Below are 57,671 nucleotides of genomic sequence, written 5' to 3' on the forward strand. Positions count from 1 at the left end.
GCAGATCGTGGCGTTGTTCGACAGCGGCGTGACGCTGCCCACCGGCGGGCGGCCCTCGGCCGCGGCGGTCTCGGCGTGGGCGACCAGCCGGTCGAGCCAGTCGCCGAACACCTGGGCGTCGGAGTTGAGCAGGACCACGGCGCGGCCCTGGCGCAGGGACAGGCCGCGGTTGACCGAGCGGACGAAGCCGAGGTTGTTTTGGTTTTCGACGAGGTGGAACAGGCCGCGGCCGGCGAGGTCTCTCAGGTCCGCGGAGAGGTCCGGGTCGGGGGAGCGGTCGTTGACGGCGAGCAGGGTGAACGGGGTGTTCTGCGGGGCGGAGAGGCAGGCGTGGATGGCGCGCAGGGTCTCGCCGCGGCCCTTGTAGACCGGCATGATCACGACGACCCGGGCCTGGGCGAGGGTGAGCGCGCGGGGCAGGCCGTCCCAGTCCCGCGGCTCGGGCGCCTCCAGGGCCGGCCAGCTGCCGAGATCCTCCGGGCAGCCCATCAGCCCGGCGGCGCGGCCGGTGCGGACGTAGTGCAGAAACGGCGACTCGCCGGGCGCAAGAAGATGCCCGTAGGTCTCCTCGTAGAACGCGATCGAGAAGGTCTTGCTGGGGTCCCGGCCCTCGTGCTGGCCATAGGCGACGAAATGGGCGAGCGGGCCGCCCGTGGCGCCGGCCACGTCGGGATTGCGCTTCGCGTAGAATGCGGCGTCGAAATACGGCTCGATCAGCCGCGCCTGCTCCGCCAGGGCGTCCGCCTCGGAGGGCGGTGGGCCGTAGCGCGGATCGAACCTCCCGGCCGCGATGTCGGTGCCGTGCAGCAGCGCGGTGGCGAGGTGGTGGACCAGGGGCGCGATGCCGGTCTCCCGCGCCCAGGGATGTGCGTCGAGATAGGCCTGCCCGTTGAAGTCGGAGCGCGGGTTGCGGCCCTGACGCCAGCCGGCGTCGCAATAGTCGCGGACGGCGTCGACATCCTCCGCCAGGCCGTAGCGCTCCCGGTAGAAGGCGTGGTCGAAATGCAGCGCCGCCAGCCCGGCCTGCAGGTCCAGGGATGCTTCCCGATTCACGGTTACCCGCCCGATCGCGCCGAGCCAGAGCGTGTTCTCCACGGGCGGACGCGTCGGGCACAGGCCGCAGACGCGCAGCAGCGCGTCGAGGGTCGAGCGCCCCGGGCCCGGATCGCGCAGCTCCCGCCAGCCGCTGGTCGCGAAGTGCAGGTAAGGCGCGGTCTCCCGCACGTCCGCGTAGGTCGCCCGGTACCAGGCCTCGTCCACCGCCGGGACGTTCAGCCGGTCCGCGCCCGAGAACGGTTTCTTGCCGGAGAGCAGCGTCTCGGCGACATACCGGAAGAACGGGTCGCCGATCACCGCCCGGCTGCCGGCGCGCGCCTGCACGAAGCCGGCCGGGTCGAAATCCGGGCGCGGGCTGCGCAGCGATCGCCAGCCGCCGGCCACGTAGGCGCGGAGTAGCTCCGCGTCGGAGGCCTCGTCCGGCTCGTCCGATCCCTGCCGGTAGTAGGCGGCGTCGAAATAGGGCGCGAGCGTCTCGGCCTGGAGCGCCAAGAACTCCTCCGGCTCGGGCCGGGCGGAGCCGCCGTGCAGGACGTAATGCACCAGCGGATTCTGGGTCGCGTAGGAGATGTTCCGGGTCAGGCAATAGGCCAGGGTGTCGAAATGCGGCGACGGCTCGCGGCCCTCGCGCCAGCCGGAGGCCATGTAATGGGCGACCGGGTCGACGCCGGCCGCCTGCAGGTCGGGGTTGTGGGCGAGGTAGAAGGCCCCGTCCACGAGGCGGCGGGCCAGGCGCTCGGCCTGTATCGTGTCGGGCTTGGGCAGGGCGCCGCCGTGGGCGCCCTGCGCCGTCACCCAGTGCAGGAACGGGTTGATGCCGGCCCGGGCGAGATAGGGTCGCGGGGCGAGGTAGTCGGCTGTGGAGAAATCCGGTCGCGGATCCCGGCCTTCGCGCCAGCCGATCGTGAGGTAGTCGCGCACCGGATCGCGGGTGATGCCGTACCAGCTCGCGTAGAAGCCGGCATCGACATAGGGCTCCAGCGCCGCGACCAGGCGCGTTTCCAGATCGTTGCCGGCCTCCGCGCCGGCCCAGCGGGCCTGCAGGGCGGCGGGCCGCCCCAGCGGGTCGCTGAGCCGGCGCCAGCCGAGGCGCAGGGCGCGGGCGGACTCGATGGCGCCGCGCGCGACCGGCCGGCCGATGCGGCGCTTGAACCGCCCGATTGTCGGGGGCAAACCGAGGCGCATCTCAGGGCTCTGCGGAGGAACGTGCGCCGCGTGCCGTCACGGGGCGCGGCATCCGTCGGCCGCCTTCGGGGTCGACGCGGTCGAGGCGCGGGTCTCGGATCGGCTCATGGTCGGCAGCGTCGGGGGCGTGCGAGGCGCGGAGGCGGGCGTCGCATTCTTCGCCCGTCGAACTAACGGAACCGGCCGAGTCCGTAAACCATGGGCCGGTCCGTCCTCGGCCTGTGCGACCCGGCAGGGCAGCTTGTCGGGGACCGGGACCCGCTATATCGAAACGCCGACCTCGCGCACCGTGCCGGATATCGGAACCGGCACGGTGCGCGAGGTCTTTAAGCTCCGCATCGTCTTTTTCCGAAAGCCGGCAGCCACCTTTCGGGACGATGCTGTATCGAGACCGGATCGACGCCATGCGCCGCCGCGCCGGCTTTCCCTTCCGGCATCCCCGCTCGACCGATCCCTTCGATGCCGACCCGCGGACCCCTCGACGCCGAACAGGCCGCCGCCCTGAAGATCGCGATTGCCGCGGTGGAGCGGGTGTGAGCCGCCGGAGCCCGGCCCGTGCCTGATCCGGAGCTCAGCCGCCTCGCGCTCGGCATCACCCTGTTCCGGCCGAGCCGGGACCAGGTGGGCCGGGTGCTGGCCCACGCCCCGTCCGGATACGCCGGGGTGATCGCCTTCGACGATGGCGGCCTGCCCGACGCGGAGGCGGCGCGCCTGGTCCGGGCCGGCGTGACCCTGCTGTCGGCGGGGCGCAATGTCGGCATCGCCGAGGCGCTCAACCGGATCGCCGCGGCGGCCCGGGCGGCGGGCGCCAACACCCTGCTGCTGCTCGACCAGGATGCCGAGCCGCCCGCTGGGCTCGCCGCGGCGCTGCTCGCCGCCCTCACCCGGCTCCGGGCGGCCGCGATCCCGGCGGCGGTCGTGGGGCCGGCCCCCGCCCCGGCCGCCGGCCATAAGGCGCCGGCCTACCCGCCCCGCCCCGGCGCGGCGGCCTGCGGCGCCCTCCTCCCAGCCTGCGGCGCCCTCGCCCCGGTGCAGTTCCTGGCGACTTCCGGCTCGCTGATCGACCTCGACGCCCTCGCCCGGATCGGGCCGTTCCGCGCGGATTTCTTCATCGACGGCGTCGAGCTGGAATGGTGCTTTCGCGCCTGGAGCCTCGGTTACGGCTGCTACCTCGCCCGCGACGTCGCGATCCCGCACCGGGTCGGGGGCGGGGTGATCCGCGGCTTCGGGATCGCGATGCCGCGCCAGCCCCTGTTCCGCATGGCGACCTACCTGCGCAACGCGGTCTATGCCTGGCGCCTGCCGCACGTGCCCCTGCGCTGGAAGCTCGCCCAGGCCGCCTACCTGCCGCTCCAGGCCGGGCTGTACTGGGCGGATTCGGGCTGGCGGCCGGCCGTGCTGCTGCGGCTGCTCGGGGCCGCCCGCGACGGCGCCCTCGGGCGGCTTGGCCCGCCCCGGGACAGGCCATGACCGACCGCCCTGCCCTCCAGCCCGCTCTGGACGTGGTGATCGTCAACTGGAATGGCGGTGCCCTGCTCCGGGCCTGCCTGGCGAGCCTCGCTTCCGTCGAGGATGCCGCCGCCGTGCAGGTCATCGTGGTCGACAACGACTCGCAGGACGGCTCGGCGGACGACCTGCCCGCCCTGCCCCGCCCGCTCCGGCTGATCCGCAACCCCGAGAATCGCGGCTTCGGCCGGGCCTGCGACCAGGGCGCCGCCGCTGGGGACGCCCCGGCGATCCTGTTCCTCAACCCGGACACGCAGGTCGCCCCGGACGCCCTGCTTGTGGCCCGGGACGCCCTGACGGCCGAGCCACGCACCGGGATCGTCGGCGCCCGGCTGGTCGACCCGGATGGCCGGACCGCGCGCTCCTGCGCCCGGGCGCCCACCGCTCTCGGCCTCCTCGGCCGCGCCCTTGCGCTGGACCGGCTCGGCCTGGTCCGGCCGCATTTTCTGCTCGAATGGGATCACGCCGACGACCGCGCCGTCGGCCAGGTGATGGGCGCGTTCCTGATGATCCGCCGGGACCTGTTCGCGGCCCTCGACGGGTTCGACCCGCGCTTCTTCGTCTACTGGGAGGATGCCGACCTCTGCACCCGCGCCCGCGCCGCCGGCTTCGTGGTGCGGCACGTGGCCGGGGCGGTCGCCCGCCATCTCGGCCAGGGCACGACCCGGCAGGTGCGGGCGCAGCGCCTGTTCTACTTCCTGCGCAGCCAGATCCTGTATGCGCACAAGCATCACGGCCGGGCCGCCGCCCTCGCCGTCACCGTGGCGAGTTTTTGCGCGCAGGTGCCGCTGCGGTTCGCCCTGGCGCTGGCCCGCCGCGCGCCGCAGGAGGCCGCGGAGGTGCTGCGCGCAGCCGGGCTCCTGGCGGCGGCGCTGCCGAGCCTGATGCGCGGGCCGGATCGCCGATCCGGTCCCGACCATCGTCGGCCGGCGCCGCGGGCGTGAGCGCGCTCAGGGCCGATCGAGGAAATCCAGCAGCGTCCGGTTGAAGGACTCCGGCTGGGTCACGCTGTGGGCGTGGCCGCCCTCGGGCGCGAGGTCGAGGCGGGCATTCGGCAGGGCGGCCGCCAGGCGCTCGGACCGCGTATAGGGCACCAGCACGTCGTCGCGGGCCGCCATCACCAGGGTCTCGTGCGCGATGGTCCCGAGCCGGTCGGCGATCGCGAAGCGTTCGAGGGCGCCGATCCGGGCCAGCACGGTCTCCGCCCCGGGAAAATGCGCCAGGGCGTGCGCCTCGTCGGCCGCGACCCGCTCGGCCTGGGCCGAGAGCCAGGGGGCGGGATACAGGAAGATCGCCTGCGCCCGCACGAAGGCTTCCGGTCCACCCCCCGCCAGGATCGCCCGGCGGGCCGAAAAGCAGCGGCGCGTCGCTGGGTCCATCGCGTCCCAGCCGTTGATCACCACGATGCGCCCGACCCGCCCGGGGGCGGCGAGCGCCATCTGCAGGGCGATCAGGCCGCCCAGCGCGTGGCCGACCACGTCGGCCCGGTCGATCCCGGCGGCGTCCAGCACGGCGAGCGCGTCCCGGGCCATGGCCGGGATGTCGTGATCCGGCGCGAGCCGGTCGGGCGAGCGCCCGGTGCCGCGATGGTCGTAGGTGACGACCCGGAATGTTTCCGTCAGGACCGCCATCTGGGGCGCGAAGTAGCCGGCCGAGCCGCCGAGCCCCGGTGAGAGGAGCACCGGCCGCCTCGCCGGCGGGCCCGCTACCGCGTGGTGGAGCGGGGCTGTCCCGGGCGTCATCGGCCGATATGGGCCACGGAGGCGATCTCCACGCGGGCCTCGGGCTTCACCAGGCCGCACTGGATGCAGTAGCGCGCCGGCTTCTCGCCGGGAAAATATTCGGCGTAGACCGCGTTGATCGCCGGGTAATCGGCCCAGTCCGTCAGGAAGACGTGGTTGAAGGTCACGTCGTCCATCGTGCCGCCCGCGGCCTCGACCACGCCCTTGATCGTCTCCAGCACATGCCGGGCCTGGGCGCCGGCGTCGCCGACATGGACGACGTTGGCGTCGGCATCGAGCGGCAGCGTGCCCGAGACGTAGAGCACGCCATCGGCCAGGGTGCCGGGCACGTAGGGGGCGAGGGGCTTGCCCGTACCCGGCGGGATGACGACCTGCTTCGGCATTTTTTGGGACTTTCGCGGTGCGGGTGCGGGGACGGCGGATGGTCTATTCGGCGGCTGCGCGGGCCTCTGCGGCCAGCGCCGCCTCGAACGACGAAACGTCCGAGACCCAGCCGAAGAAGGTCTCGATATTGGCGAGCGCCCCCTCGTGCAGGCTCCGCGGCCCGGCCTGGTGGGTGGCGTCCGCCAGGACGATCCCGAAATACTCCCGGTGGTAGCCGTCCCGCAGGGTCGACTCGACGCAGACATTGGTGGCGATGCCGGTGAAGACCAGCGTGTTCACCCCCCTTGCCCGCAGCATGCTGTCGAGCGGCGTGTTGTAGAAGCCGCTGTAGCGCGGCTTGCCCAGCACGATGTCGCCGGGCTCCGGCTTCAGGGCGTCGACCAGGGCGTAGTCCCAGGAGCCCTTGGCGAGCAGGCGCTCGTTCATCTCCGGCCGCCGCCGCATGGTCTTGAGGGCGTTGGACTTGTGCCAGTTCGGCGAGCCCGGGCCGCCGGCCTCGACGTAATCCGGGTCCCAGCCGTTCTGGAACCACAGGACCCGGATGCCCGCCGCCCGTGCGGCGGCCACCGCCCGGACGATCCGGGCGATCACCGGGCCGGTTTCCGACACGTCGAAGCCCGCCAGGTCGAGATAGCCGCCGGGGCTCGCATAGGCGTTCTGCATGTCGACGACGATCAGCGCCGTCGCGGCCGGGTCGAAGGCGATCGGCTCCGGGCGGGCCGGCAGGATCACGCCGCCGTGGCGCCCCTGGGCGTCGTGGAATCCGGCTGGCCTATCCATCACGCGACCTCGGCGAGCGGCGTCGGCACCACGTGCCGGCGGGATCGCATCAGCGGCTGGATCCGGGTCCCGAAGGCGTCGAGCCCCTTCAGGAAGTCGTCGAACACCAGCAGCACGCCCTCCACCCCGTCGATCGTCGTGATCGCGTCGAGCATCGCGGCCACCTGGGCGTAGCTGCCGACCAGGGTCCCCATGTTGAGGTTCACCGCCGAAGCCGGGTCGGCGAGCTGGCGGACGTTGGTGTCGCCGCCGGACTTGGTGTCGGCCGCGCCCTGGAGGCCGAGCCAGGCGATCGCCTCGGCATCGGCGCCGGCCTTGTAATGCGCCCAGGTCGCCATCGCGGCTTCGTCGGTCTCGTCGGCGATGATCATGAACAGCGCGTAGGCGGTCACGTGCCGCCCGGTCCTGGCGCTGGCCTCGGCCAGCCGCTCCACCACGGGCGCGAACGCGGTCGGCGTGTTGAGGCCTTTCCCCAGGCAGAAATTGTAGTCCGCATACTGCGCCGTGAAAGCCATGCCGGCGCCGCTCTGGCCGGCGCAGATGAGCTTCATCGGCGCCTGCGGCCGGGGGCTGAGGCGGCAATCGTTCATCTGGAAGAACGTGCCCTTGAGGTCGCTGCGACCAGTCTCCCACAGATCGCGCAGAACCTGAGCATATTCCGCTAGATAGTCGTATCGCTTGGAGAAATACTCCTCGCCGGGCCACAGGCCCATCTGGTCGTATTCCGGCTTCTGCCAGCCGGTGACGAGGTTCAGTCCGAACCGGCCGTCCGAGATCGAATCGATGGTCGCGGCCATGCGGGCGGTGATCGCCGGCGGCATGCACAGGGTCGCCGCGGTGGCGAACAGCTTGATCCGGGTGGTGACCGCGGCGAGGCCGGCCATCAGGGTGAACGATTCGAGGTTGTGGTCCCAGAACTCGGTCTTGCCGCCGAAGCCGCGCAGCTTGATCATCGACAGGGCGAAGTCGAAGCCATAACCCTCGGCCTTGAGGGTGATCTGCTTGTTGAGGTCGAAACTCGGCCGGTATTGCGGGGCGTTCTCCGACAACAGCCAGCCGTTATTGCCGATCGGGATGAACACCCCGACGCTCATGGGGGCGACGTCCTCGGCCGGGACCGTCCCGGGACGGGTCTCCGCGTTCGCCTGGCTCTGCACCATCGCCTGCTGCTCCGCGCGACCGAGCTCCGCAGGGCCCGCGTCGATGCGCGGAGGCTCGCAAAACCCGGGCGGAGAATCAAACCCGCGCCCCGGTCCGGGGCTGGAAATGCCTCTCATTTCAGCGGCTTGCACAGCCGACGCGCGGCACATGCACATCTTGCACGCGCAGTGCTTGCCGACCGCTCGCGTCCGTCTAGATGGTCAGTCGGCTCAGGTGTCTCGTGGGAGGCGCCCGATCGGAGTGACCGTCGATGCGCGCGTGGCTCACCCTCCTGCTGATCCTCGGTCTCGCGGAGCCGGCCCTGGCCGATGACGGTGCCCGGGCGGCGGCCCAGGCGGTGATCACCCGGCAGGTCGAGGCGCTCGGGCGCGACGACGCGCCGACCGCCTACGCCCAGGCGGCCCCGGCGATCCAAGAGCTGTTCCCGAATGCCGACCTGTTCATCGGCATGGTCCGCAACCAGTACCGCCCGGTCTACCGCCACCGCAGCTTCGTGTTCGGCGAGGGCCGGGAGACCGGGGAGGCGGGCGTGATGCAGTCGGTGGCGATCCAGGACGAGTACGGCGTCGACTGGACCGCCGAGTACAGCCTCGCCCGGGACGCGGACGGGGCCTGGCGCATCACCGGCTGCCGCCTGATCAAGGCGCCGGGCACGAGCGCCTGAGGGGCGCCCGCTTTCCGGCCCAGCCCTACGCGGCGGCGAGGATTTTGGTCTTCCGGATCGCGCCGTCGAGCGCGATGTGGAGCTCGTGCTCTGCGCCGTCCTTCGCCCCCCGCAGCTCGAAATGCTTGGGCTTCCGCGCAGGCGTGCCGGCGACCGTGTAGCCCGCGGCTTCCGCGGCCCGGATCGCCAGGGCAGGATCGGCCGGCGGATGATCGGGGCCGTCCTTCTTGGACCCATCCTTCCTGGGCTCGTGTTTCTCGGGCCAGTCGATCGTGTGGGTCGAGCCGTCCGCCAGGGTGAGGCGGGTGACCTTGATCTCGGAGGGCTTCTGCGTGCCCTGCAGCGAGACCCGGTCGCCCACCGCCAGGGCGATCCCCGCGGCGCCCTTCGGGCCGAGATCCGCCAGGATCCGCCCCCCTGCCCCGTCGAGGGCGAAGCGGTGCCCGAACACGGCCCAGACGGTGCCGGCGGCGGCGCGCAAATCGGATTTCGTATCGGTCATGTCGATGATCCTGTCGTGGGTGCCGGCGGACGGCGGGGTCGTTTCCGAGCCCCGCCGCCGTGGCAAAGAACTATCGGGCGTCGGTGGGCCGCAGCGTCCCGAGCTTGTCGAGGAGCTGCAGGGTGATGTCGGCGCAGGCCTTCATCGAGTCCTCGTCGGCGCATTTCACGTCGATCCGGGCATCACCGCGCTCCAGCCTGAAATGCGCGCCCTTCGGCGGCGGAGGCGGCGGCGGCGGACCGTCGGGGCCCGGGCCGCGCTGGGGACCGCCGGGCGGCGGCGGGGGCGCTCCGTCCGGACCGGGACCGCGCCGGGGGCCGCCCGGGGGGGGCGGCGGGGCGCCGGCCTCGGGGCCCGGCCGTGGGCCTCCGGGGGGCGGGGTCTGGGCGATGGCGGCGGTGCCGAGCAGCAGCGCGGCGGCGCCGGCCAGGGCGAGGGGTCGCACGGCGCGGGTTCGAATCATGTCGGCTCTCTTTCCGAAGGCACCCCGCGGGCGGGGTCGGGCCGCCCCCGCGGCGCCGGCCGGTCGGGCCGGGGTTCCTCGGGGGGTGATCCGGTTCTAGGGGAGGCGCCGGAACCGGTCCTGAACCGGCCCGTTCAGGCCCGGTTAAACCTCGAGAACCCGCTCCGACGCTCCGGCGCGCCCCAAGATTTTCGACAGGTCCGCCCGCATCGTGTAGAGGGGGCGCCTTCCTCCCGGAGGCCCCTGTGCTCCACGTCTCGACCCGCGGCGAGGCCGCGCCGCTCTCGTTCTCGGATGCGCTGCTCGCAGGCCTCGCCCGCGACGGCGGGCTCTACGTGCCCCAGACCTGGCCGCAGCTCGGCCGGTCGGAGATCGCCGGGCTGGCCGGCAAGCCCTACGCGGAGGCCGCCAAGCGCGTGCTGCGCCCGCTGATGGATGGCGAGATCGAAGGCCCCGATCTCGACCGGATGATCGACGAGTCCTACGCCACCTTCCGGCACCCGGCGGTCTGCCCGCTGGCCCAGCTCGACGACAACCTGTTCCTGCTGGAACTCTTCCACGGGCCGACGCTGGCCTTCAAGGACGTGGCGATGCAGCTGCTCGGGCGGCTGATGGACCATGTCCTCGTCAAGCGCGACACCCGCGCCACCATCGTGGGCGCGACCTCGGGCGATACCGGCTCGGCCGCCGTGGAGGCCTTCGGCGGCCTCGATCGGGTCGACATCTTCATCCTCTACCCGCACGGGCGGGTCTCCGAGGTCCAGCGGCGGCAGATGACCTCGGTGCCCGCCGCCAACGTCCATGCGCTCGCTGTGGACGGTACCTTCGACGATTGCCAGAACCTGGTCAAAGCCCTGTTCCAGCACGCCGAATTCTCCGATGCGGTGCGCCTGTCCGGGGTCAACTCGATCAACTGGGCCCGGGTCGCCGCGCAGGCGGTGTACTATTTCACCAGCGCGGTGGCGCTGGGCGCCCCCCACCGGCCGGTCTCCTTCGCGGTGCCCACCGGCAATTTCGGCGACGTGCTCGCCGGCTGGGTCGCCAAGCGGATGGGGCTGCCGATCGAGCGGCTGATGATCGGCACCAACGCCAACGACATCCTGGTGCGCACCCTGGAGCACGGCGCCTACGAGTTGCGCGGCGTCGTGCCCACCACTTCGCCCTCCATGGACATCCAGATTTCTTCGAATTTCGAGCGGCTGCTGTTCGAGGCGCTCGGCCGCGACGCCTCGGCGCTGTCGCGGCTGATGGCCGGGCTGAAGCAGTCCGGCGGTTTTTCCTTGAGCCCGGAGGTCCTGGACACAATCCGCTCCGAGTTCGACGCCGTCGCGGTGCCGGAGAGCGACGTGATGGAAGAGATCGCCCTGACCCAGGCGGCCACCGGGGTGGTGCTCGATCCCCACAGCGCCATCGGCGTGCGCGCTGCCCGCCGGCTCCTGGAGCGGGATCCCGCAACCCCTGTCGTCGCCCTCGCCACGGCGCACCCCGCGAAGTTCCCGGACGCGGTCGCCAAGGCCACCGGTGGCCTGCGCCCGCCCCTGCCGCCGCACCTCGCCGACCTCATGGACCGGCCCGAGCGCATGACCCCGGTGGCCAACGACCAGGCCGCGGTGGAGCGGCTGATCCGCGAGCGCGCCCGCATCACGAAGGGTGGCTGAGCCCGCGATGAACCAGCATTTCACCACGCACGCCGCCTCCCCGTCCCTGCGCACCACGCGCCTCGCGAACGGCGTCACGGTGGTCACCGAGCCGATGCCCGGGGTCGCGACCGCGAGCCTCGGCGTCTGGGTCGGGGCCGGCTCGCGCAACGAGCGCGCCGACGAGGCCGGGCTGTCCCACCTCATCGAGCACATGGCGTTCAAGGGCACCCGCACGCGCTCGGCCCAAAAGATCGCCGAGGCAATCGAGAATGTCGGCGGCGAGATCAACGCCGCCACCTCCACGGAGGGGACGAGCTACACCGCCCGGGTGCTCGGCGAGGATGCCGGCCTCGCCCTCGACGTGATCGGCGACATCCTCACCGATTCGGTGTTCGACGCCGGCGAGCTCGCCCGGGAGAAGGGCGTGATCCTGCAGGAATACGCCGCCGTCGAGGACACCCCCGACGACGTGGTCTACGACGCCTTCACGGAAGCGGCCTTCCCGGACCAGCCGGTCGGCCGGCCGATCCTCGGGCGGCCCGAGACGATCCGGAGCTTCGACGAGGCCGGGATCCGCGCCTACCTCGCCCGGGAATACACCCCGGACCGCATCGTCGTGGCCGGGGCCGGCGCGGTGACCCACGAGGCGATCGTCGAAGCCGCCGCGCGCCATTTCGGCGCCCTGCCGGCCACGGTGGCGCCGGAGGCGGTGCCGGGGCTCTACGGCGGCGGCGAGCGGCGGATGCCGCGCAAGCTCGAACAGGCCAACGTCGTGATCGGCCTGCCCGGCCTGTCGTTCCGGGACGACCGCTACTACGCGCTGCACATGTTCGCCCAGGTGCTCGGCGGCGGCCTGACCTCCCGGCTGTGGCAGGAGGTGCGCGAGACCCGCGGCCTCGCCTACGAGATCCAGGCCTTCCACTGGCCCTTCTCCGATTGCGGCCTGTTCGGCATCGGCGCCGGGACCGCGGGGGCGGACCTGCCCGAGCTCGTCGACGTGACGCTGGCGGCCACGGCGCGGGCCGCCCGGGACCTCGCCGAGCCCGAGATCGCCCGGGCCAAGGCGCAGCTGAAGGTGTCCCTGCTCTCGGCGCTGGAGACCCCGGGCGGCCGCATCGAGCGCAACGCCCGCCAGATCCTGGCCTGGGGCCGGGTGATCCCGGCGGGTGAGGTGATCGACAAGGTCGACGCCGTCACGGTCGCGGATGTGCGGGCGGCCGCGGCCGCGATGCTCAAGGGCGCGCCGACGCTGGCGGCGATCGGCCCGATCCGCAAGCTGCCCGCCCTCGACAAGATCGCCGCCGCGCTCAGGGCGGCCTGAAATCCACCGCCTCCGCGGACAAGCGACCCCGGCCGGGCCCCTCCCCGCCGCACCCAACTTGATTTGGCCGCAAAGGGGCGCGATCCGCGGAGTCCGGATCCGGCCCGGGGCGGTTGCCCCGGGGTCGGGGCCTTCCTATCGATCGCGGCCGCCCGGGCGGCCGATGCCGAAGCTCGCACGGCCGGAACTCAAGACACCCTTGCGCATCCTCGCCCTCCTCCTGACCCTGGTCGGTGGCCTCGTCGGTGCCTTGTCGCTGGCCGTCTCGGCGAGCGCCCCGGCCCTGGCCGTCGAGGCGGTGCGCGTCACCCTCGACGCGCCGGTGATCGACCTGACCACCGCGATCGAGCGCTACCGCTCGGACGGCGACCTGATCCAGATCTCGACGGCGCCCGGCAAGGACGGCATCGTCCGCCGCATCGTCGTGAAGGCGCGCGACGCCGGCGCCCGGCCCGACTGGATCGTGTTCGCGCTCACCAACGACACCGACGAGCAGATCGACCGCATCCTGGTGGCGCCGCATTTCCGGCTGGTGGATTCCGGGGTGATCTGGCCGGATCTCGGCGGCTCGCGGATCGCCGCCATCACGGCGAGCCAGGGCATCCGCCCGGAGCGCGATGAGAACCCGGAGGCCGACCAGTTCACCATCACGCTGGATCCCGGCACGACGATCACCTACGTCGCCGAGCTGCGCGGCCCCAACGTCCCGCAGCTGCACCTGTGGGATCAGGACGCCTATCGCCGCAAGACCGCCGGTCTGACCCTGTACAAGGGCATCATCATCGGCATCAGCGGCTTGCTCGCCCTGTTCCTGACCATCGTGTTCGTGGTCAAGGGCGCGATCATCTTCCCGGCCGCCGCGGCTTTGGCCTGGTCGGTGCTCGCCTATGCCTGCATCGATTTCGGCTTCCTCCAGCGGGTGTTCCCCGTCACCGAGCTCGCCGAGCGGGTCTACCGGGCCTCCGCCGAGGCGGTGCTCGGGGCGACGCTCCTGGTGTTCCTGTTCGCCTACCTGAACCTCGCCCGCTGGCACGTGCGCTACAGCCACGTGGCGTTCTTCTGGCTGGCCTTCCTGGCGGGCCTCGTCGGGCTCGCGGTGTTCGACCCGCCGGTGGCGGCGGGGGTGGCGCGCATCTCCATCGCGGCCGTGGCCGGGATCGGCCTCCTGCTGATCGTCTACCTCGCCGCCCATAACGGCTACGACCGCGCCATCCTGCTGGTGCCGACCTGGCTGCTGCTGGTGGTCTGGGTGACGGCCGCGGGCTTCGCGGTCACCGGCCAGATCGGCAGCGACCTGGTGCAGCCGGCGCTCATCGGCGGCCTCGTGCTGATCGTGATGCTGATCGGCTTCACGGTGCTCCAGCACGCCTTCGCGGGCGGCGGCCTCAGCCACGCCCTGGTCTCGGACACCGAGCGGCGGGCGCTGGCGCTCACCGGCGCGGGCGACGTGGTGTTCGACTGGGACGTGCCCGCCGACCGGGTCTTCGCCGGCCCCGAGATCGAGGCCCAGCTCGGCCTGCCCCGCGGCACCCTGGAGGGCCCGGCCACGAACTGGCTCGGCACGCTCCACCCGTTCGACGTGGAGCGCTACTCGGCCGCCCTCGACACGGTGATCGAGGAGCGGCGCGGGCGCATCGTCCACGATTTCCGCCTGCGCTCGGCCGCCGGCACCTATTTCTGGTACCGGCTGAAGGCGCGGCCCGTGATCGGCGCCGACGGCGAGGTGATCCGCGTGGTCGGCACCATCGCGGACGTCACCGAGATCAAGACCGCCGAGGAGCGCCTGCTCCACGACGCCGTCCACGACAGCCTGACCGGCCTGCCCAACCGCGAGCTGTTCGGCGACCGCCTCGACGCGGCGCTTGCCTTCGCCGGCCAGGACCAGCGGCTCAAGCCGACCGTGATCGTGCTGGATGTCGACCGGTTCAAGGGCATCAACGACGCCATCGGGTTGTCGGCGGGCGATTCGATCCTGCTGACCCTGTCCCGCCGGCTCGGCCGCCTGCTGCGCCCGCAGGACAGCCTGGCCCGGATCTCCAGCGACGAGTTCGCCGTGATCCTGCTGTCCGAGCGCGACCCCGACCGGATCCTGGCCTTCGCCGAGATGATCCGGCGCGCCATCGCCACGCCGATCACCTATGCCGACCGGGAGATCTTCCTCACCGTCTCGATCGGGCTGGCCCTCTACGAGGCGGGCGCCAACCTGAAGCGGGACGAGGTGTTCAAGAGCGCCGAGATCGCGATGATCCAGGCCAAGCGCAACGGCGGCGACCGCATCGAGGTGTTCCGCGCCCATATGCGCACCGACCGCTCCGACCGGCTGATGCTGGAGAGCGACCTGCGCAAGGCGATCGAGCGCAACGAGCTGAAGGTGCTGTTCCTGCCGGTGGTCCGCCTCGAGGACCGCACGGTGGCGGGGTTCGAGACCGTCCTGCGCTGGGACCATCCGAAGCTCGGCCGCATCCCGGCCGCGACCTTCATGCCGCTCGCCGAGGAGAGCGGCTTCGTGGTCAATCTCGGCATCTTCGCCCTGGAGCGCACCGCCCTGGAGCTCGCCGCCTGGCAGCGCTCCCTGGAGGTCGAGCCGCCGATCTTCGCGGCCTGCAACCTGTCCTCCCGCCAGCTTCTGCGCCACGACCTGCTGCACGACGTGAAGACCGTGCTGGCCCGCTCCGGGGCGCTCCCCGGCTCGCTCAAGCTGGAATTCAGCGAGAGCCTGGTGATGGAGAACCCGGAATACGCCGCCCAGATGCTGGCCCGCATCCACGACCTCGGGGCCGGCCTGTGCCTGTCGGATTTCGGCACCGGCTACTCGGCCCTGTCCTACCTCCAGCGCTTCCCGTTCGACACGATCAAGCTCGACGCGACCTTCGTGCGCCAGATCGGCACCGGCCAGACCGCGATCCTGCGCTCGATCGTCCGGATGGCGAGCGAATTGAACCTCGCCATCGTGGCCGAGGGCTGCGAATCGGAGGCCGATGCCCAGGCGCTGGCCGGCCTCGGCTGCGAATACGCGCTGGGCCCCGCCTTCGGCGAGCCGATGACCCTGCTCCAGGCCCGCCAGATCGTCGGGGCGGCGCCGGAAGCCGCCTAAGCTTCAGCCTAAGATTCGGCCTGATCACTGAGCAGGACGCGCACCCCCCAGAGATAATCGGCCGGCTGAGGGACGCCCGCCTTGCGGAGATCGTCCGTGTATTGCTTGGGCGACAAGGGCGGCCGCTTGTAGTGAGCGAGGTCGCGTGCGGCGGCATCGGTCAGCACGCCCGGCTCGACGCCTTCGGCTTCGCTGAAAAACGCATCCGGATGGCGGGTGTGGATGCCATAGGGCGCCAGGGCGTCGGGCGGAAAATCCTTCTCGTTGAAGGTCACGATCACGTCGGCCCGGCCGACGATGGCGGCGGCCAGGATGTGGCGGTCGTCGGGATCGGGCAGGGTCAGCGCCGGAATCAGGCCGGCATATCCCGAGATGAGGGCATCCGGGACTGCGATGTCCATCATCGTCCGGATCGGCTCGATCTGCTCGCGCCGGAGGTCGGCACGCCTGCCGAGCACCGACCGGATCCATTCGTCATGGACTTCTGGGCTCCAGCGCGCCCGGAAAACCCCGCTCTGCGCGACCTCCATCACGAGGCTGCGCAGGCGAGCTCCGAAGAACACGTTCGCGTCGAAGAAGGCCGTGAACGTGGACGGCATGATCAGTCGAGGCCGAGATCCTGCGTCAGGTCGGCCATGCGGTCGAGGGCATCCTGGCGCTGCGCCTCGTCCTTGCTCTTGAACGCGATCAGGTCGGCGGCACGCACACGCCTGTGCGCCCCGACGCGGCGGAACGGCAGCTCGCCGCGCTCCAGCAAGCCGACGAGATGAGGCCTGGAGACGTTGAGCAGGTCCGCGCCCTGCTGGGTCGTCAGCTCGGCGTCCAGGGGGATGAACGACACGGCCCTCTGGTCGCCCATACAGGCCAGCACGTCGACGATCAGCCGGAGCGCGCGCGCGGGCACCGGCACGACGACATCGACCGATTCCATCACGCGCAGGCGGACATCCTGGTTGCCCTCGGCGATCGGTCTCAGGCGCGCCACGGCCTCGCGCGCGATGAGAGCCTCCTCGTCGCTTGCCACGAAAGGCGCGGTCTCCAGGGGCGATCGCCTATCCCGTCTCTCGGTCGTGACCGTCATAGGGCCCTCCGCATCGGTCGGCCGCGTGGCCGCTCGGTAGAAATTGCGGGCAAGCGCATTATTCGAAATAAACGACACACGTAAACACGATGCAGCGCGCGGCCGGCCGTGAGACCATGCACCGATCGCATGTGGGGATTTCGGGCATAGCTTCGGGGCGCACCGGCCATTTTCGCCTGAACGTCCCAGAATGTCGCCGATCGGTTTAAGCGCCCCTTAACCATGTCCGCGCAAGCTCCTGTTGACAGGCGGGCCCTCCGGCGCCCGCGATGGGGATGGGCGGATGGCCGAGGCGGCGAGGCGTTACCAGCAGGCGGGCAGCTCGGATCTCGTGCGGCGCCTGATCGCCCGGCCGGTCCGGCTGGAGCAGCAGGCCCGGACCCGGCTGCCCCTGCCCGGCCAGGAGCCGCGCGTCTCCGGCGCCCCCCAGGACGACCTGTCCGAGGATTTTGACGACGCCGACGAGATCGCCCGGCTCGAAACCGAGCTGCAGGTGATGAAGGCGGTGCTCCGGGCCCAGCGGCAGGAGGTCGAGGCCCTGCGGGCGCAGCGCCAGCTCCTGACCGAATCCGCGGCGAGCGACGACGTCCGGGCGACCCGCGAGCGCTGGGCGTCCCTGGTCGACACCCTCCTGATCCGCGCCCGGTGATCCCTCTCCAGACCAAGCGGGGTACGGCCATGGGCGCGCGCTGCTCGCTCGTCGTCAACGGCCGGTCGGTGCGCGTCTCGACCGGCGATACGCCGCTGGAGGCGGCCCTCGCCGAAGGCATGATCGCGCCCGTCCAGGCTCAGCTCGCCAACCAGAGTGCCGGCCAGGGCAATGCGGCGCCGTCGAGCCGCCGGCCCCCGGCCCGCCGGGCCCGGGCCGAGGCCCTGCGGCCGAGCCTGCCCGGCGCCCCGATCCTGGGCCAGGAGGAGGCCCCGCCCCCGCCGGTGGCCATCCGCAAGGGCACCGTCACGGAGATCCGCCGGCTCTGCCCCGGCATCGTCGAGGTGGTGGCGACCCTGACCCGGCGGCCGAACCTCGAACCCGGCCACCAGGCGCTGGTCACCTTCGCGGGCCTGCCCGCCCTGACCCTGGCCCCGACCCTGCGGGTCGACGGCTCGGCCGAGATCAACGAGGCGGTGTTCCATATCCCCCGCGACCCCGAGGGCGACCCGGTCGACGCGATCCGCCTCGACCAGCCCGTGCGCCTGAAGGGCCCCGTCGGCCGCGGCCAGTACCGGCCCGGCGGCGGGCGCCTCGTGCTGGTGGCGGCCGGCGCCGGCTTCGGCCCGATCTGGTCGATCGCCCGGGCGGCCCGCTACAGCGAGCCCGCCCGCGAGATGGCGCTCGCGGTGGGCGCCCGCGACGCCCTCGACCTCTACATGCGCGAGAGCCTGGACTGGCTGCGCTGCACCGGCGTCGGCCGGATCGTGCTCTGCGCCGACCGCGGCCGCCAGCGGCCGCCGGACGTGCGCTCCGGCCCGCTCACCGCCCACCTGCCGAGCCTGCGCGCCACCGACGTCGTGCACGTCGCCGGCGACATCGCCACCGTCGGCGCCGTGCAGGTGCTCGCCGCCGCGGTGGGGGCGCGCTGCTACCCGATCGTCCTCGCCTGACCGCGACCGCCGTCAATCCGGATTCACAAGGTCCGGGACCTTGTGCGGGTGCAGGGCGGAGCCCTGCTGTCGGGCTTTGCCCGAACCATCAGGGCTCCGCCCCGAGACCCCGCCAAAGGGCCGGGGGCCCTTTGGGAACCCGTGTCTTCCCGTGAGGCGGTCAGCGTCGATGTTCCGCGTGCTCTGCCTCGGCTACAGCGTCACGGAGCTGCCGGGCTATGTCGAGCGGGCCAACGCCCTGGCCGAGGCCGAGGGGCGGCCGGTCACATTCCTGCGCAGCGGCTGGGGCGGACACTCCCTGCCCTCGATCGCCTGCCTGATCGACGAGATCCTCGACGCGATTCCCTGCGACCACGTCCTGCTGGAGCTGTTCACCGGCAATGTCCGCTACTTCGACGGCGCGACGATGCGGGCCTACCTGGACGACATCCTGGCGGCGACCGCGCGGCGGGGCCTGCCGGTCGCCTTCCTCAACCTCCACCAGGGCGGGGTCGATTACGCGGTCGAGCCCGTCGCCGCCCTGCTCGCGGAGTACCGCGCCCTCTACGGCATCCCGTATCTCGATATTGCCGCGCCGGTAGCGGCGGGCGACAGCGGCTATTTCCTAACGGACGGGACCCATGTCGCGCCGGCCGGGGCCGAGCTCTACGGCACCCTGGTCTACGCCTTCCTGCGGGCGCCGCCCCCGGGCCGCGCCTATATCGACCGGTTCCGGACATTGCCGGTCCGGTTCGAATCCCTGCTCCTGCGCACCCTCCCCGGCCTGGATTGCGGGTTCGCGCTGCGCCGCAACGGCATCCCGCTGCATTTCCTGGAGATTCCCGAGGGCGAGAGCGCCGAGATCCCGTTCGGGCGCTCGCGCCACGCCATCGGCGCGCTGGTGACCTACGGGCCGCTTGCCGGCACGCTGACGGTCGAGGACCCGGCGACCGGGCGGATGCGGGCGATCACCGCCTACGACGAATTCTCGTACTACACGCGCTCGGTCTACCGCACCGCCGTGTTTCCGGCCGCGCGCTCCCTGACGGTCACGCAGGAGGCGGCGCTGCCGGACATCGCCCTGCGCAAGGGCGAGCCGGACCGGGGGCCACGGCTCGGACGGGTCTCGCACATCTTCTTCCGGCGCAGGCTCGGCCCCGCCGAGCGCGCGGCGCTGCTCCGCCACCGGCTGCTACGCAACCTGCGCCGGCTCATGGGTTTCCCAAGGGCCTGAGGCCCTTGGGCGGGGTGTCGGGGCGGAGCCCCGATCATCGGGCGAAGCCCGACAGCAGGGCTCCGCCCCGACACCCGCGAACGGTCGAAGACCTTTCGAAACCGGGACTGCTTCAGCCCAGGCGGACGCGCCAGATCTCCTCGGCGTATTCGCGCATCGACCGGTCGGAGGAGAACCACGCCATCCGGGCGGTGTTGCGGATCGCCTTGGCCCACCAGCCGCGGGGATCGCGCCAGGCAGCGTCGATGGAGCGCTGCACCCGCCAGTAATCGTCGAAATCGGCGGTGAGCAGGTACTGGTCGCGCTGGCGCAGGTCGTCGGTGAGCGGCCGGAACCGGCCCGGCTCCTCCGGCGAGAACCGCCCGGAGGCGATCATGTCCAGCGCCGCCGCCAGCCGCGGCGAGGCCTGGATGGCGCGTGCCGCGTAGCCCGGCTCGGCCTCGCGGGCCTGCACCCCGGCGGCGTCGAGGCCGAAGATGAAGATGTTGTCCGCCCCGACATGGTCGCGGATCTCGATATTGGCGCCGTCGAGCGTGCCGACCGTGAGCGCGCCGTTGAGGGCGAACTTCATGTTGCCGGTGCCCGACGCCTCCATGCCGGCGGTGGAGATCTGCTCCGACAGGTCGGCGCCCGGGATGATCGTCTCGGCGAGGCTGACCGAGTAGTTCGGCAGGAACACCACCTTCAGCCGGCCCGCGACCTCGGGGTCGTCGTTCACCGCCTTGGCCACGTCGCAGGCGAGCTTGATGATCAGCTTCGCCCGGACGTAGCTCGGCGCCGCCTTGCCGGCGAAGATCTTCACCCGGGGCGTCCAGTCCCGGTGCGGCTCGGCCTTAATCGCCTGGTAGAGCGCCACCGTCTCGACCACGTTGAGCAGCTGGCGCTTGTATTCGTGGATGCGCTTGACCTGGACGTCGAACAGCGCGTCCGGGTCGATGTCGATGCCGGTGCGCTCGGCCACGACCCTGGCGAGCGCCTCCTTGCGCTGCCGGCGCACGGCGGCGTAGCGCGCCACGAAGGCCGGATCCTCGGCATGGGCCTCGAGGCCCCGGAGCAGCGCGGGATCGTCGAGCACGCCGGCACCCACCGTCTCCACGGCGAGCCGGGTGAGGCCCGGATTGGCGTTGTGGAGCCAGCGCCGGAAGGTGATGCCGTTGGTCTTGTTGACGATCTTGTCCGGATCGAGCGCGTGCAGATGCGCGAACACCGTGGACCGCATCAGGTCGGTGTGCAGGGCCGAGACGCCGTTGACCCGGCGGGCGCCGTGGAAGGCCAGGTGGCCCATGCGCACCCGGCGGCCATGGGCCTCGTCGATCAGCGAGATCGAGGCCAGGTAGGCGGCGTCCTGATGGGCGGCGTCCTGGCGACCGTGCTTGGCCTGCTCTTCCAGGTGCATCCAGTTGATCAGGTAGATGATCTGCATGTGGCGCGGCAGCAGCCGCTCCATCAGTTCCACCGGCCAGGTCTCCAGCGCCTCCGGCAGCAGGGTGTGGTTGGTGTAGTTCAGCGTGTTGGTGGTGACGTGCCAGGCATCCTCCCAGGAGAGGCCGTGGTCCTCCATCAGGATGCGCATCAGCTCCGGCACCGCGATGGCCGGGTGCGTGTCGTTGAGCTGGATCGCGGCGTGGTCCGGCAGGGAGCGCACGTCGCCGCGCTCGGTCACGTGGCGGGCGATGAGGTCCTGGAGCGAGGCTGAGGTGAAGAAGTATTCCTGGCGCAGGCGCAGTTCCTGGCCCTCGGCCGAGGAATCGCTCGGATAGAGCACCCGTGAGATCGCCTCGGCGCGCATGCGCGCCGCGACCGCGCCGACATGGTCGCCGCCGTTGAAGCGGGCGAGGTCGACCGGCTCGCCGGCCTCGGCCTTCCACAGGCGCAGCCGGTTGACGTGGCGCCCGCGCCAGCCGACCACCGGGATGTCGTGGGCGACCGCCCGCACGGTCTCGGCCGGCTGCCAGTGGCGGCGGATCACGCCCTCATTGGGCGAGGACAGGGTGACGCTGCCGCCGAAGCCGATCGTGTAGGTCGCGTCCGGCCGGACGAACTCCCAGGGGTTGCCCTCGGCGAGCCAGGTTTCGGGCGCCTCGCGCTGCCAGCCGTCCTCGAAGGATTGCCGGAACAGGCCGTGATCGTACCGGATGCCGTAGCCGACCGCCGGGATGCCGATGCTGGCCATGCTGTCCATGAAGCAGGCGGCCAGCCGCCCGAGGCCGCCATTGCCGAGGGCCGCGTCGGGCTCGGCATCCTGCACGGCGTCGAGATCGACCCCGAGCTCCCGCAGCGCCGCCCGGGTCGTCTCGGTGAGTCCGAGGTTGTTCATCGCGTCCGACATCAGCCGGCCGATGAGGAATTCCAGCGAGAGGTAGTAGACCCGCTTGTTCGGCACGGCCTTCTCGGAGGCCATGCAGGCTGCCACGATCCGCTCGCGCAGGGCCATCGCGGTGGCGACGAACCAGTCGCGCGGGCGGGCGGTCTCGGGCGTCCGGCCCAGCGCGAAGGTGAGCTTGGCGCGGATCGATTCCCGCAGGTCGACCACGGAATCGCCGGTCTGCGACAGGAGCGGCGCGGTCCAGGCGGCGGCCGCCGGAATCTCGGAGGCGCTGTCGTCGCGCATGGCGTCCCGCTGGGCGGGCGGAGTGAGAACGTCGTTCAGCACGTGCGGGTCCCCCAAAGTCAGCGCCCCGGATTCTACCGCCAGGGCTATCGTGGGCGGATTATCTCTTTTGATGGATTGCCACCGCGTGAACGGGCGGACGATCCGTGCCCCGAAGCCGCGACTGTGCGGCCGGTTTCCGGGCGAAGTCGTGGCAGCGCCGCCCCGACCGGGGCGTGCGACGACGCGGCCAGAGATATGGCGCGACTGCGTGACATTCTAGACACAACGGCCGGCGCCGCCAGCCCGCGACGCGCGCATCTGAGCCGTCGCCAGCGCGCGGCTCAGCGGTTAACCGTAGCGCCGGGATTCGCGGGGCGCAGCATGACCGAGACCGTCTGGTGGAAGCGCGGGACCGTCTACCAGGTCTATCCCCGCTCGTTCCAGGACACGAACGGCGACGGGGTCGGCGACCTGCCGGGCATCACGGCGCGGCTCGATTACCTCGCCTGGCTCGGGGTCGACGCGGTCTGGATCTCGCCGGTCTACCCCTCGCCCATGGCGGATTTCGGCTACGACGTGGCCGATTACTGCGGCATCGATCCGCTCTTCGGCACGCTGGCCGATTTCGACGCGCTGGTCGCGGAGGCGCATCGGCGCAAGCTGAAGCTGATCCTCGACTTCGTGCCCAACCACTCCTCGATCGCGCATCCGTGGTTCGCGCAGAGCCGGTCGTCGCGGTCGAGCCCGAAGCGGGACTGGTACATCTGGCGCGACCCGGCCCCGGAGGGCGGTCCGCCGAACAACTGGCTGTCGAATTTCGGCGGCCCGGCCTGGACGCTGGATGAGGCCACCGGCCAGTATTACTACCACGCGTTCCTGGCCGAGCAGCCGGACCTGAACTGGCGCAACCCCGCGGTGCGGGAGGCCATGCACGATGCGCTCCGGTTCTGGCTGGAGCGCGGCGTCGACGGGTTCCGGGTCGACGTGATCTGGCACCTGATCAAGGATGCGGGATTGCGCGACAACCCGGCCAATCCCGACTACGCGCCGGGCACGCCGGAGATCAACCGCTTCACCCAGGTCTATTCCGCCGACCGCCCGGAGGTGTTCGACGTGATCGCCGGGATGCGGGCGGTGCTGCGCCGATACGGCGAGCGGGTGCTGATCGGGGAGATCTACCTGCCGATCGAGCGGCTGGTGGCCTATTACGGCCCCGACCTCGCGGGCGCCGACCTGCCGTTCAATTTCCAGCTGATCCAGACCCCGTGGCGGGCCGACGCGGTCGCCGACCTCGTGGCCAATTACGAGGCGGCGCTCCCCGAGGGCGGCTGGCCGAACTGGGTGCTGGGCAACCACGACCAGCCGCGGATCGCGGCCCGGGTCGGCGCGGCCCAGGCCCGCATCGCCGCGATGCTGCTGCTGACCTTACGCGGCACCCCGACCCTCTATTACGGCGACGAGATCGGCCTCGGCCACGTCCCGATTCCCCCTGAGCGCGCCCGGGATCCCTGGGAGCGCAACGAGCCCGGCCACGGCCGCGACCCGGAGCGCACGCCGATGCAGTGGGACGAGGCCCCGCAGGCCGGTTTCTCCGCCGCGGAGCCGTGGCTACCCCTTTCGGAGGATTGGCCGACCCGCAACGTCGAGGCCCAGCGCTCGGACCCGGCCTCGATGCTGACCCTGCACCGGCGGCTCCTGGCGCTCCGGCGCGACCACGCGGCCCTGGCGGTCGGCGGCTACCGGAGCGTGCCCGTGGAGGTCGCGGACGTGTTCGCCTACGAGCGCTTCGCCGACGGGGAGAGCCTGCGCGTGATCCTGAACTTCGGCAGCGATCCGCAGGGCCTGCCCCTGCCCGAGGGCGACTGGACGATCCTGCTCTCGACGCTGGCCGGGCGGGCGGGGGAGCGCGCCCGCGCGACGCTCGCCCTCGGCCCCGACGAGGGAGTGATTCTCCGCCGCGCCTGAACCCGGCCTGCCATTTCTTGTCGCAGTGCAGCGCAGTCATCGCGCTATGGCCGAATCTGTAACCGATGCTTAAGGCTGTCCCTGGCCTAAATTGTGCGTCGCAACGGAACCGTCGCGACGGAGGAGCATTGGACATGGTTGAGGCCGTGACAGCCGTGTCTGCCCGATCCTCTGCCCGACCGGGGCATCCCGCCCGGCCAGGATCGATGCCGATGCAGGACGCGCTTCGCGGTGGCTCCCTGGCCGAGGGCTCCTTCGGCGAGAGCGGCGGTGCCGCAGCGCAGTTCACCAATCCGGCCTGGCCGGCCTCGCTGCGCCGCCGCATCCTCTACGCCACCCCGGAGATGGCCGATTTCGTGAAGACCGGTGGCCTCGGCGAGGTCTCGGCCGCCCTGCCCCGGGCCCTGGTGCCGCATTACGACATCCGCGTCCTGATCCCCGGCTACCGCCAGGTCCGCGCCGCCTTCCCCGAGATCCCGGTGGTCGCGCGGCTGGAGGGCTTCGCGGGCGTCCCGCCCTGCGACCTCGGCCTGGTCGAGGCCGCCGACGGCCTGCGCATCTACGTCCTGCTGGCGCCCGACCTGTACGAGCGCGACGGCACGCCCTACGGCGACGCCCACGGCGATTTCGGCGACAACGACCTGCGCTTCGCGCGGCTGAGCCTGGCCGCCGCGGAGATCGCCGCCGGCGCCGATGCCGACTGGGCGGCGGACCTGCTGCACCTCAACGACTGGCAGGCGGCTTTGGCCCCGGCCTACCTGGCCTGGCGCGGCCGGCGCATCCCGAGCGTGCTGACGATCCACAACCTCGCCTATCAGGGCCTGTTTCCCCGCGACAGCCTGGGCCGCCTCGGCGTGCCGGACTCGGCCTTCCAGGTCGACGGCGCCGAGTTCTACGGTCAGCTCTCCTTCCTCAAGGCCGGCATCTTCTACGCCTCGCAGATCACCACGGTGAGCGAGACCTACGCGCGGGAGATCCAGACCGCCGAGATGGGCTGCGGCCTCGACGGGCTGCTGCGCACCCGGGCCGGCCAGGGCCGGCTCGCCGGCATCCTCAACGGCATCGACGAGACCTGGGATCCGAGCACCGACCGGCACCTCGCCACCCGGTTCGAGGTCGACGACTGGAAGGGCAAGCGCGCCAATGCCGAGGCGGTGCGCCAGCAATTCGGCCTGGCGGTCTCCCGCGGGCCGCTCTTCGCGATCGTGTCCCGGCTGGTGCACCAGAAGGGCATCGACCTGAGCCTGCAGGCGGCCGAGGCGATCGTGGCCGAGGGCGGCCAGCTGGTGGTGATCGGCCAGGGCGAGGGCCGGTTCGAGCAGGCCCTGCGCGGCCTGTCCAAGCGCCACCCCGACGCGGTCGGCGTCCATGTCGGCTTCGAGGAGGCCCAGGCCAGGCGGATGTTCGCCGGCAGCGACTTCCTGCTGATGCCGTCGCGGTTCGAGCCCTGCGGGCTCGCCCAGATGTACGCCCAGCGCTTCGGCTCCCTGCCGATCGTGCACCGCACCGGGGGCCTGGCCGACACGGTCGAGGACGGGGTGACCGGCTTCACCTTTCCGGAGGCCTCGGCCTCCGCGTTCGGGTCGGCGGTCCGCCGGGCCTTCGAGGCGTTCGGCCAGAAGAAGCGCCTCAACGCCATGCGCCGCCGCGCCATGGCGGCCCGGTTCGGCTGGGACCAGGCGGCCGACAACTATGCCGGGCTCTACGCCCGCGCCATCGGCAACAGCCCGGCGCTCCGCTGGCGCGCGGCGTAGGGCAGGCGCTTCTGCAAGCTTTGAATCCGTTCGCAGCGCGACAGGATAATCCAGTCCGGATATGACACGCGTCCTCCCTCCCCCCTTCGCGGGGGAGGGAGGGCCGGCCGCCAGGCCGGGTCGGGAGAGGAGCAGCGCGACGGTTCAGGATCTCACGCCTGTCGCGCGCTTTCCGGACACGGCGCTCCCTTCTCCCGACCCCTGCTGACGCAGGGGCAACCCTCCCCCGCAGAGGGGGGGAGGGATTTAGGTCACCGCTCCAGCAAAAAGATCATCGTCGCCAGCGGCGGCAGGGTCAGCGACAGGGACTGGGCCTGGCCGTGACTCGCCTGGCCGTCGGTGTGGCCGCCGCCGTTGTTGCCGAGGTTGGAGCCGCCGTACACGGCCGCGTCCGAGTTGAACGCCTCCCTGTAAAAACCCGCCTCCGGCACGCCGACGCGATAGCCCTCCCGGGGGATCGGGGTGAAGTTCGACACCACGATCGCGACCTCGCCGGGATTGGCGCCCTTGCGGGCCCAGGCGATGACGCTGTTGTCCTGATCGTCGGCCACCAGCCACTGGAACCCGGTCTGCTCGACGTCCCGGGCGTAGAGCGCCGGGGTCGCGACGTAGAGCCGGTTGAGGTCCCGGACCACGTCCTTGACGCCCTTGTGCAGGGGATCGTCGAGCAGGTGCCAGTCCAGGCTGGTGTCGTGGTTCCACTCCCGCTCCTGGCCGAACTCGCCGCCCATGAACAAGAGCTTCTTGCCGGGATGCCCCCACATGAAGCCGAAATAGGCGCGGAGATTCGCGAATTTCTGCCAGCGGTCGCCCGGCATCTTGCCGAGGAGCGAGCCCTTCCCGTGCACGACCTCGTCGTGGGAGAGCGGCAGGATGAAATTCTCCGAGAAGGCGTAGAGCAGCCCGAAGGTCAGGTTGTGGTGGTGGTAGCGGCGGTGGATCGGATCCTGCGACACGTAGGATAGCGTGTCGTGCATCCAGCCCATGTTCCACTTGAAGCCGAAGCCGAGGCCGCCCGTGTAGGTCGGGTGCGAGACCCCCGGCCAGGAGGTCGATTCCTCGGCCACCGTGATCGTGCCCGGGGCGTGGCTGTAGGTCGCCTCGTTGGTCTTGCGCAGGAAGTCGATGGCGTCGAGGTTCTCGTTGCCGCCGTAGCGGTTCGGGATCCACTCGCCCTGCCGGCGCGAATAGTCGAGGTAGAGCATCGACGCCACGGCATCCACCCGCAGGCCGTCGAGGTGGTAGTGCTCCAGCCAGAACCGGGCGTTGGCGGCCAGGAAGGTCGCGACCTCGGTCCGACCGAAATTGTAGATGTAGGTGCCCCAATCCTGGTGGAAGCCCTGGCGCGGGTCGGCGTGCTCGTAGAGATGGGTGCCGTCGAACAAGCCGAGCCCGTGGGCGTCCAGCGGGAAGTGGCCGGGCACCCAGTCGAGCATCACGCCGATGCCGGCCTCGTGGGCGGCGTCGACGAAGGCGGCGAAATCCTCGGGCGTGCCGAAACGGCTGGTCGGGGCGAACAGCGAGACCGGCTGGTAGCCCCAGGACCCGTCGAACGGGAACTCGGTGATCGGCAGCATCTCGATATGGGTGAAGCCCATCTCCTTGACGTAGGGGATCAGCCGCTCGCCCAACTCCTTGTAGGTGAGGTAGCGGTTGCCCTCCTCCGGCACCCGCGCCCAGGAACCGAGATGGACCTCGTAGATCGAGATCGCGGCGTGGCGGGGATCCTTGGCGCCGCGGGTGGTCATCCAGCCGGAATCGCGCCAGTCGAACGCGCCGATCCCGTGGGTGACCGAGGCGGTCTCGGGCGGGTGCTCGGCCGCGAAGGCGACCGGGTCGGCCTTCAGCGGGATCAGGCCGCCGTCGGGGCCGCGGATCTCGAACTTGTAGCGCTCGCCGGCCTTGAGGCCGGGCACGAACACCTCCCAGATCCCGCCCTCCTGCCACAGGCGCATCGGGTGGCGCCGCCCGTCCCAGTCGTTGAAGTCGCCCACGACGCTGACCTTGCGCGCGTTGGGCGCCCAGACGGCGAAGCGGAAGCCGTCGATGCCGTCGAGCTGCCCCGACTGGGCGCCGAGCATGCGGTAGACCAGGTTGGTGCCGACCTCCCGCAGGGTCGCCACGTCGTAGGGCTCGATCGAGGAGCCGAAGCCGTAGGGATCGAAGCGCCGCCGCCTGGCCCCGTCCCAGAACTCGACCTCGATCTCGTAGAGCGGCCGGCCCTCGCCCTCGACCCGGGCGACGTAGAACCCGTCCGGGTGCCGCTTCTCGAACGGCACCGTGCGCTCGCCCGTCACCAGGGCGGCGGAGCGCGCCTCGGGCAGGACCGCGCGGACCTCCCAGGCGTTCGGGCCGACCCGGTGGGGGCCGAGCACCGAGAACGGGTCGCCGTGGTTGGCGCTCATCAGCGCGGCGATCGCGTCCGGGTGGACGCTCGGCGGTGCCGACGCGGCCCCGGAATGCGGGACATCCGCGTTCCGCGCGCTCGCCGCTTCCGGGTCGAGCCGCGGTGCGAAGGTCTCGTCGATCGGCGTCATTCCGTTACTCCGGGCTCGTGTCCGTCCGTGTCCAGAATGGTGAGAACCCCCCGGGCGGGGATTTCGATCCAGTCCGGCCGGTTGTTGGCCTCGTAATCGACTTCGTAGAGCGCCTTGGTCAGCAGGCAGAGGCGCAGCAGCCGCGCCCGCGTCGCCGGGTCGGTCACGGCGGCCCGCGTCCCCGCCACGGCCGTCTCGTAGCCGGTGAGGAACGCCGCCTCGATCATGCCGCGCCAGGCGACAGCCGCATCCCGTGCCCGGTCCTCGGAATCGCCGAACCGGACGGTGATCTCGCGGATCACGGTCTCGGCCCCGTACGCGAAGGAGCGCATCAGGCCGGCGACGTCGCGCAGCGGCATCGACTTGGCCCGGCGCTCGTCGGCCGGGCGCGAGGGCTCGCCCTCGAAGTCGACGATGATCAGGTCGCTCTCGGAGACCAGCACCTGGCCGAGGTGATAATCGCCGTGGATGCGGATCTTGTGGGCCCCGCGCGGCGCCTCGGCGCTGAGCGATTCGATCAGCGCCTCGACCTCGGCCCGACGCTGGATCAGGGCCGCGCAGGCGGGCTTGCCGGCATCGAGCCCGCGCTCGGCGAGACCCTTCAGCGCCCGGAAGGCCCGCTCGGCCTGGTGGCGCGCGTCGCGGGCGAGCACCGCAAGGTCGTCCTCGGCGAAGGGCTCGGCCGCGAAGGCCGGGTCGTCCGTCTCCATGGCGAAGGCGGCGTGCATCTCGGCGGTGCGCCGGCCGAGCAGGTCCGCCCAGGGCCCATGGGCCTGGAACGCCTCCGCAGGGCTGACCGCCTCGCTCTCGGGGGTGAGCACCACGGTCTCGAAGTCGCGGCGCAGCCCCTCCAGCATCAGCGTCCAGGCGTCGCCCTGGTTCATGACGAACTTCTGGAGGACCGCCAGCGCCGTCCGGGTGCCGTCCTCGGCCACGTGCTCGAGGGTGCCGAGCAGCGCGGGGGTGTTGGAAAACCCCGCCTGCTCGGTGAGGAAGCGCCCGACCTCGATCTCGGGATGCGTCCCCGGCTGCAGGCGGCGCAGCAGCTTGAGCATCATCTTCGAGCCGATGGCGATCGAGGTGTTGCTCTGCTCCGCTGACAGCCGGCGGATGTCGGCCACGTCCACCGTGACGGCGGGATCGAAAGCCGAGGTGGTGGAAAACACCAGCCGCCCGCTCTCCGTGGGGATCTCGCTGCCCTGGCGCATGGCGTCGATCAGGCCGGCGGCGAAGGCGTTGGAGCCGGCCGCGCCGTAGAGCAGGCCGGTCCGCGGGCCACGGCGCACCCGCGCCACCGCGAAGGGCAGCAGCGTCTCGTCCTCGCGGCCCTCCTCGACGCCCACGGGCACGAAGTAATCCTGGGCTTCGCCGTTGGCGAGCTGCACCTGCAGGCGCGGCAGCAGGAAGCGCGCGCTGCCGTCCGCATCCTTGAGGGCGGCGCAATCGACCACCTTCACGGACCGGATCCGCGAGCCCTTGGCGCCGAACCAGCGCCGGCTGGTCAGGAACGGCGGTACCACGGTGCGCTCGAAGGCGACGCGCTCGCGGCCCGACATCAGGCTCTCGATGCCGCCGGTGAGCACCAGGGTGAACAGCTCCGGCGGCTCCTGCTGCGGACCGATCGCGCCCGAGCGGGCGGCGCTCAAGCTGAACCAGTAGAAGCCGTAGGCCGGCAGGGTCAGCAGGTAGGGCAGGTCGCCGATCGGCGGGAACTCGGTGCCGCCGGTGAGCTCGATCGGCACGGCGGTGCGCAGCTCCGACAGGTCGAGCTGCACCGCCTGGGGGGCGCGCGACAGGTTGGCGACGCACAGGATCCGCTCGTCCGCGTGCTCGCGGATCCAGGCCAGGACCTTGCGGTTCGACGGGTAGAGGAACTGGATCGTGCCGCGCCCGAGCGCGACGCTGTTGTTGCGGATCGCGATCATCCGCCGGGTCCAGTTCAGCAGGCTGGTCTGCGACTGGGTCTGCGCCTCGACGTTGATCGCGTCGAAGCCGTAGATCGGATCCTGGATCGCCGGCAGGAACAGCCGCTGCGGGTTCGCCCGGGAGAAGCCGCCGTTGCGGTCCGGGGTCCATTGCATCGGCGTGCGCACGCCGTCGCGGTCGCCGAGATAGATGTTGTCGCCCATGCCGATCTCGTCGCCGTAATAGAGCACCGGCGTGCCGGGCATCGACAGGACGAGGGACTTCATCAGCTCGATCTTGCGCCGGTCGTTCTCGAGCAGCGGCGCGAGGCGGCGGCGGATGCCGAGGTTGATCCGGGCGCGGCGCTCGGCGGCGTAGAACGACCAGAGGTAGTCACGCTCTTCGGCCGTGACCATTTCGAGCGTCAGCTCGTCGTGGTTGCGCAGGAAGATGGCCCATTGGCAGCCCTCGGGAATCTCCGGGGTCTGGCGCATGATGTCGGTGATCGGGTGCCGGTCCTCCCGGGCGATCGCCATGTACATCCGCGGCATCAGCGGGAAGTGGAACGCCATGTGGCATTCGTCGCCGTCGCCGAAATACTGGGCGGTCTCCTCCGGCCACTGGTTGGCCTCGGCCAGCAGCATCCGGTCGGGATAGCTGGCATCCAGCGCCGCCCGGATTTTCTTGATGACGTCGTGGGTCTCGGCGAGGTTCTCGCAGTTCGTGCCGTCGCGCTCGATCAGGTAGGGGATTGCGTCGAGCCGCAGGCCGTCGACGCCCATGTCGAGCCAGTAGCGCATCGTCGCGATGACCGCTTCCAGCACCTTCGGGTTGTCGAAGTTCAGGTCCGGCTGGTGGCTGTAGAACCGGTGCCAGAAATACTGCTTGGCGACCGGGTCCCAGGTCCAGTTCGAGGCCTCGGTGTCGAGGAAGATGATCCGCGTGTCCTTGTAGGGCTCGTCGGTGTCCGACCAGACGTAGAAGTCGCGCTCGGGCGAGCCGGGGGGCGCCTCGCGGGCCGCCTGGAACCAGGGATGCTGGTCGCTGGTGTGGTTGATCACGAGCTCGGTGATCACCCGCAGGCCGCGGGCATGCGCCGCCGCCACGAAGGCCCGGAAATCCTCCATGGTCCCGTAGGACGGGTTGATGCCCTCGTAATCGGCGATGTCGTAGCCGTCGTCGCGCAGGGGCGAGGGATAGAACGGCATCAGCCAGATCGCCGTGACCCCGAGGTCGCGGACATAGTCCAGCCGCCGGGTCAGGCCCTCGAAATCGCCGATCCCGTCGTCGTTCGCGTCGAAGAACGACTTGACGTGGATCTGGTAGATGATGGCGTCACGGTACCATTGCGGGTCGCTGCGATCGATCATCGCGTCGCTGCCTCATCGGTCGAAGGGACTGGGACCGGCGGCGGGAACCGGCCGGGGCGCGGGCGATCGGCCGCGCGGCGCAAGAGTCGGCGACGGGCGGGCCCGTCGCCGGGGTCAGGAGTCATGGTCAGGTGCCATGGGCGGCCTCAGCCCGCAACCCGCCGCGGCGCCCGAAGACGCCAGATGATGCAGGATCGCTCGGCCGGATCCAGGGCGATCCGGTGGGTCTTGCCCCGCAGCTCGAACGTGTAGCCCTGGAGCAGGTCCTCAACCTCCACGGCGCCGTCATCCGGCAGGCCGAACAGCCAGAGCGGCACCTCGTAGGTGCATTCCTGGCGGTTCTTGGGATCGAGGTTGACCATGGTGAACACGCAATTGTCGCGCTCCGGCGTCGCCTTGGCGTAGGCGATGATCTGGTCGTTGGAGGCCCCGGTGAAGACCACGTTGCGGAAATCCCAGAGGGCGGGGTTCTCGCGCCGGATCTTGTTGAGCGTGACGATGTGCGCGCGGATGTTGCCGGGCCGGTCGTAGTCCCAGGCCTTCAGCTCGTATTTTTCCGAGTTCAGGTACTCTTCCTTGCCCGGGTAGGGCGCGGCCTCGCACAGCTCGAAGCCGTTGTAGATGCCGTAGACCGACGACAGGGTGGCGGCGAGCGTGCCGCGGATCACGAACCCCGCCCGGCCGCTGGTCTGGAGGAAGTACGGGTTGATGTCCGGCGTGTTGGCGAAGAAATTCGGGCGGTAGTACTCGCCCATCTCGCCGGCGAGCTCCAGGGCGTACGCGGTGAGTTCCTGCTTGGTGTTGCGCCAGGTGAAGTAGGTGTAGCTCTGCTGGTAGCCGGCCTTGGCCAGCTTCTTCATCATCTTCGGCCTTGTGAAGGCCTCGGCCAGGAACAGCGCGTCGGGATAGCGGCCGTTGACCTCGGCGATCACCCATTCCCAGAACGGGATCGGCTTGGTGTGCGGGTTGTCGACCCGGAAGATGCGCACGCCCCTCGCGCACCAGCCGAGCAGGATGTCGCGCAATTCGATCCAGAGCGAGGGCAGGGCGCCCCCGTAGAAATGGACGTTCGAGATGTCCTCGTACTTCTTGGGCGGGTTCTCGGCGAATTTCAGCGTGCCGTCGGGGCGCCATTCGAACCATTCCGGGTGGTTCTTGATCCAGGGATGGTCCGGCGAGCACTGAATCGCGAAGTCCAGCGCGATCTCCATGCCGTAGGCGTGGCTTGCCGCCACCAGCCGCTCGAAATCCGCGAGCGTGCCGAGGTCGGGGTGCACGGCCTCGTGACCGCCCTCCTCCGCGCCGACCGCGTAGACCGAGCCGACATCCCCGGGCAGGGCCTTGAGGGTGTTGTTCTTGCCCTTGCGGTTGGTCCGGCCCACGGGGTGGATCGGCGTGAAGTAGAGCACGTCGAAGCCGAGCTCGCGGATCTCGGGCAGGCGCCTGATCACGTCGTCGAAGGTGCCGTGGCGGTTCACGTCCATCGATTGCGAGCGCGGGAAGATCTCGTACCAGGCGGAGAACCGGGCCGCGAGGCGGTCGGCGATCACCGGCAGGGTCACGGGATAGCGGCTGAGGTTCACCCGCTCGGCGTTCCGGCGCACGAGGCTTGCGGCCTCGGGCTGGAGGATCCGCTCGAGCTGGGCGGCCGAGCCGGTCTCCTCCGCGGCCAGAGCCGCCACCAGGGCGGCGAGCCGCTCCGCGTCGCGCCCGGCACCGCGGCCCCGGGCGAGGGAAGCGGCGCTCTCCACCAGGGTGACGCCCTCGATGGTCTCCAGGCGGATGTCGACGCCGGCGGCGCGCTTCTTCAGGGTGTCGCGCACCCAGGAGGAGAACGGGTCGCGCCAGGCGATCAGGGTGAACTCGTAGCGGGCGTTGCGCTCCAGCGGGAATTGCCCGGCCCAGCGGTCGTTGTCGACGAAGACCATCGGGTCCTCGCGCCAGATCCCGCCGCCAGACGCCTCGGTGCCGGCGACCCGCGACAGGATCGCGGCATCCAGGATCTCGTGACCGTCGGAGAAGATGTCGGCCTCGACCCGCAGGGATTCGCCGACAATGCGCTTCACCGCCGTACGGCCGCCGTCGATCTCCGGGCTCACGGCCTCGATCACGACCCGGCCTTCGCCGGTCGGCGTGTCGCGCTCCGGCAGCTGGGCGACCTGGGCGGGCCCGGCGCTGAGGATGCGCAGCTCGCCGGGCAGCAGGTCGATGGCGCTGCCGGGATGGAAGGCGATCGGCTCGGCCTCCGGCGTCCGGTCGACGAAGGCGCCGAGCATCCCGCCGGTCCGGGCGATCAGCGCCCCGGCCTCCACCGGCACCGGCTTGTCCGTGGGGTTGTAGAGCACGATCAGCGCGTTCTGCGCCGAGGCCGGATGGCCGGTATCGAAGCGGGCGAGCGCCACGAGGTCGCTGTCTGGGGCCGAGATGCGGGCTTGCGCGCCCTCGACATTGGCGGCCGGCAGCTCGGCCCGCAGGGCGTTGATCGCCCGGATCGAGGCGGAGATGTCGAGGCCGGTGTCGCTCTCGCGGTCGCGCGGGGTGGTCTCGACCACGTGCAGCGCCCGGCGGTAGCCCCATTCGTAGCCGATCGGCATCAGCACGCCGGCCGAGAAGAAGGCGGCCAGCGCGTAGCGGGTGCGCAGATGCGCCGCCACCGCCTCGGGGCCGCCGCCGATCCCGGCGGCCAGCCGCTGCATGTCGTGGTTTTCCGGGAAAGCGATCGAGGGCGCCAGCACCCGCAGGCGCTCGTACTGCTCCAGCGCCCAGGGCTTCTTCAGGTCCCACCAGGCGAAGGAGTTGAACAGGTAGTCGAAGCCGGCGCCGGCGGTGGCCTTCGCCTCCTCGAAGGTGCAGCCGAGCGTCTCGGCGGCGAACAGGCAGGCGGGATCGCGGCCCTTGGCCTCGCCGATCAGGATGCGCCAGGTCTCGGGCGGGACCTTGTAGGCGGCGTCGCACCGGAAGCCGGCGACGCCGAGCCCCTGCAGCCGGGCGACGTAGGCGCCCCAGATCCGGGTCAGCTCGTCCCGGGCGGCGGGCGTGTGATAGTCGAGCTCGGCCAGGTCGCCCCAGACGGTGCGGATCGAGGGATCGTCCGGGTCCACGGCGGCCGGATGCATGATCGAGCCGTCGGGCTCCTTCATGAACAGGTCGGGCCGCTCCGTCGCGAGGCGGGCATTGTCGGCGGTGTGGTTGATCACGAGGTCAGTCATCACCGACAGGCCGGCGGCCTCGGCGGCGGCGCAGAAGCGGCGGATCTGTTCGTCGTCCGGGGTGCCGTCCTGGTCGCGGAACCGCTCGTCGAGCCGTTCGGGATCGGCCACCGCGTAGAGGCTCTTCGAGCCGCCGGTCTGGTGGAACGGGTTCAGGTAGAGCCAGTCGAAGCCGAGCGCCGCGATCCGGGGCAATTCGGCGGTCCAGTCCGACACGCGCCCGACCAGGAGCGGGAACAGGTTGTAGATCCGCGGCCCCGCGGCGCGGGGCGCCAGGGATGCGGGCAGGACGGCTCCGGTCGTCGCGGCGGCGGTGGCAGCGGCGGTGGTCGGTGCGTTCATGCTGGTCTCTGGCTCCTAGTCTCAGGTCTCGTAACGCCCGAACCGCCCGGGCGTGCCTTGCGCAGGACGGCGCGGATGGTCAGGTCCGTGCTACGCGCCTCTCAGCGGATTCGCGTGACAGGTCCGTGAGAGGGGCCTGCCAAAGCGACCGGCGTCATTGCGAGCGAAGCGAAGCAACCCAGGGCAGCGCGCGTCCCCCGATCGTGGCGTCTCTCTGGGTTGCTTCGCTTCGCTCGCAATGACGGAGAGGATCACCCCTCCCGCCGCAGGACCGCGTAGGGCAGGTCGCGCAGGAGCTGGCCGCAATCGGCCCCCTCCCCTCCGGTCTCGACGATCCGCCCCGAGACGAGGTCGCGCCAGCGCGTGCCCGCCCCGAGATCGACCCGGGTGCCGGCGAAGGCCTCGCCGGACCAGACCGCCTCGCCGACCAGGGTGGCGAACAGGCGCGGCACCGCCACGAACAGGTCGCCGCCCTCCTCGCCGGGATCGGTCCGCCGGTAGGCGATGACGTGGGCCGCTCGCGCCCCCGTGGCCTCGACCGGCTCGTAGGCGGCGCTGGCGTAGAAGGCCGGGCGCGCGGCCCGCTCGGCCAGGAGCCGCGCCAGGGTCGCCTGCTTGACCCGCCCGTCCGGCCAGTGCGGCAGCAGCGCGGCCGGTTCGCCGCCCTGTTCGAGCATCCGCTCCAGCGCTGGATAATCCACCGGGCGGCGGTTGTCGGGATCGACGAAGGAAAAGTCCCAGACCTCCGTGCCCTGATAGGTGTCGGGCAGGCCCGGCAGGGTGCATTTCAGGACGGTGCGGCCGAGCCCCGCGAGCATGCCGAGATGGGCGAGCCGCCGGGCGAAGGGCCGCAGCTCGCGCAGGAAGTCCGAGCCCGGGGCGATCAGCGCGGAGAACAGCTTCTTGACCGCGCCCTCGTAGACCGCGTCGACATTGACCCAGCTCGAGCGGCGCTTGCCCTCGCGCATGGCCTTCTCGCCATAGGCGATCAGCCGGTCGCGGAAGTCGTCGTTCGCGGCCGTCTCGTCCCGCTCCAGCAGCTCCAGGGGCCAAGCCCCCAGGATCGCCTGGAAGAACATCCACTGGTCGTTGGCGTCCGGGGCCGGCTCGCCGTCGATCCGGGCGAGGTGCGGACCGGCGGTCCGCTGCCACAGGTCCCAGGCGCCGGCCCAGCCCTCCGGGATCTCGGAGAGGGCGAGCAGCCGGGTCCGGGCATCCTCGCCGCGCTTGGTGTCGTGGGTCGCCGTGGTGATCATGGCGTTCGGCCAGTCCCGGGCGCGGGCGATCTGCAGGTCGTGGAAGTGCTCCGCGTCGATGCCGTACTCGCCGGGATCGCCGCCGACCTCGTTGAGGCCGAGCAGGCAGGCGTACCGGTAGAACAGCGTGTCCTCCAGGCTCTTGGCCATGACCGGGCCGGTGAGCTGCTGGAACCGGCGGCGGAAGCGCAGCACCACCCGCGGGTCCGGGCGGCCCGGTCCCGTGGTCTCGATCCGCCCGAGCAGCACGTCGGCGGCGAAGTCGTGCACCGAGCGGTCGGGCAGGCCCGACCAGCGCTTGGCCTTGGCCACCGCGCCCTCGATCAGCCGCACGTCCTCGGGCTCGACCTCGCCCTCCTCCAGCTCCGGCGGCAGGTAGCTGCGATAGGTCGGGAAGCGGGCGATGATCTCGATCAGGGCTCGGCGCAGGGCGTTGACGGTGAAGTCGCGGGTGCGTCGGTCGGCATCGGCCACCTCCTTGAGGTCGGTGGTCAGCACCTCCAGCTCGCTGGCGAAGCTGATCTCCAGGATCTCGGCCTTGGCGGCGCGGAGCTGGAAGCCGTAGGGCTCGTCGAAGCCCGAGGCCCACTCGTAGAGCCGCCGGACCTTCCCCTGACGCTCCTTGTCCACCAGGATGCCGTCGAGCTGGTTGAGCACGTCGTAGCCCGTGGTCCCGGCCACCGGCCAGGGCCGCAGCCGCTCGCCGGGCTCCAGGATTTTTTCCACCACCACGTAGAAGCCCGGCCCGACCGCCGCCTGGAGCGCCCGCGCGTAGCCCTGCGGGTCGGCGAGCCCGTCGATATGGTCGATGCGCAAGCCGTCGATCCGGCCCGCGCGGATGTGCCGGAACACGGTCTCGTGGGAGCGGTGGAAGATGTCGGACAGCTCCACCCGCAGGCCGGCCAGCGAGTTCACGTCGAAGAACCGGCGGTAGTTGATGTCGCTCGACGCCACCCGCCAATGGGCCAGCCGGTAGGCCTGCGCCTCCAAGAGCCGGTGCAGCGGCCCGAAGCTGTCCGGGCGGCCCTTGAAGCCGTTGAGCAGCGCCAGGGTGCTGGCGGTGGCTTCCTGGATCAAAGTTGAGACGCCGTAGATCTCGGCGAGCCGGCGCTTGAGCCCCTCGGCCTCCTCTGGGAATCCCTTCCGGCGGGTCTCGTCGGCGTCGATCGCCATGGCGCGCAGGCGCTCGGAGATGGCGAGCAATTCCGCGGTGGTGTCGTCGTCCACCGCCCCGATGGCGGCGATCACCCGGTTCAGGATGGTCGGGTAGCTCAAGGGTCGGATCGGCAGCTGGTGCTCGTAGTGCCAGACGCTGAAGGCGCCGGCCTCGGGGTCGAACTTCAGCTCCAGCGTGCCCTGCTCCAGGGCCTCGCCGTAGCGCTCGCCCAGGAACGGGATCACCAGGTTGCGGCCGGCGCCGAGGCGCTGCCAGTCGATGTCGAACGCGTCGGCGAAGGGCGACAGGGAGCCCCATTCGAGCACCGAGAGCCACCACGGGTTGTCGGAGCCGCCGACGCCCATGTGGTTCGGGACGATGTCCAGCAGCAGCTTCAGCCCGTGCCCGTGCAGGGTCTCGGAGAGCCTGATGAAGTCCGCCTCGCCGCCGAGTTCCGGGTTGATCGCGCCGTGATCGACGATGTCGTAGCCGTGGGTCGAGCCCGGCCGCGCCTTCTGGAGCGGCGAGGCGTAGACGTGGCTGATCCCGAGCTTCTTCAGATACGGGACGATCCGCTCCGCGTCCGCGAAGGTGAAGTCCTTGTGGAATTGCAGCCGGTAGGTCGATTGCGGCGGGGGCGCCGCCAGCCGGGCGGAACCCGAGCGCGGGCCCCGCGCCTCGGCCGAGAGCGAGGCCGCCAGCTTGGCCAGCGGGCCGCCCGGGGCGGCGATGGCGACGAGGTCCCGGTCGAGCTTGCGCCGCCAGTTCGGGTAACCCTCGGTGGAGCCCGGGACGTTGGCCTGGGCGAGCTCGGAGACCACGTCCTCGTATTGGACGGCGGTCAGCATCGACGGCGCGCGGGCGAGGTAGCGGGCGGCGGCCTCGAACGGGGCGGCCTCGGGGGGCTCGGCCGACGGCAGCAGCTGCTCGGCGGCGAGCGCCTCGGTGAGGCGGCGGCGCTCGACCACCCGCTCGTTGCGCTCGGCCTCGGCGCGGTCCTGATCGTACAGGCCCAGCGACTGGCGGGTGTCGGTGTCGACCCCGCGCCACCAGCCGACGAAGGTCGGCAGGTCGTGGGTGGTGATCGCGGTGAGCGCGTCGCGCGGATAGGCGGAGGGGGCCTTGAACCGGCCGTCGCCTTCCCGCTCGAAGGCCAGGATCCGGTAGCTGAGCACGCCGGCCCGCATCAGGGCGTCGGAAAACCCCTCGGGGGCGGTGCCGAGATCCTCGGCGATGACCAGGCACTTGTTGCGGTGGCTCTCCAGCCGCAGCACCGCCAGCATCGGCTCGAATGGCATCGCCACGTACGCGCCGGCATGGGCGCCGGCGCCCAGCGGGATCAGGAACAACCGGGCGAGCTGGAAGGCGTGGTCGATCCGGATCGCGCCGGCATGGCGCATGTTGGCCTGGACCAGGGCGCGGAACGCCGCCAGCCCGTCGCGCTCCATCGCCAGCGGGTCGAAGGCCGGCAGGCCCCAGTTCTGGCCCTTGGGGGCGAGCAGGTCCGGGGGCGCGCCGATCGAGACCCGGTCGGCGAAGCGCTCGGGATGCGACCAGATCTCGGAGCCGCCCCGGTCGGCGCCGACCGCGAGGTCGCGGTAGAGCCCGACCCGCATGCCCGCCGTGAGCGCCGCCGCCGAGGCCGCGGCGAGCTGGCGGTCGGCGAGGTGTTGCAGCCAGGCGTGGTAGGCGACCGCCTCGGCCTTCTCGGCCGCGAAGGCCACGACCGCCTCGGTGCCGGCGCGGCGGTATTCCTCCGGCCAGTCGCCGAGCCAATGGGCGCCCTGCTGCCGGAAATGCTCGGACAGGGCCTCGAACATGGCGTGGGCGGCCAGATCCGGGCCGCCCTCCTGGCGGAAGCGCTCGAAGTCCGCGTCGGTGCCGGCCCGGGCCGGGGAATCCAGCCAGAGGGCGCGCAGCACCGGGTCGAGCACGTCGGCCACGCCCTGGTGATCGACGAGGGCCGCCTCGCGGAGCGCCGTGATCGCGTCGGCGCGCTCGGCGAGCAGCGCTTCGGCCCGGGAGCCGGCCAGCCCCGGCAGGCTGCGGGGCGCGATGAACAGGGTCTCGAGGAACAGCCGCGAGGACGGCGAGTAGGGCGAGATCTTGGTCCGGTCGGAGCCGAACAGGGCGTGGACCGGGCTGAGGCCCAGGAACGCCGCCCCGCGCAGGGCCGCCTCGCGGGCGGCCTCCCCGGCATCCGCGTAGGTGCCGATGCCGATATTGCCGGCCGAGCGCAGGCCGTAGAGCTGCGCGGCCAGGCCCCAGTCGGAGGCGCCCTCCTCCGTGTAGGGCCGCGGCCGCCAGCAGCGCTGGGGCGCGGCGATCACCCAGGATTCGGCCCGGATCCGGCCGGCCTGCACGGTGAGGCGATGGTAGCCCGGGGTCAGCGGCGGCAGCTCGAAACCCGCACCTTGGCCGGGCTCGGCCCCCTGCAGGTTGGCCCGGCCCTCGCGCGCCGCGCCGCGCTCGTCCACGAGACGCCAGACCAGGGTGTGCGGGGCGCCGTCCTGGACGCGCACCGGCACCCGGGCGGTGCGCCGGGCCTCCACCGGCAGCAGCGGCGGGACGAGGCCGCAGCGCAGGGCCTCGACCTGGGCGAGGCTCTGGGCGACGCCGGCCTCGTCCGCGACCGCGAAGCCGAGCGCCGCCAGCAGGCCGCGCCGGACCTCCAGGGAGGTCTCGACCGGCTGGCCGAAGGCGTCGGTGTAGCCGGCGGCGACGCCGACGAGGTCGGCGAGTCTTTCCAGGGGGCTCACGAGCGGGGCTCCGTCAGGAACAGGCCGGTCCAGGACGGCAGGTCCCGTCCGGTCCGATCGGGGGCGTTGGTCCAGACCACCCGGGCGCCGCCCGGATCCACCGCGAAGGCCGCGTCCCCGAGATTGGCGACGAACCGCAGGGTGCCGGCGCCGAACCGCCAGGTGCAATCGACCACGTCGGCCCGCGGCAGGGTCGCGGCGGCGCCGTGGTAGCCGGACTTGGCCAGCGGCACCACGACGTCCCGGCGCAGGCCGAGGAGCCGCGTGGTCTCGGCCAGCACCTCCCGGTGCGGCGAGCGCTCCCGCTCAGCCCAGTCGAGTTTCGAGGCCTCGAACGTCTCGCGCTCCGTGGGATCCGGGATCTTCGAGGTGTCGTCTGCAAAGGCGGCAAAGCTCTTGAATTCCCGGCGACGGCCGTCGCGCACGGCCGCGTTCAGGTCCTCGTCCGGCGCGAAGTCGACGAAGAACAGGAACGGCGTCGAGGCCGACCATTCCTCGCCCATCCAGAGCATCGGGATCTGCGGCGCCAGCAGGAAACCGGCCCGGGCGAGGTCGAGCTTTTTCGGGTCCGCCAGATGGCTCAGCCGCTCGCCGAGCGCCCGGTTGCCGACCTGATCGTGGTTCTGCAGGAAGGTCACGAAGGCCGTAGGCGGCAGGTGCCCCGAGGGCTCGCCGCGCGGATGGTTGTCGAGGGTGGCGAACGGCTCGCCCTGATACGCAAAACCCTCCGCCAGGCAGCGGGCCAGGCGCGCGACGGGTTTGTCGGCAAAGCTTTGATAATAGCCGGCTTCCTCGCCGGTGAGCAGCACGTGCCAGCAATGGTGCAGGTCGTCGGCCCATTGCGCGTCGTGCATCTTCGGCCGCCCGGCGGCGTCGCGCTCCAGCCAGCGGGCCTGGTTGGCCTCGTTCTCCAGCATCAGGTGGATCTGCCGGTCCGGAAAGGTCTTTCGGACCGTCTCGCCGAGCTCGGCCAAAAAATGGCGCGGCGAATCGTCGAGGATGGCGTGGACGGCGTCGAAGCGCAGGCCGTCGAAATGGTATTCCTCCAGCCAGTACAGCGTGTTCTGGATGAAGAACTGCCGCACGGTGGCGCCGCTCTCCTTGCCGTCGAAATTGATGCCCGCGCCCCACGGCGTCTGGTGGCGCTCGGTGAAGAAGGTCTTGGCGTAGGCGTGCAGGTAATTCCCGGCCGGCCCGAAATGGTTGTAGACCGCGTCGAGATAGACCATCAGCCCGAGCCCGTGGGCGGCGTCGATCAGGCGCTTGAGGTCGTCCGGCTGGCCATAGGCGCCGTCGGGGGCGAAGGGCAGCACCCCGTCGTAGCCCCAGTTGCGCGAGCCCTTGAAGTCGGCGAGCGGCAGCAGCTCGATCGCGGTGACGCCGAGCGCCTTGAGGTCGGGCAGGCGCGCCTGCAGGCCGGCATAGGTGCCCTCGGGGGTCGCGGTGCCGACATGGCACTCGTAGATCACCGCCTCCTCGAACGGGCGCCCGGTCCAGGCCTCGTCCGACCACGCGAAGGCGCGCGGATCGACCACGGCGCTGAGGCCCGCGACATCGTCCGGCTGAAACCGCGAGGCGGGGTCCGGCACCACGAGGTCGCCGTCGATGCGGAAGCCGTAGCGGGCGCCCGGCTTCACCCCGGGCAGGGCGGTGCGGCGCCAGCCGCCGCCGGATTCGGGCAGGGGATGGTCGACGCCGTCGACGACGAGCTCGACGCGACTGGCGGTCGGCGCCCAGAGGGCGAAGCGCACGCCGCCCTCGACCATCTCGGCCCCGAAATCCATGCTGTGGGCGCGCCGCATCGGGCCACAATCCTCGTCGTTGGCCGTGCGCCCCGGAGGACAAGCGCGGCAGGGTCCATTGTCGTGGGAGAAGGCCCCGGGTTCGATCCGGTTCCCGCAGCGCAGCCATGGCGGCGTGATGAGACGGCAACCGTGCGAAAAATGGCGCGGGGGCGGGGCGATCGGCGGGCGGAGCCCGTTGGAACCGCTCGTCCCTGCCTCGACCTCAAGACGAGGGGAGCGGTTGAGATATCCGTCGGGGTTGCGCGCCCTCCCCGTCATTGCGAGCGCAGCGAAGCAACCCAGGGATCCGCCACGTTCGGGAAGCGCGCGCTGCCCTGGGTTGCTTCGCTGCGCTCGCAATGACGGTCTGTTTCCGATTCGAACCGGCTCAACCCGCCGGCACCCACCCGCCCCGCACTTCGGCGCCCGCCGCGGTGAGCACCAGGACCGAGCGGCCCGGCAGCGGCACCGCGTCGTCCGGCCCGTAGGACGGGGCGCCCGGCGGGACCGTGCCGGTGGCCGCGCCGGTATCGAAGACCGGCTGCCAGGGGCCGCCGATCACCGGGGCGAGGCGGAAGTCGCGGGCGCCCTCCGCTGCATTGAACAGGAGCAGCAGGCGGTCGCCGGCTCCGTCATTGCCGATCTGCATGCCGAACACCTGCAGGCCGTCATCGGCCCAATGGCGGTTCTCCATCTCGGTGCCCTCGGGGGCGAGCCAGTGCACGTCCCGCAAGGGCGCGTCCGGGCCGACCGGGGCGCCGGTGAAGAAGCTGCGCCGCCGCAGGGCCGGCTGGGCCCGGCGCAGGGCCAGGAGGTTCGCCACGAAATCGGTGAGCCGGGGATCCGGGTCGCTGGTCCAGTCCATCCAGCTGATCGGGTTGTCCTGGGCGTAGGCGTTGTTGTTGCCGCCCTGGCTGCGCGAGCGCTCGTCGCCCATCAGCAGCATCGGCACGCCCTGGGCCAGCATCACGGTGGCCAGCATGTTGCGCTTCTGGCGGGCGCGCACGGCCAGGATCGCCGGATCGTCGGTGTCGCCCTCGACGCCGTAGTGGCAGCTGACATTGTGGTTGTGGCCGTCGCGATTGTCCTCGCCGTTGGCCTCGTTGTGCTTCCGCTCGTAGGCCACCGTGTCGGCCAGGGTGTAGCCGTCGTGGCTGGCGATGAAGTTGACGCTGGCCAGCGGCGAGCGCCGGGACGGGGCGAAGACCTCGCGCGAGCCGGTCAGCCCCTGGGTCAGCTTCGCCAGGGTGCCGGAATCGCCCTTCCAGAAGCCGCGCGCGGCGTCGCGGAACTTGTCGTTCCACTCGCTCCAGCCGCGCGGGTAGCCGCCGAGCTGGTAGCCGCCCTCCCCGATGTCCCAGGGCTCGGCCACCATCTTGACCCGGGCCAGCACCGGATCCTGCGCCACCGCCTGGAAGAAGGCCGCCTGCGGGGTGAACGCGAGGGGCGCGCGCCCGAGGCTCGAGGCGAGGTCGAACCGGAACCCTGCGATGCCGTAGGCGGTGACCCAGTGGCGCAGGGAATCCAGCACCAGCTGCATCACCCGCGGGTGGCTCACGTCGAAGGTGTTGCCGCAGCCGGTGCAATCGACGGTGCGGCGCCGGTCGGCGGGGTCGAGCTTGTAATAGCTGGCATTGTCGATGCCGCGGAACGACAGGGTCGGGCCGCTGTGGTCGCCCTCGGCGGTGTGGTTGTAGACCACGTCGAGCCAGGTCTCGATCCCGGCGGCGTTCAGCTCGCGGATCGCCGCCTTGAGGCCGCCCAGGCCGCCCTCCCCGAGATAGCGCGGATCCGGGGCGAAGTAATTGAGGGGCTGATAGCCCCAGAAATTGACGAGCCCCTTCTCGACCAGAAAGCGGTCGTCGGCAAAAGCCTGGATCGGCAGCAGCTCCAGGGCGGTGACCCCGAGCTTGACCAGGTGTTCGATGATCGCCGGGTGGGCGAGCGCCGCGTAGGTGCCGCGCTCGGCCTCCGGGATGTCCGGATGGGTCCGGGTCAGCGCCTTGACGTGGGCCTCGTAGATGACCGTCTCGGTGAGCGGCCGGCGCAGGGGGGCCAGCGCGAGATCGGGCACCTCGGGGGCGGTGACCACGCCCTTGGGCATGTAGACCGCGCTGTCGCGCCGGTCGATCCGGTCTTCCCGGCGGTTGTCGCCGGCCCGGCGATGGCCGTAGAGCGCGTCGTGCCAGCGGATCCGGCCGCGGATCTCGCGGGCATAGGGGTCGAGCACCAGCTTCGAGGCGTTGAACCGGTGGCCGTTGCCCGGGTCCCAGGGGCCGTGCACCCGGTAGCCGTAGAGCTGGCCCGGCAGCACCCCGCGCAGGTAGCCGTGCCAGACGTCGTCGGTGCGGCAGGGCAGCCGGACCGTGCGGGTCTCGTGCCGCTCGCCCGGCTCGAACAGGCAGATATCGACCGCGGTGGCGTGCTCGGAGAACAGGGCGAAGTTGACCCCGCGCCCGTCGAAATGCGCGCCGAGCGGCGCCGGCACCCCGTCATCGACGGCGATCATGGGCGGGGTCCGGTTTTTTGAGGGTTGGCCGATGCGCGTGCCGGCACCGGAGGGCGAGGTCGACCATCGGGGCCTGCGGCAAGTCAGGGAGAAGGCTGCGCTTTTCCCCGCCACCGCAAAGCCCGCGAGCGATGCCGATCTGCACGGGGAATGCGGTCACGTCGAAACCCGCATGAGGCGCGGGTCCCCTCTCCCGTGCGGGAGAGGTTTGCTCTCGCAGGGAGCCGGGAGAAGTCTGCGACTTTTCCGGAGAACCCTGGTCCCTCACTTCAACCCTCTCCCGCACGGGAGAGGGGGCGCGGCGCAGCCTGCAAGGGCGATGGCGCATCAAGGCAGCATCGACATCGTCGGCATCAGAGCAAAAGAACCGCCTACTCGGCGGCCGCGGCCGTCGTCGGCGCCTCGCGCTCCATCGTGCGGAAATTCTCCAGCTCCGCCAGGAAGTTGCGCGCCCACCAATCGACGTCCTCGCGGGTCATGCGCTCGACCATCGGCTTCCAGCGGGCGAGCCGCTCGGCCTTGGGCATGTACAGGGCGGAGCGGATCGCCTCGGCGACCTCGAAGCGGTCATAGGGGTTGACCAGCAGCGCCTCCGGCATCTGCCGGGCCGCGCCGGCGAATTTCGACAGGACCAGCACGCCGGGATCGTCCTCGCTCTGCGCGACCACGTATTCCTTGGCGACGAGGTTCATGCCGTCGCGCATCGGCGTGACCAGGCCGACCCGGGCCGCCCGGTACAGGCCGGCCAGCACCGGCCGCGGATAGGCCTTGGTGATGTACTGGATCGGCGTCCAGGCCGGGTCGCCGAGCGCGCCGTTGATCTCGCCGACCTTCTCGTTCACGTCCCGGGCGAGCTGCTCGTATTCCGGCACCTCGCTGCGGGATTTCGGGGTGATCTGGATGTAGGTGACGTTGCCGCGCTGGTCCGGGTTCGAGGCGAAGAAGCTCTCCACCGCCTCCATCCGCTCGGACACGCCCTTGGAGTAGTCGAGCCGGTCGACGCCGATCAGCAGCTTGCGGGTGCGCAGGCCCGCCATGGTCTCGCGGACCACCTTGTTGGCATTGGCCTTCTCGGCGGCCTCCTTGAAGCCGGCGACGTCGATGCCGATCGGGAAGGCGCGGATCCGGGTGCGGCGCCCGTCGACCATCAGCGAGCCGCCGCCGAGCGGGATCGCCCGCTGGGTGTCGACGAGGTTGCGCTGAAGGTTCTGGACATCGGCCTCGGTCTGCAGGCCGATCAGATCGTAATCGACGATGGCGCGCAGCAATTCGGTGCTCGCCGGCAGCGAGTTGAACACGTCGGCGGCGGGCCAGGGGATGTGGTGGAAATAGCCGATCGGGTTGTCGAGCCCGAGGCCGCGCAGCTCCGCGGCCAGCGGCAGCAGGTGGTAATCGTGCACCCAGATGATGTCGTCGGGCTCGACCAGCTTGGCGAGCGCCCGGGCGAAGGTCCGGTTGACGCGGCAATAGCCGGCGTAATCGGAGCGCGAGAAGGCGCCCAGCCCCAGCCGGTAATGCATGATCGGCCACAGGGCCCGATTCGCGAAGCCGGCGTAATATTCCAGGTGGTCCTGGGGCGAGAGGTCGACCACGGCGTACTGGACCCGGCCGCGGTCGATCAGGGTCGGCTCCTCGGAGGGCTCCTCCGTGATGTTGCCGCTCCAGCCGAACCACAACCCCTCGTAGGCGGTGAACGCCTCCTTCACGGCGACCGCGAGGCCACCCGCCGCGACCGCCTTGCCGCTATCCTCCGGGATGGCGACGCGGTTCGATACGATCACAAGGCGTGCCACGCGGGTCGGCTCCGGATCATGGGCGCGGGTCGAGTCGAGGATCTCGCCGCACCTGCATCGGGACTTCATCTTATAGCAGAACGCGCGGAGTCCCTGCGCGATCCTTTGTCGGGGCAACCCAAGCGTGAAGCCGGGCGCGGGTCAAGTCGAGCACGCCGCCGCGCCGGACAGGATCGCCGCCCTGTTCCGCCGGCCCGGCCAGCCTTCGCGGGCTCCGCGCGTGGAAGCCCGCGCCGTGCTGAATGGCCGCCGAAGCGTTGCCGTTGTGCAAGCGCGGCCGTTCTGCCAGACCGCGCCTGAACGCCGGCTGAGCGATGGCCGCGGCCCCGCCGGTTCCCGTCTGTCGGAACGGACCGGAACCGGTGACAGCCGAGCCGGTTACTCAGCCATCGCGGGGGCCGCGGTCGCCGCGAGCGGCGCCATCCCTGCGCCGCGAGGAGTGTTTTCGAGATGGCCGGCAACGAGTTCCCGCAGGATCCGCAGAAGGATCCGCTGCACGATGGCCCCGGCGAGCGCCCCCAGTGGCGCGCCCTCCAGGGCGACGTCGAGGGTCTGGCCGACGAGGCCGCCGAGCGCGGCCGCGGACTGATCGACGCGGCGCGTCTCCAGGCCCAGGACTACGTCGAGCGGCGCAAGAGCGACGCGGCGCAGTCGGTCAACGATCTGGCGCAGACGATCCGCAATTCCGGCCGCGACCTCGGCGACAAGCCGCATGTGCGCGCCTTCTTCGACAGCGCCGCCGACGGGCTGGAGCAGCTCGGCTCCTCGATCGAGCGCCGCAGCCTCGGCGACTTCTACGGCGAGGCCGAGGCCTTCGCGCGGCGCGCGCCGGTGGCGGTGGCGGTCGGCACCTTCGTGGCCGGCCTGATCGCCGCCCGGTTCATCAAGTCGTCGAGCCTGCCGCCGGACGCGCCCGACGGCGACGCCCGCGACAGCTTCCGGGCCTGACCATGGCCCAGGGACCTGATCCGCGCCAAGCCGGCCCGTCCGCCGGCGCTTCCAGCATCCAGAGCCTGATCGGCGACGCCCTGCGAGAGACCAACGAGCTCGCCCGCAAGGAGATCGCGCTGTTCCGCGCCGAGATGGCGGGCAATGTCCGCCAGCTCATCATCGGCTTGGCCTGCATGGTCGGCTCGGCGGTGTTCGCCGTGGTCGCCCTGCTGGTCCTGATCGGCGCCTTCGTGAAGTGGCTCGCCACGATCGTTGGTTCCGAGTGGCTCTCGGCCCTGATCGTCGGCGGCGTGCTGCTGGCCATCGCCGTCGGCATGGCCCTGTGGGCGCGCAGCGTCTTGTCCCTTTCCACCCTGGCGCCGACGCGCACGACGCGCCAAGTGCGCCAGGATGCCCAGGCCCTGTCGGAGCGCGTATCCGGATGAGTTCGATGACCGACCTCGAAAAGGAAATCGAGGCGAGCCGAGCGCGGCTCGACGACACGATCGACCAGATCCAGGGGAAGCTCTCGGTCCCGAACATCGTGGACGAGATGCTGGGCAACGCCCGGCGCACCCCCGCGCTGAGCGGCGTCTATGACGGTGCCCTGGAGGCGGTGCGCCGCAATCCCGTGCCGGTCCTGCTGATCGCCGCCGGGGTGGGGCTGCTGTTCAACCGGATGGCCCGGGATGCCGAGCGCCGCCGCACCCAGGTCTCGGCCGAGCGCGTGGCCACGCTCAACACTGGCACGGCCCGCGGTTACGACCCCGACCTGCCGACGGCGCGCCCGCTTCGCGATCCTTTCGAGAAGACCGACATCTGACGCCCGAGACGTGACGATTCGAGCCCGGCCCGATGGCCGGGATGGGCGACGCCCCCGCGCGGCGCCGAGACGGACATCCGAGGACCCCGCCATGACCGACAAGCCGACCCCGTCCAGCCTCCCCGAACAGCTCGCCGCCCAGGCCGGCATGCCGACCGGCTCCGGCGATACCGGCTTGCGGCCTGATCCGGCCGGACACGGCGATCCGCGCCCGGCCCCCGGCGAGGCGGCCGGCGACTTCACCCTTCGCCCCGACCCGCGCGGCCTGCACGATCCGCTTCCCCCCGGCGCCGCGACGCGCCCGATCGATGCCGCCGCCTCCGTGAAGGGCGGTGCACAGGCTGTGGGTGATCGCGCCAGCGACCTCGCCGGGCAGGCGCGCCAGACCGTGTCGGAGTTGGCCGACGATATCGGTGGCCGCCTCGGCGGTGCCGCCGACCAGGCCCGGGCCCGTGCCGCCTCGGTCTATGACGAGGCCAAGGAGCGCGCCGGCGCGCTGCACAAGCGCAACCTGCGGGCGCTCGACGACATCACCACCCAGGGCATCGACGGGCTGCAGCGCGGCCGCAGCGCGGTCGAGCGGTTCGTGGATGACAACCCGCTGCTGGTCGGCGTTGTCGGCGTCGCCGCCGGTCTGCTGCTCGGCGCCCTGCTGCCCCGGACCCGTCAGGAGGACCGCAATATCGGCCCCTGGGCCGACGAGGTTCGCGACCAGGGCCTGCGCTACGCCCGCGAGGTGACCAATATGGGCCGCGAGTTCGTCCAGACCGCCCTCGATCCGGACAACCTCAACGCGGCGGTCCGCAAGGCCACGGAGTCCGACGGGCACACGCCGCCGGAGAACGAGCGGACCGCGCACAACCTCTGACGACGAAGTCCCCCGCCCGCTGGCCTCGCAGCCAGCGGGCGGTTTCTTTTACGCCCGATACAGCCCCGCATGGGTCTCCCGGAGCAGGTTTTTTTGTACCTTGCCCATGGTGTTGCGCGGCAGTTCGTCCACGAACAGCACGCGCTTGGGGCATTTGAACCGGGCGAGCCGCCCCTCCAGGGCCGCCAGCACCCCGGCCTCGTCCGGGGCGTCCGTCCCGCCGACCACGACGGCGGTGACCGCCTCGCCGAAATCCGGGTGTGCCAGACCGATCACGGCGGATTCGACCACGCCGGGCAGGGCGTCGATCTCGGTCTCCACCTCCTTCGGGTAGACGTTGAAGCCCCCCGAGATGATCAGGTCCTTGCCGCGCCCGACGATGTGGACGTAGCCCCGGGCATCGACCTTGCCGAGGTCGCCGGTGATGAAGAAGCCGTCCGACCGGAACTCGGCTTCGGTCTTCTCGGGCATGCGCCAGTAGCCCTTGAACACGTTCGGGCCCTTCACCTCGATCATCCCGACCGCGTCCGGTCCCAGCGCCACGCCATTCTCCGGATCGACCACCCGCAGGGACACGCCCGGCAGGGGGAAGCCCACCGTGCCGGCGACCCGGTCCCCCGCGTAGGGGTTCGAGGTGCTCATGTTGGTCTCGGTCATGCCGTAGCGCTCAAGGATGGCGTGGCCGGTGCGGGCCTGCCACTCCCGGTGCGTCTCGGCGAGCAGCGGCGCCGAGCCCGACACGAACAGGCGCATGCCCTTGGCCGCCTCGGGGGTGAGGCCCGGCTCCTTGAGGAGACGCGTGTAGAAAGTCGGCACACCCATCAGGGCGGTCGCCCGACCCATCAGGCTCAGGATCAGTTTTGGGTCGAGGCGCGGCAGGAACAGCATGGTGCCGCCGCTCGCCAGCACCGTGTTGGTCGCCACGAACAGGCCGTGGGTGTGGAACACCGGCAGGGCGTGGATCAGCACGTCGTCTTCGGTAAAGCGCCAGACATCCACGAGCGTGCGAGCATTCGACGCGAGGTTGTCGTGGCTGAGCATGGCGCCCTTGGAGCGCCCGGTGGTGCCCGAGGTGTAGAGGATCGCCGCGAGGTCGTCCGGACCCCGGGGCACGTCCGCGAACTCCGTCTCCTGCCGGTCGGCGGCCTCGGCCGCGCTGCCGGACCCCGCCGCATCCAGGGTCCAGACCGCGCGGATGCCCGAGGCGGCCTGCGCCAGGGCCTCGCGCCGGCCCGGATCGCAGACGAAGATCGTCGGCTCGGCATCACCCAGAAAATATCCGATCTCCGCCGGGGTGTAGGCGGTGTTGAGCGGCAGGAACGCGGCGCCGGCGCGTACCACCCCGAGATAGAGGAAGATCACCTCGGGGCTCTTCTCGACCTGGACCGCCACCCGGTCACCGGGCCGCACGCCCGCCGCCTGCAGGGCCGCCGCGTAGGCGCCGGAGCGGGCGATCAGGTCCGCGTAGCTGTAGCGGCGTCCCTCCGGGGTCTCGATCACGGTCTTGGCAGGATCGGGGACGCCGTCCCGGACCAGGGAGAAGAGATGGTTCGTCATCGTGAGGCTTGAGCTATCACGGGCCGCAGGGTTCGGGCAGCCATAGAACCGTTCCCGATCGCCCCGCAATCGGGGCCGGCGCTCCGCCATGACGTTCACGGGCCGCCTATGCCCGAACCGGCATCTCCTGCAGGGTGGGGAAGGCTCGGCCTCAAGCCTCGGCCAGCACCACCGCCCGCGGCGGCGGCAGCTTAGCGCGCAACTCCCGGGTCACCGCCGGCGAGGCCGCCACGGTGCCGAGATTGGCGTAGGTCTCGTGGTTCTTCTCGATCGCCGCGAGGTCGTAGAGGTAGTTCACCATCAGCCCGTGCGACTGGGCCAAGCCCTTCTTCGACGTGTCGCCGAGGAAGTTGATCCGGTCCAGGCGGGCGCCGTTGCCGAGGTGGAACCGGGCCACCGGGTCGAGCGGGCGCCCGCGCTCGTTCTTGGCGCGCAGGAAATAGGCGGCTGCGGCCGGGATCAGCGCCTTGCGCACCGCGTCGGCCCGGGCCTTGTCGGCGGGCCAGTCCGGGTCGTCCAGCGCCCGCAGCACCTCCACGTCCTCGGGCAGCAGCCCCTGCGGGCTGTCGGCCCGGCGCTCCCGGGCGAGCCAGGCGGCGAAGCCCGGCACCGGCGAGAGGGTCACGAAGGTCTTGAGCGAGGGCACCTCGCGGGTGAGGTCCTCGACCACCTGCTTGATCAGGAAATTGCCGAAGGTGACGCCGGCCAGCCCCTTCTGGCAGTTGGAGATCGAGTAGAAGATCGCCGTGGTCGCCGCCCGCGGCTGCAGCGGCTTGCGCTCCCGCGACAGGATCGGGGCGATGGCCGGCGCGACCTGTTCGGTGAGCGCCACCTCCACGAAGATCAGCGGCTCGTCGGAGAGCGCCGGGTGGAAGAAGGCGAAGCAGCGCCGGTCCGGCGGCTCGATCCGGGCGCGCAGGTCGTCCCAGCCGGAGATCGCGTGCACCGCCTCATACCGGATGATCTTCTCCAGGATATGGGCGGGCGTGGTCCAGTCGATGTGCCGCAGCACCAGGAAGCCCCGGTTGAACCAGGAGGCGAACAGGTGCTCGAAATCGGAATCGAGGCTGTCGACGGCGTCCAGCACGGCGGGGTCGGCTTCATCGCCGGTGCGCAGCGCCTTGCGCAGGTCGAACAGGTCCTCGCGCATCCGCACGAGGCTGAGCGTGCCGCCGCGGGCGAGGTTGAGGCGGCGGATCAACTCCTGGCTGCGCGGCTCGGCGGCTTCGTGCAGGGTGGCGAGGCGGGCCCGGGTCGGGTCGGACCGGTAGGCGGCGATCGCCTCGTCGACTGCGGCGTGGTCCGCGTCGAAATCCAGCGCGATCGCCCGCAGGAAGGCGTGGCGCTCCGCCTGGCCGAAGCTGGCGTAGCGGTCGAGGATCAGCCGGGCCAAAGCCACCCCGGAGGCCTCGCCGCGCCGGGAGATCAGGTCCTCGCACAGCTTGACCAGCTCGCCCGCATTGGCCCGGCCGCCGATGTCGCCGCGCCCGATCCCGATCAGGTCGCGGCCGCGCTCGCTGATGGTCTGGAGCAGGTCGCCGAAGAAGGAGATCGCCGCCATGACCCTCGCACTGACCCCTGTCGGACCGGACCCGAAGCGCACCCGGACCCGCGACGCCGGCTCGTCGATCGGAGGCGCGCGGACCTGCCGAACCGGAACGAGCCGGGCCTGTTCAGGCCGGTCGGCTCAGATCCGCGGTTCCGCCTGCCATTCTACGGCGGCACGGGCGCGGCGACCAGAGCTTGAGCGGCCGCGGAGCGCCCCAAACGTGCAGCCTGCGGTCGCGTTACGACGGTGATGTGACGGGCCGGTCCCGTCCGGTCAGAGCCGCTCGGCCACGGTGGCGAGGTCGGCCAGCTCCCGCCAGTCGCCGAGGCCGTGCTGGCGGGCGAAGCGAAGTTCGGCCGCCCGGCGGGCGCGCTCCGGATCGCGGGCCCGCAGGATCGCGACGGACCCGATCGTGAAGGGCACCCCGAGGATTTCTTTGGCAAACTCGACGCGGTAGTTCGGCATCCCGTACTCCCTGCTGCGGTGGTTCCGGACGCGGCCGCACGGAACGAACCCGGCCCCGAAACCGCATCGGGCTGACGAACCAGCAAGTTTGGGTTCGACGCCCGGGACGCGGACGGCCGGAACCGCGTCGATCGCATATGGTGCGAGCCGTTGGCCGGTGAAGGGGCGCGGGGCGTGACCGAGGGCTGCAGCCCCGGCGCTTGCCGGAGGACGCGCCCTGCCCGTATCGGTCTCAGCCCTCCCTTCCCGACACGGATCCCACGATGGCCCCCATGACGGCCCTGAAGCGGCGGCACGCCTGGCCGCCCCCGACCCTGTCGTGACGACCCCGCTCGACGCGAAGGCCCGGCTCGGCCTGACGCTGATCGCCGGCGGGGCGGTCGCCAACATCTATTACAACCAGCCGCTGCTCGGGCTGATCGTGTCCGAATTCGGCGACGCCGCGGCCCTGTGGGTGCCGACCACGGCGCTCGTCGGCTACGGGCTCGGCATCATCGGGCTGGTGCCCCTGGGCGACGCCCTGCCCCGCCGTCGCCTGATCGTCTGGCAATGCCTCGGCCTCGCAGTGGCGCTGCTCGCCGTGGGCCTCGCCCCGAACCTCGCCTGCCTGGCGCTCGCCCACCTCGTCGTCGGCGTGCTCGCCTGCGCGGCGCAGCAGGCGGTGCCGTTCGCGGCCGAGCTCGCCCCCGATGCGAGCCGCGGGCGGATCGTCGGCCAGGTGATGACCGGGCTGCTCACCGGCATCCTGCTCGCCCGCACGGCGAGCGGGTTTCTGGGGGCGCATCTCGGCTGGCGCGCGGTGTTCCTGGCCGCCTCGCTGCTCGCCCTCGCCATGGCGGGCATCGCCCGGGCGACCCTGCCGCACACGCCCCAGACCCATCCCCTGCGCTACCGCGCGCTGATGCTGTCGATCCTCCATCTCGCCCGGTCGCAGCCGGTGCTGCGCACCGCGAGCCTGTCGCAGGCGCTGCTGTTTGCCGCGTTCAACGCCTTCTGGGCGACCCTGGCGCTGCTGGTGGAGAACCCGCCCTTCGGGCTCTCCGCCGCCGGGGCGGGTTTGTTCGGGGTGATCGGCGTCTGCGGCGCCTTCGTGGCGCCCTTGTCGGGCCGGTTCACCGACACGCGCGGCGCGAAGCCGGTGGTGCTCGGCGGCAGCCTGATGGTCGCCCTGTCGTTCCTGGTGCTCTGGGCCGGAGGCACGTGGTCGCTGGTCGCGGTGGCGTTCGGCGTCCTGCTGATCGATATCGGCATGAATGGCGCGCTCATCGCCAACCAGACCCGGGCCTACGCCCTGGTCCCCGGGGCGCGGGGCCGGATCAACACCGTGCTGTTCACGACCCTGTTCGTGTTCGGGGCGCTCGGCGCCTTCGCCGGCTCGCAGGCCTTCCTGGTGGTCGGCTGGCCGGGGGTCTGCGCGGTGGGGCTGGCCTTCTCGGCGCTCGCCGTGCTGGTGGCGGCCCGCGATCCGCACGGGCCGGCGACGCCGGCTACTTGAGCACCCGCGACAGGCGGCACCACGCCGCCTTCCCGGCCGGCAGGCCGAAGCGCAGGCGCGCGGGCCGCTCGGGGAAGCGCCGGACCGCGATCCCGGCTTGCGCGAGCCGCCGGTACAGGCCCGGCCCGTCGGGGAAATCGGCGGTGCGGAACAGGCTGGTGCCGCCGACGATCGTGCCGCCACCGCGGGCGATCAGCCGGTCGAGGCGCTCCGCATCCGCCGCCCGCGCCCGGGCGGCCTCCGCGCGCCACGCCGTATCCGACAGGGCCGCCCGCCCGATCGCCAGGGCCGGCCCCGACACCGCCCAGGGGCCGAGCGCCGTGGCGATCCGGTCCGCCGTCCCGGGGTCGGCGATCGCGAAGCCGAGGCGCAGGCCGGCGAGCCCGTAAGTCTTGCCGAAGGAGCGCAAAACCACGAGCCCCGGCTCTGCATGCGGGCACAGGCTCGACACCGGCTCAAGATCCGCAAAAGCCTCGTCCGCGACCAGCAGGCCGCCGCGGGCTCGCAGCGCGTCCGCCAGGGCGAGGCGCTCAGGCCGCGGATGGGTCCGCCCGTCCGGGTTGTTCGGATCGACCAGCACCACCACGGCCGCGTCGCCGGTCGCCGCGATGCCGTCGACCGGCGTCACCGCGTGCCCGGCCCGCACCCAGGCGGCTTCGTGCTCGGCATAGGTCGGGCCGATGACCGCGACCCGGGTCGGGGCCACGAGCCGGGGCAGGGTCTCGATCAGGATCTGGGTGCCGGGGGCGGACACGACATGGGTCGCATCGGGTGCGCCGTAGGCCGAAGCAGCCGCCTCCCGCAGGGCTTCGACCTCGGCGGCGGCGGGGAGCCGCGTCCAGGCGCTGGCCTCCACCGGCGGCACGGGATACGGGACCGGGTTGATCCCCGTCGAGAGGTCGAGCCAGGGCTCCGGCGCCTCGGGAAAGGCGCGACGCAGTTCTCCGAGATCGCCGCCATGGGGGATTGTCCCCGGCTCCGGAGCGGAATTCCAGAAACGATGGTCCATCCGCCCGATACGCTCGCCATCCTCGCCCTCGCCCTCGGGATCGAGGCGGCGTCCGGCTACCCGGACGCGCTCTACAGGGCCATCGGCCACCCTGTCACCTGGATCGGCCGGCTGATCTCTTGGCTGGAACGCGGCCTGAACCGCGGCTCCGAGCGCCGCCGCCGGATCGCCGGCTGTGTCGCGCTGGTGCTTCTTCTGGCGGTCACGGGGCTGCCGGCCTGGGCGCTCACCGGGCTCAGCCTCTGGGCCGGCCCCTTCCCCGCCCTCCTGCTCCTCGGCCTGCTCTGCGCGAGCCTGCCGGCGCAGCGCAGCCTCAACGACCATGTCGCGGCGGTGGAGACCGCCCTGCGCGACGGCGGCCTGGAGGCCGGGCGCCGGGCCGTGGCGATGATCGTCGGGCGCGATCCGGACCAGCTCGACGCGCCGGCGGTCTGCCGCGCCGCGATCGAGAGCCTGGCGGAGAATTTTTCCGACGGGATCGTGGCGCCGTCCTTCTGGATCGGCGGCCTCGGCCTGCCCGGCGGCGCGCTCTACAAGGCGATCAACACCGCCGACAGCATGATCGGCCACCGCACCCCGCGCTACGCCGCCTTCGGCTGGGCCGCGGCCCGGCTCGACGATCTGGTGAACCTGCCGGCCTCGCGGCTCGCCGGCCTGCTGATCGTCGGGGCGGCCGGCCTGCGCGGCGCCGATGCGCGCGGCGCGCTCCGGGCGATGGCCCGCGACGCCGGCCGCCATCGCTCGCCCAATGCCGGCTGGCCCGAGGCCGCCATGGCCGGGGCGCTCGGCCTGCGGCTTGCCGGCCCGCGGGTCTACGGCGGTACCCGCGTCCCCGACGCCCATATGGGCGACGGACGGGCCGAGGCCACGGCCGACGACATCGCCCGGGCGCTGACCCTGTACCGCACGGCCTGCCTGCTCCAGGGCGGCCTCGTGCTGGCGCTGCTCGCCCTCGGGCTCGTCGTCATGGGCTGACCCGGCGGCGCGGCCTCGCTACGGTCGCCCGAGGGACCAAGGAGAAGCCGATGCGCGCGGTGTTCGTCGATGCCAGCGAGACCCTGGCGGCGGTGGCGCGCCGCCTGCTGCGGCCGGACGATCCGCCCTTCACGATCAACCTCCGGCCCGACATCACCCCGGAGGACCTGCCCGGCCTGCTCGCCGGGGCGGAGATCGCGGTGATCGACCACACCGCCCTCCCCCTCGACGTGGCCCGCGCCTGCCCGGACCTGCGGCACGCAGTGTTCCTCGGCACCGGCGCGCGCAGCTACATGGACCCGGAGGCGCTCCAGGCCGAGCTCGGCATCACGGTCCACACCATCAAGGGCTACGGCGACACCGCGGTGGCGGAATGCGCCTTCGCGCTGCTCTGGGCCGCCGCCCGGGGCCTGCCCGAGATGGACCGGGCGATGCGGGCGGGGCGCTGGCTCCGCACCGAGGCGATCCAGCTCACCGGCAAGACGATCGGGCTCATCGGCTTCGGCGGGATCGCGGCCGAGATGGCGCGGCTCTGCCGCGGCGCCGGCCTGCGGGTGCTGGCCTGGAACCGGACCCCGAAAACGCATCCGGAGGTCGCATTCGTGCCTCTGGAGCAATTGCTGGCCGAGAGCGACGTGGTCTCGCTCCATCTGCTCCTGACCGACGAGACCCGTGGCTTCCTGTCGGCCGCCCGCATCGCTGCCCTCAAGCCCGGCGCGATCCTGGTCAACACCGCCCGGGGCGCGCTGATCGACGAGCCCGCCTTGGTGGACGCCCTCCGCGCCGGGCGGATCGCCCGGGCCGGGCTCGACGTGTTCACGGTCGAGCCGCTGCCCGCCGACCATCCGCTGGCGTCCCTGCCGAACGTCGTCCTCTCGGCGCATTCGGCCTTCCGCACCCCGGAGGCCAGCGACAACCTGATCGGCGCCGCCCTCGACCACTGCCGGCGGATCGCCGCCGGCTGAGGGTCAGTGTTCCGTACCCGGCATATTCGCCCGCGGTGCGCCGCCATGGTCGCGGATCACGCTCGAGCGTTCCGGAGAGCCCTTGGCGTCGGCGACCTGCTTCCGGGCCGCTGCGGCCAGAAACCAGACCCCGCCCAGGGTCCCCAGGGCGAGAAACAGAAGCGGAATGCCTTCACTCATCGCGGTATCCTCCTCGACGATGTTCCGCAGGGGCGCGGGATTGCATCATCATGCCGGATGAACCAGCATTATGAAGGATAACGCACGGATTCGACCGATGTTCAGGCCGTCCGAGCTACCGTCGGCGCCGCCGCGCGTTTGGCCGCGTCTCGCCGCAGGGCGGAGAGTACGATGAACATCAGTCCGGCGCCGATCGCCAGGCAGGCGGACAGGAACAGCATCGGCACGAGGTCGCTCTGGGTCTGGTCGCGGATGAACGGGACCATGTTCTGCGCGACGAACCCGCCGAGATTGCCCACCGAGTTGATCGCCGCAATCCCGGCCGCCGCCGTGGCCCCGCGCAGGAAGGTCGCGGGCATCGACCAGAACACCGGCTGGGCCGAAAACGTCCCGGCCGCCGCCACGCACAGGCAGGCGAACTTCACGGCGTTGCCCGGCAGGACGACGCTGAGCGCGAGGCCGGCCGCTCCGACCAGGGCCGGCCCGACTACGTGCCAGGTCAGGGCGTTGCCCTGGGCGCCGGTGCGGG

General features: G+C 71.5%; 41 protein-coding genes (1 of these 41 running past the window's edge). 18 read left to right on the forward strand and 23 right to left on the reverse strand.

Features of this window, described 5'->3' with window-relative positions; translation table 11 throughout:
* Positions 1-2,241 (reverse strand): glycosyltransferase family 2 protein (locus MKL11_RS29450; RefSeq protein ID WP_243950247.1); only part of this gene is annotated, 2,241 nt, incomplete at its 3' end.
* Positions 2,242-2,796: 555 nt separating this feature from the next.
* Between MKL11_RS29450 and MKL11_RS29455 the strand changes: the two genes are divergently transcribed.
* Both MKL11_RS29455 and MKL11_RS29460 read left to right on the forward strand, forming a co-directional pair.
* Entirely contained in the window at positions 2,797-3,711 is a 915-nt protein-coding gene (locus MKL11_RS29455) for a glycosyltransferase family 2 protein (RefSeq protein ID WP_243950249.1), read from the forward strand.
* Positions 3,708-4,691 (forward strand): glycosyltransferase family 2 protein, encoded by a 984-nt coding sequence (locus tag MKL11_RS29460; RefSeq protein WP_243950251.1) that lies wholly within the window; start codon positions 3,708-3,710, stop codon positions 4,689-4,691. Before MKL11_RS29455 ends, MKL11_RS29460 begins: the two co-directional genes overlap by 4 nt.
* A gap of 6 nt (positions 4,692-4,697) precedes the next feature.
* On the opposite strand, the gene rutD is transcribed toward MKL11_RS29460, so the two are convergent.
* Genes rutD through rutA form a run of 4 tightly spaced genes read right to left on the reverse strand, consistent with a single transcriptional unit; the run spans position 4,698 to position 7,747 of the window.
* Positions 4,698-5,489 carry a pyrimidine utilization protein D gene (gene rutD, locus MKL11_RS29465; RefSeq protein ID WP_243950253.1) on the reverse strand — a complete coding sequence of 264 codons (792 nt, stop codon included), beginning with the start codon at positions 5,487-5,489 and terminating at the stop codon, positions 4,698-4,700.
* Positions 5,486-5,872, reverse strand: a complete 387-nt coding sequence (gene rutC, locus MKL11_RS29470; protein WP_243950255.1) for a pyrimidine utilization protein C — start codon at positions 5,870-5,872, stop codon at positions 5,486-5,488. Before rutC ends, rutD begins: the two co-directional genes overlap by 4 nt.
* A 43-nt stretch (positions 5,873-5,915) precedes the next feature.
* Positions 5,916-6,653 (reverse strand): pyrimidine utilization protein B, encoded by a 738-nt coding sequence (gene rutB, locus MKL11_RS29475; RefSeq protein WP_243950257.1) that lies wholly within the window; start codon positions 6,651-6,653, stop codon positions 5,916-5,918.
* A complete protein-coding gene (gene rutA, locus MKL11_RS29480; protein WP_243950340.1) occupies positions 6,653-7,747 on the reverse strand; it encodes a pyrimidine utilization protein A in 1,095 nt (364 codons plus the stop codon). The genes rutB and rutA overlap by 1 nt, the downstream gene beginning before the upstream one ends.
* Positions 7,748-8,064: 317 nt before the next feature.
* Here rutA and MKL11_RS29485 point away from each other — a divergent pair, with 317 nt between their 5' ends.
* Positions 8,065-8,478: a DUF4864 domain-containing protein gene (locus MKL11_RS29485; RefSeq protein WP_243950259.1), complete on the forward strand. Its 414-nt coding sequence runs from the start codon at positions 8,065-8,067 to the stop codon at positions 8,476-8,478.
* Between the two features lie 25 nt (positions 8,479-8,503).
* Here the strand turns inward: MKL11_RS29485 and MKL11_RS29490 are convergent, their stop codons facing one another.
* Both MKL11_RS29490 and MKL11_RS29495 read right to left on the reverse strand, forming a co-directional pair.
* Positions 8,504-8,980, reverse strand: a complete 477-nt coding sequence (locus tag MKL11_RS29490; protein WP_243950261.1) for a hypothetical protein — start codon at positions 8,978-8,980, stop codon at positions 8,504-8,506.
* 70 nt (positions 8,981-9,050) lie between these two features.
* Positions 9,051-9,443, reverse strand: a complete 393-nt coding sequence (locus MKL11_RS29495) for a hypothetical protein (protein ID WP_243950264.1) — start codon at positions 9,441-9,443, stop codon at positions 9,051-9,053.
* A 245-nt stretch (positions 9,444-9,688) separates the two neighbouring features.
* Here MKL11_RS29495 and thrC point away from each other — a divergent pair, with 245 nt between their 5' ends.
* The 3 genes from thrC (at position 9,689) to MKL11_RS29510 (ending at position 15,498) form a co-directional block, all read left to right on the forward strand.
* Positions 9,689-11,101 carry a threonine synthase gene (thrC, locus tag MKL11_RS29500; RefSeq protein ID WP_243950267.1) on the forward strand — a complete coding sequence of 471 codons (1,413 nt, stop codon included), beginning with the start codon at positions 9,689-9,691 and terminating at the stop codon, positions 11,099-11,101.
* 7 nt (positions 11,102-11,108) lie between these two features.
* Entirely contained in the window at positions 11,109-12,404 is a 1,296-nt protein-coding gene (locus tag MKL11_RS29505) for a M16 family metallopeptidase (protein WP_243950269.1), read from the forward strand.
* Positions 12,405-12,567: 163 nt separating this feature from the next.
* Entirely contained in the window at positions 12,568-15,498 is a 2,931-nt protein-coding gene (locus tag MKL11_RS29510) for a sensor domain-containing phosphodiesterase (protein ID WP_243950272.1), read from the forward strand.
* An 8-nt stretch (positions 15,499-15,506) separates the two neighbouring features.
* Here MKL11_RS29510 and MKL11_RS29515 read toward each other — a convergent pair whose 3' ends face one another.
* A complete protein-coding gene (locus MKL11_RS29515) occupies positions 15,507-16,097 on the reverse strand; it encodes a PIN domain-containing protein (protein ID WP_243950274.1) in 591 nt (196 codons plus the stop codon).
* Between the two features lie 2 nt (positions 16,098-16,099).
* On the reverse strand, positions 16,100-16,522 hold the full coding sequence (locus tag MKL11_RS33455; protein WP_243950277.1) for an excisionase family DNA-binding protein: 423 nt from the start codon (positions 16,520-16,522) through the stop codon (positions 16,100-16,102).
* A 340-nt stretch (positions 16,523-16,862) separates the two neighbouring features.
* Here MKL11_RS33455 and MKL11_RS29525 point away from each other — a divergent pair, with 340 nt between their 5' ends.
* The 3 genes from MKL11_RS29525 (at position 16,863) to MKL11_RS29535 (ending at position 19,394) form a co-directional block, all read left to right on the forward strand.
* A complete protein-coding gene (locus tag MKL11_RS29525; RefSeq protein WP_243950279.1) occupies positions 16,863-17,228 on the forward strand; it encodes a hypothetical protein in 366 nt (121 codons plus the stop codon).
* A 29-nt stretch (positions 17,229-17,257) separates the two neighbouring features.
* Positions 17,258-18,181: a ferredoxin--NAD(+) reductase gene (locus tag MKL11_RS29530; protein WP_243950342.1), complete on the forward strand. Its 924-nt coding sequence runs from the start codon at positions 17,258-17,260 to the stop codon at positions 18,179-18,181.
* A 169-nt stretch (positions 18,182-18,350) separates the two neighbouring features.
* Entirely contained in the window at positions 18,351-19,394 is a 1,044-nt protein-coding gene (locus MKL11_RS29535) for an SGNH/GDSL hydrolase family protein (RefSeq protein ID WP_243950281.1), read from the forward strand.
* Between the two features lie 112 nt (positions 19,395-19,506).
* On the opposite strand, the gene MKL11_RS29540 is transcribed toward MKL11_RS29535, so the two are convergent.
* The gene (locus MKL11_RS29540) at positions 19,507-22,047 is read right to left on the reverse strand and encodes a glycogen/starch/alpha-glucan phosphorylase (protein WP_409565934.1); all 2,541 of its coding nucleotides are present in this window, start codon (positions 22,045-22,047) and stop codon (positions 19,507-19,509) included.
* 321 nt (positions 22,048-22,368) lie between these two features.
* Between MKL11_RS29540 and MKL11_RS29545 the strand changes: the two genes are divergently transcribed.
* Positions 22,369-23,952, forward strand: coding sequence for an alpha-amylase family glycosyl hydrolase (locus MKL11_RS29545; protein WP_243950283.1), 1,584 nt, complete (start codon positions 22,369-22,371; stop codon positions 23,950-23,952).
* A gap of 212 nt (positions 23,953-24,164) precedes the next feature.
* Positions 24,165-25,706: a glycogen synthase GlgA gene (gene glgA / locus MKL11_RS29550; protein ID WP_243950286.1), complete on the forward strand. Its 1,542-nt coding sequence runs from the start codon at positions 24,165-24,167 to the stop codon at positions 25,704-25,706.
* Positions 25,707-25,957: 251 nt separating this feature from the next.
* On the opposite strand, the gene glgB is transcribed toward glgA, so the two are convergent.
* The 7 genes from glgB to MKL11_RS29585 form a co-directional block, all read right to left on the reverse strand.
* A complete protein-coding gene (gene glgB / locus MKL11_RS29555) occupies positions 25,958-28,243 on the reverse strand; it encodes a 1,4-alpha-glucan branching protein GlgB (protein WP_243950288.1) in 2,286 nt (761 codons plus the stop codon).
* Complete coding sequence (gene treS / locus MKL11_RS29560) at positions 28,240-31,518, reverse strand: maltose alpha-D-glucosyltransferase (RefSeq protein WP_243950290.1); 3,279 nt, start codon at positions 31,516-31,518, stop codon at positions 28,240-28,242. Before treS ends, glgB begins: the two co-directional genes overlap by 4 nt.
* Positions 31,519-31,664: 146 nt before the next feature.
* On the reverse strand, positions 31,665-35,069 hold the full coding sequence (locus MKL11_RS29565; RefSeq protein ID WP_243950292.1) for a maltotransferase domain-containing protein: 3,405 nt from the start codon (positions 35,067-35,069) through the stop codon (positions 31,665-31,667).
* Between the two features lie 251 nt (positions 35,070-35,320).
* On the reverse strand, positions 35,321-40,240 hold the full coding sequence (locus MKL11_RS29570; protein WP_243950294.1) for a malto-oligosyltrehalose synthase: 4,920 nt from the start codon (positions 40,238-40,240) through the stop codon (positions 35,321-35,323).
* The gene (gene treZ, locus MKL11_RS29575; RefSeq protein WP_243950296.1) at positions 40,237-42,042 is read right to left on the reverse strand and encodes a malto-oligosyltrehalose trehalohydrolase; all 1,806 of its coding nucleotides are present in this window, start codon (positions 42,040-42,042) and stop codon (positions 40,237-40,239) included. The genes MKL11_RS29570 and treZ overlap by 4 nt, the downstream gene beginning before the upstream one ends.
* 370 nt (positions 42,043-42,412) lie before the next feature.
* Positions 42,413-44,533 carry a glycogen debranching protein GlgX gene (gene glgX, locus MKL11_RS29580; protein WP_243950298.1) on the reverse strand — a complete coding sequence of 707 codons (2,121 nt, stop codon included), beginning with the start codon at positions 44,531-44,533 and terminating at the stop codon, positions 42,413-42,415.
* A 371-nt stretch (positions 44,534-44,904) separates the two neighbouring features.
* Complete coding sequence (locus MKL11_RS29585; RefSeq protein WP_243950300.1) at positions 44,905-46,326, reverse strand: trehalose-6-phosphate synthase; 1,422 nt, start codon at positions 46,324-46,326, stop codon at positions 44,905-44,907.
* A 450-nt stretch (positions 46,327-46,776) separates the two neighbouring features.
* Between MKL11_RS29585 and MKL11_RS29590 the strand changes: the two genes are divergently transcribed.
* The 4 genes from MKL11_RS29590 to MKL11_RS29605 all read left to right on the forward strand — a co-directional run bounded on the left by MKL11_RS29590 (position 46,777) and on the right by MKL11_RS29605 (position 48,947).
* Entirely contained in the window at positions 46,777-47,274 is a 498-nt protein-coding gene (locus tag MKL11_RS29590) for a hypothetical protein (RefSeq protein WP_243950302.1), read from the forward strand.
* Positions 47,275-47,276: 2 nt separating this feature from the next.
* Positions 47,277-47,702, forward strand: a complete 426-nt coding sequence (locus MKL11_RS29595) for a phage holin family protein (protein ID WP_243950305.1) — start codon at positions 47,277-47,279, stop codon at positions 47,700-47,702.
* 5 nt (positions 47,703-47,707) lie between these two features.
* Positions 47,708-48,079: a DUF3618 domain-containing protein gene (locus tag MKL11_RS29600; protein WP_243950308.1), complete on the forward strand. Its 372-nt coding sequence runs from the start codon at positions 47,708-47,710 to the stop codon at positions 48,077-48,079.
* 91 nt (positions 48,080-48,170) lie between these two features.
* Positions 48,171-48,947, forward strand: a complete 777-nt coding sequence (locus MKL11_RS29605; RefSeq protein WP_243950310.1) for a hypothetical protein — start codon at positions 48,171-48,173, stop codon at positions 48,945-48,947.
* A gap of 48 nt (positions 48,948-48,995) precedes the next feature.
* On the opposite strand, the gene MKL11_RS29610 is transcribed toward MKL11_RS29605, so the two are convergent.
* The 3 genes from MKL11_RS29610 to MKL11_RS29620 all read right to left on the reverse strand — a co-directional run bounded on the left by MKL11_RS29610 (position 48,996) and on the right by MKL11_RS29620 (position 52,518).
* Positions 48,996-50,504, reverse strand: coding sequence for a malonate--CoA ligase (locus MKL11_RS29610; protein WP_243950312.1), 1,509 nt, complete (start codon positions 50,502-50,504; stop codon positions 48,996-48,998).
* A 151-nt stretch (positions 50,505-50,655) separates the two neighbouring features.
* Positions 50,656-52,065 carry a malonyl-CoA decarboxylase gene (locus MKL11_RS29615; RefSeq protein ID WP_243950314.1) on the reverse strand — a complete coding sequence of 470 codons (1,410 nt, stop codon included), beginning with the start codon at positions 52,063-52,065 and terminating at the stop codon, positions 50,656-50,658.
* 261 nt (positions 52,066-52,326) lie between these two features.
* Entirely contained in the window at positions 52,327-52,518 is a 192-nt protein-coding gene (locus MKL11_RS29620; RefSeq protein WP_243950317.1) for a hypothetical protein, read from the reverse strand.
* Between the two features lie 319 nt (positions 52,519-52,837).
* Between MKL11_RS29620 and MKL11_RS29625 the strand changes: the two genes are divergently transcribed.
* A complete protein-coding gene (locus MKL11_RS29625; protein WP_243950319.1) occupies positions 52,838-54,013 on the forward strand; it encodes an MFS transporter in 1,176 nt (391 codons plus the stop codon).
* On the opposite strand, the gene cobD is transcribed toward MKL11_RS29625, so the two are convergent.
* Entirely contained in the window at positions 54,006-55,022 is a 1,017-nt protein-coding gene (cobD, locus tag MKL11_RS29630) for a threonine-phosphate decarboxylase CobD (protein ID WP_243950322.1), read from the reverse strand. The genes MKL11_RS29625 and cobD overlap by 8 nt on opposite strands.
* On the opposite strand from cobD, the gene cbiB reads away from it, so the two are divergent.
* Together cbiB and MKL11_RS29640 are read left to right on the forward strand one after the other, a co-directional pair.
* The gene (cbiB, locus tag MKL11_RS29635) at positions 55,014-55,997 is read left to right on the forward strand and encodes an adenosylcobinamide-phosphate synthase CbiB (RefSeq protein ID WP_243950324.1); all 984 of its coding nucleotides are present in this window, start codon (positions 55,014-55,016) and stop codon (positions 55,995-55,997) included. The genes cobD and cbiB overlap by 9 nt on opposite strands.
* A 50-nt stretch (positions 55,998-56,047) precedes the next feature.
* Positions 56,048-56,962, forward strand: coding sequence for an NAD(P)-dependent oxidoreductase (locus MKL11_RS29640; RefSeq protein ID WP_243950326.1), 915 nt, complete (start codon positions 56,048-56,050; stop codon positions 56,960-56,962).
* A gap of 3 nt (positions 56,963-56,965) precedes the next feature.
* Here the strand turns inward: MKL11_RS29640 and MKL11_RS29645 are convergent, their stop codons facing one another.
* Together MKL11_RS29645 and MKL11_RS29650 are read right to left on the reverse strand one after the other, a co-directional pair.
* The gene (locus MKL11_RS29645; protein WP_201025797.1) at positions 56,966-57,142 is read right to left on the reverse strand and encodes a hypothetical protein; all 177 of its coding nucleotides are present in this window, start codon (positions 57,140-57,142) and stop codon (positions 56,966-56,968) included.
* A gap of 101 nt (positions 57,143-57,243) precedes the next feature.
* Positions 57,244-57,671: the 3' end of an MFS transporter gene (locus MKL11_RS29650; RefSeq protein WP_243950328.1), read on the reverse strand. Its footprint extends 922 nt past the window's final position; the window shows 428 of its 1,350 coding nt (coding positions 923-1,350); its start codon lies off the right edge, out of view; the stop codon is at positions 57,244-57,246.

This window comes from Methylobacterium sp. J-077, assembly GCF_022829365.1.
Classification (GTDB): domain Bacteria; phylum Pseudomonadota; class Alphaproteobacteria; order Rhizobiales; family Beijerinckiaceae; genus Methylobacterium.

Bases quoted from the DNA above. Each gene is read 5' to 3' on its own strand.
- rutB (WP_243950257.1), bottom strand. From the start codon at position 6,653: ATGGATAGGCCAGCCGGATTCCACGACGCCCAGGGGCGCCACGGCGGC.
- MKL11_RS29620 (WP_243950317.1), bottom strand. From the start codon at position 52,518: ATGCCGAACTACCGCGTCGAGTTTGCCAAAGAAATCCTCGGGGTGCCC.
- glgX (WP_243950298.1), bottom strand. From the start codon at position 44,533: ATGATCGCCGTCGATGACGGGGTGCCGGCGCCGCTCGGCGCGCATTTC.
- MKL11_RS29535 (WP_243950281.1), top strand. From the start codon at position 18,351: ATGTTCCGCGTGCTCTGCCTCGGCTACAGCGTCACGGAGCTGCCGGGC.
- MKL11_RS29515 (WP_243950274.1), bottom strand. From the start codon at position 16,097: ATGCCGTCCACGTTCACGGCCTTCTTCGACGCGAACGTGTTCTTCGGA.
- glgA (WP_243950286.1), top strand. From the start codon at position 24,165: ATGCAGGACGCGCTTCGCGGTGGCTCCCTGGCCGAGGGCTCCTTCGGC.
- MKL11_RS29565 (WP_243950292.1), bottom strand. From the start codon at position 35,069: ATGAACGCACCGACCACCGCCGCTGCCACCGCCGCCGCGACGACCGGA.
- rutC (WP_243950255.1), bottom strand. From the start codon at position 5,872: ATGCCGAAGCAGGTCGTCATCCCGCCGGGTACGGGCAAGCCCCTCGCC.
- MKL11_RS29485 (WP_243950259.1), top strand. From the start codon at position 8,065: ATGCGCGCGTGGCTCACCCTCCTGCTGATCCTCGGTCTCGCGGAGCCG.
- MKL11_RS29460 (WP_243950251.1), top strand. From the start codon at position 3,708: ATGACCGACCGCCCTGCCCTCCAGCCCGCTCTGGACGTGGTGATCGTC.
- MKL11_RS29590 (WP_243950302.1), top strand. From the start codon at position 46,777: ATGGCCGGCAACGAGTTCCCGCAGGATCCGCAGAAGGATCCGCTGCAC.
- MKL11_RS29510 (WP_243950272.1), top strand. From the start codon at position 12,568: ATGCCGAAGCTCGCACGGCCGGAACTCAAGACACCCTTGCGCATCCTC.
- MKL11_RS29490 (WP_243950261.1), bottom strand. From the start codon at position 8,980: ATGACCGATACGAAATCCGATTTGCGCGCCGCCGCCGGCACCGTCTGG.
- cbiB (WP_243950324.1), top strand. From the start codon at position 55,014: ATGGTCCATCCGCCCGATACGCTCGCCATCCTCGCCCTCGCCCTCGGG.
- MKL11_RS29505 (WP_243950269.1), top strand. From the start codon at position 11,109: ATGAACCAGCATTTCACCACGCACGCCGCCTCCCCGTCCCTGCGCACC.
- MKL11_RS29640 (WP_243950326.1), top strand. From the start codon at position 56,048: ATGCGCGCGGTGTTCGTCGATGCCAGCGAGACCCTGGCGGCGGTGGCG.
- MKL11_RS29530 (WP_243950342.1), top strand. From the start codon at position 17,258: ATGGGCGCGCGCTGCTCGCTCGTCGTCAACGGCCGGTCGGTGCGCGTC.
- cobD (WP_243950322.1), bottom strand. From the start codon at position 55,022: ATGGACCATCGTTTCTGGAATTCCGCTCCGGAGCCGGGGACAATCCCC.
- rutA (WP_243950340.1), bottom strand. From the start codon at position 7,747: ATGAGCGTCGGGGTGTTCATCCCGATCGGCAATAACGGCTGGCTGTTG.
- MKL11_RS29545 (WP_243950283.1), top strand. From the start codon at position 22,369: ATGACCGAGACCGTCTGGTGGAAGCGCGGGACCGTCTACCAGGTCTAT.
- MKL11_RS29525 (WP_243950279.1), top strand. From the start codon at position 16,863: ATGGCCGAGGCGGCGAGGCGTTACCAGCAGGCGGGCAGCTCGGATCTC.
- MKL11_RS29600 (WP_243950308.1), top strand. From the start codon at position 47,708: ATGACCGACCTCGAAAAGGAAATCGAGGCGAGCCGAGCGCGGCTCGAC.
- MKL11_RS29595 (WP_243950305.1), top strand. From the start codon at position 47,277: ATGGCCCAGGGACCTGATCCGCGCCAAGCCGGCCCGTCCGCCGGCGCT.
- MKL11_RS29495 (WP_243950264.1), bottom strand. From the start codon at position 9,443: ATGATTCGAACCCGCGCCGTGCGACCCCTCGCCCTGGCCGGCGCCGCC.
- MKL11_RS29615 (WP_243950314.1), bottom strand. From the start codon at position 52,065: ATGGCGGCGATCTCCTTCTTCGGCGACCTGCTCCAGACCATCAGCGAG.
- MKL11_RS29610 (WP_243950312.1), bottom strand. From the start codon at position 50,504: ATGACGAACCATCTCTTCTCCCTGGTCCGGGACGGCGTCCCCGATCCT.
- rutD (WP_243950253.1), bottom strand. From the start codon at position 5,489: ATGACGCCCGGGACAGCCCCGCTCCACCACGCGGTAGCGGGCCCGCCG.
- MKL11_RS29645 (WP_201025797.1), bottom strand. From the start codon at position 57,142: ATGAGTGAAGGCATTCCGCTTCTGTTTCTCGCCCTGGGGACCCTGGGC.
- treZ (WP_243950296.1), bottom strand. From the start codon at position 42,042: ATGCGGCGCGCCCACAGCATGGATTTCGGGGCCGAGATGGTCGAGGGC.
- treS (WP_243950290.1), bottom strand. From the start codon at position 31,518: ATGATCGATCGCAGCGACCCGCAATGGTACCGTGACGCCATCATCTAC.
- MKL11_RS29605 (WP_243950310.1), top strand. From the start codon at position 48,171: ATGACCGACAAGCCGACCCCGTCCAGCCTCCCCGAACAGCTCGCCGCC.
- glgB (WP_243950288.1), bottom strand. From the start codon at position 28,243: ATGACGCCGATCGACGAGACCTTCGCACCGCGGCTCGACCCGGAAGCG.